Genomic DNA, 55,307 nt, shown 5'->3' with positions numbered 1-55,307 from the left:
TGGAGGCCTCCGTGCGCGGCGTTGGTCGCCTCCAGTTCTAGAGGACCGCGCACGGGTTGTGCAACTAGTTGCACAATCGGGGAGGGGTTCTGTGCCGCAGGTCACCGACTTTCGAGCAGGACATGCAGCTCGCGCTCCTGGTCCCCGGAGGCGGAGGCGAGGTCGCGCACCGCGAACAGGGAGTCCAGCGTGGAGCGCAGCCGCTCGATCGCCCAGTAGCCGCCCTGCGCGTCGGCCTCCACGGAGGACGAGAGCCGGGCGGGCGGCGGGCACGAGCGGGCGTCGGTGACCTCGAACGTGCCGAGCCACACCATCGGCCGGGTCGCATGGAGCTGCTGCGGCACCTCGTCGGGGCGCCGGTCGGACTCGAAGCACGTGTTCAGCGCGTCGAACACGATCCGGGCGTCCTCCTTGCTGCATCCACTGATCTCGAGGGATACGGGTTCCTCGTGCAGACGCTCACGGCTCATCGTGATCGCTCCTCTCCTGGCGGTGGCGCGGCCGTGCGGGTTCCCCGCGAACCGCGCCACAACCCCAGATAAGCACCACTGGCCCCGGGGGACCAGCGAGGGCTCAGCTCTGTGTGAAGCGGTACGTCTTGCTGTCCGTCAGCACGCAGAAGCCGGGCGAGAGGACGATCACGCGCAGGGTGCCGGTGCGGCGGTCGTAGTCGATGCCCTCCGTCTCGAAGGTGCCCGAGCAGGAGCTGCGCAGCGGGAGTTGGCGCAGGGCGGTGACATGGCCGGTGACGTCGGAGGTGCCGTTCGGCTCGGCGGAGAGGTCGATCTTCAGGAGCGGCTTGGTCATGCCGAAGAGGGTGCCCGCCGGGTCGTCGGAGGAGCACAGCAGGGTGGTCGGGCCGGTGAAGTCGCAGCCCTGGACATCGCGCACGGCGTGGTCGAGGCGGACCGTCGAGACCTGCGGCAGGTTCGCCGAGGGCGAGGTGCTCGCGTTGGCGCCGGGGGTCGGGAAGACCTGGAAGCGGGTCATGGTGCCCCACTCGCCCGCCAGCATCCACCGGCTGTTCGGCGTGATCGCCACCCAGGAGTTGTTCAGGGCCTCGCCCGAGTCCAGCGCGTGGACGTACTCCGACCAGGCGCCGCCCGGTGCCTGCACCCGGAACATCTTCGCGCCGGCCGAGTCGCTCTGGTACGGCTCTACGTAGTAGCCGTCGTAGGAGGCGTCCGGGTCGCCGACGTGGTTCCAGCCCCGGGTCGACACGGAGAGCGGGATGGTGCCGATGCCGGTGTAGCGGTTGGCGCTGTTCGCCGGGACCTCGACCGAGGTCAGGCCCTGGCTCTCGGTCAGCGGGTCGGCGCGGTCGGAGCCGACCTCGGTCCAGGTGTCGGCGGCCGCGGCGGGCTGGGCCGTGAAGAGGGCGGCCGCGGCGGCGGTGGCCAGGGCGACGAGGGTGGTGCGGACCGCGTGGCGGCGAGGCCGGGCGGGGCGCGCGGGCATGGGTCTCCTCGGTGCGCAGGGGGTGGGGGAATCGTTCGGCGGACAGTCTGGCCCCCCACTGCGGTCATGTACAGGCCAATTCGGTGGACTGGTGCGGACCTTGAGGAGAACGGCGGTCGCCGCCGTACTGGAGGAGCATGGAGAAGGGCGCCCCCCAGGCGTGGGAGAAAAGGGTTGGGCACGGTAGAACAGGGGGAGTCGGCACGGGGGACGACGTGCCGCGTGGAGGTGCGGAGGCGGTGCGTGGCATGAGTGCAGCCGGATCGTCGGCGGCCCAGGGCGGTGGCCCGACCGGGCCCAGCGGGCTCCTCGACGTGCTGAAACTGGCCTCGGTGGTGCTGGACACCGAAGGCCGCATCGTGCTGTGGAGCCCCATGGCCGAGGAGCTGTTCGGCTACTCGGCACCGGAGGCGCTCGGGCATTACGCGGCGCGGGTGATGGTCGACGAGCGGCATGTCGAGCTGGTCGTGAAGCTCTTCGCGGACGTCATGGCGACCGGCCAGAGCTGGGCGGGCGCGTTCCCCATCCGGCGCAAGGACGGCACCACGCGGCTGGTGGAGTTCCGCAACATGCGGCTGGTCAACGACCGGGGCGAGGTCTTCGCCCTGGGCCTGGCCGCGGACCAGTCGACACTGCGCCGGCTGGAGCGGGACGTGGCGCTGTCGACCCGGATGGTCGCGCAGTCCCCCATCGGGCTGGCCGTCCTGGACACGGAGCTGCGGTACGTCTCGGTCAACCCCGCGCTGGAGCGGATCAACGGCGTGCCGGCCGAGGAGCATCTCGGCCGCCGGGTCGCCGACGTGCTCCCGGAGGTGGACGCGGCCGCCCTGGAGGCGGCGCTGCGCGAGGTGCTGCGCACCGGGACGCCCCTGATCGACCAGTCGACGGTGGGCCGTACCCCCGCGGATCCGGACGAGGACCACGCCTGGTCGCTGTCGCTGTACCGGCTGGAGGACGCCCGCGGCACCGTGCTGGGCGTGGCCGCCTCGGTCGTCGACATCACCGAGCAGTACCGGGCGGGCGTCGAGGCCGAGGCGGCCCGGCGCCGGCTCGCCCTGATCGCGGACGCCTCGGCCCGGATCGGCACCACCCTGGACCTGGAGCGCACCGCCCGGGAGCTGGCCGACGTCGCCGTGCCGGAGCTGGCGGACGTGGCCGCCGTCGACCTGCTCGACGCGGTGGTGGCGGGCCGGCCGACCAATCTGGGGCCCGCCGAGGCGGCCGTGATCCGGGCTCTGGCGGTACGGGCGTACAACGCGCCCGACGCGCTGGCCGCCGCCGATCCGCCCGGGCAGGTCGCCCACTACGGGCCGGACCGGCTCGTCACCGAGTGCGTGCGCACCGGCCGTCCGGTGATGCTCGCGGAGGTCAAGGCCGACGACTTCGCGCGCATCGCCCGCTCCGCCGAGTCGGCCGAGGCGCTGGCCCGGGCGGGCGTGCACTCCTATCTGGCGGTGCCGCTCATCGCCCGGGGCGAGGTGCTCGGCGCCCTCGACCTCAAGCGCATCCACCATCCGCTCCCCTTCGGCCGCGACGACCTGCTGCTCGCCCGGGAGCTGGCGGCCCGCGCGGCCGTGCAGATCGACAACGCCCGCTGGTACCAGAACGCCCGCACCACGGCCCTCACCCTCCAGCGCAGCCTGCTGCCCAGCCACCCGCCGGTGACCGGCGGCCTCGAGGTCGCCTCCCGCTACCAGCCCGCCGGGGCCACCACCGAGGTCGGCGGCGACTGGTTCGACGTCATCCCGCTGGAGGACGGCAAGACGGCGCTGGTCGTCGGCGACGTGATGGGCAGCGGGATCGACGCCGCCGCCACGATGGGCCGGCTGCGCACCGCGACGACCACGCTGGCCTCCCTCGACCTCGACCCGGCGGTGCTCCTGGAGCACCTCGACCGGATCACCCAGGGCCTGGACCACTCCATCGCCACCTGTGTGTACGTCGTCCACGACCCCCGGCTGGGCAGGTGCCGGATCGCCAACGCGGGGCATCTGCCGCCGGCCCGAGTGCGTCCCGGGCACCCGCCTGAGCTGCTCGACCTGCCGACGGGCGCGCCGCTGGGGGTGGGCGGGGTGGCGTTCTCCACGACCGAGGTCGACCTGGCGCCCGGTGAACAGCTGGTGCTGTACACGGACGGCCTCGTGGAGACCCGCCGGCACTCCCTCGACGAGCGGCTGGACGCGCTGCTCGCGCTGCTCGACGACCCGGCGCGCCCGCTGGAGGAACTGTGCGACCTGCTCCTCAGCTCGCTGCACCACTCCGACAACCACGACGACGTGGCGCTGCTGGTGGCGCGGGCCCGCGGGTGACCCGGCCGTACGCCCCGATTCACAGGCATTTATTACCCGTTCCTTACCAGGGGGCTCGGACAATCACAGCCAGGACAGGTCCCAGAAGTGACAGCCGGCCGAGGAAGGGTGAGCCGTCATGCAGGAGCAGCCGGAAGAGGTCGAGGTGCTCGCGGGGCACGGCGGTGACGAACCGGACCGCGCGTCCGTGCGCACGCTGTGGCGGCGCCGGTCGGCACGCGGACGGGCGGTGATCGCGGCCACGACCGTCGCGGTGCTGGCACTCGGCGGGACGCTCGCGTACGCGGCGGCCTCGGGCGGCTCGGCCGACGGCTCGGCGTCGGCGTCCCCGTCGTCCTCCTCGTCGCCCTCGCCCTCCTCGTCGCAGGGCCCCGGCGAGCGCGGCGGGCACGGCGGGCACGGCGGTCCGTGGTTCTTCTTCGGCGGCGACGCCGTGCACGGCGAGACGACCGTGAAGGACCCCGACAGCGGCGAGTGGGTCGTGCGGGTCTGGCAGCGGGGCACGGTCGAGAAGGTGGACGGCGACCGGGTGACCCTGAAGAGCGAGGACGGCACCTCGTGGACATGGACGGTGGGCTCGGACACGCCCGTGCGCGTCGACGGCGCGGTCGGCACCGGGGCCGTCGCGCTGGTGAAGGGCGACACGGTGTACGTCGTCGGCTCCCGTTCCGGTGACACGTACACGGCCGACCGCGTGTTCTCCGGCGACCGGGGCGAGCGCGGGGACCGTGGACCGGACGGGCCGCACGGCGACTTCCCGGGGCACGGCCCGTGGGGCCGGGACGACCGCTCGCCCGACCCCACCGGCAGCGGGGCGACTACCTGACCCTGGTGCCGATCACCACATGGGCGTACAGCTCGTCGTCCTCGGCGAGCCGGGTCGTCAGACCGGCGCGGGTGAAGGCCGCGACGGCGTCGGGCGCCTGGCGTTCGCTGGTCTCGACGAGGAGGACTCCGCCGGGCGCGAGCCAGTGCGGGGCCTCGGCGGCGACCCGGCGCAGCACGTCCAGTCCGTCGCCCCCGCCGTCGAGCGCGGAGAGCGGCTCGTGGTCCCGGGCCTCGGCGGGCAGCAGGGGGACCTCGTCGGTGGGGACGTAGGGCACGTTGGCGGCCAGGATGTCGACGCGGCCGCGCAGCCGGACGGGAAGTGCCGCGAACAGGTCCCCCTCGTGGGCGTGTCCGCCGTGGGCGGCGAGGTTGCGGCGGGCGCAGCGCACCGCCGCCGGGGCGATGTCCGCCGCGTGCAGTTCGACCGGGCCGAGCGCCGCGGCGAGGGCCGCGCCGACCGCGCCCGAGCCGCAGCACAGGTCCACGACGACGGACGCGTCCGGTGCGTGCGCGAGCGCCTGGTCGACCAGGAACTCGGTGCGGCGGCGGGGGACGAAGACGCCCGGTTCGACGGCGATGCGCAGCCCGTGGAACTCGGCCCAGCCGACGACGAGTTCGAGCGGCAGCCCGCGGACGCGGCGCTCCACCATGGCGTCGCGTTCGCCGGACGTGCGGGCGGTGGCCAGGATCAGGTCCGCCTCGTCCTCGGCGAAGACGCACCCGGCGGCGCGCAGCGCGGCGATGACGGCGTCACGCGACGCGGACGGAGAGGCGTAGGAAGAGGAGACAGGGGAGGAGGGAGAGTCGGCGGACGAGCCGGCAGGAGAGAGGGAAGGCATGGAGAGAGCCGAGGGCCTTTCGGGAAGTCGAAGGGCGCTCATGCGGTCGCCTACGGGCGGCGATCCGCGCCGTCCCGAGGTGAGAGCACCCGACCTGACACTGCGGTAATGGGTCTCACCTCCTCGGCGCACACGGCCGGGAGCATCCACGGCCGGGCGATCACCCTACCGCACCTCGCCCGCCCGAGTTGTACTATGCAACCAGAAACGTGAGGGAGATCCCGTGGAAGCAGCCGAGGCCGTGGAGACCATCCAGCGGGAGATGACGAGCTTCGCCCGGCGGGCTCGTGCCTCGGCCGGGCGGCTGCACCCCGAGCTGTCGCTGGTGTCGTACACACTCCTCGGGCATCTGGAGGAGAGCGGCGGCTGCCGGGCCACCGATCTGGCCGCGCACTACGCCCTGGACAAGTCGACGGTGAGCCGTCAGGTCGCCGCGCTGGAGCGCGCGGGGCTGATCGAACGCCGCCTCGCCCCCGAGGACCACCGCGTCCAGCTCCTCCACCTCACCGAGGCCGGCCGCCGGATCCTCGCCCAGGTCACCGAGAGCCGCCGCGCCGCCTTCCGGGAACGGCTGGCGGACTGGCCGGCGGACGATCTGGAGCGGTTCGCGGAGTATCTGGTGCGGTACAACGCGCGGGCCGGCACCCCGGCGGGCGACGGACGGACAGGCGCTACGGCAGTCCCGTGACGCCGAGCTTGCCGGCGGCGCGTGGGGAGAACGTCATCGGGCCGGACCAGCCCTGCCGGACGGCGGCGATCTGGGAGGGGACCGGGGTCACCGGGTAGGCGCTCCCGCCGCGCGCCCAGTTCGCGAGCAGCCCCTGCGTCGTGTCGACGGCCGAGACCACCAGCGTGACCGGTGCCCCGCCGTCGCCCCAGGTGTTCCACAGGGCCCAGCCCTCGTCCCGGGGCTCGACACCGAACCGCGCGCACGCCTCGTCGTACGACTCGTCCAGGCCCGCGGGCATGGCGGAGGGCCGCAGCAGCACCACGCCGACGAGGCGGACCGTCGGCCGGTCCTCCTCGTCGGGGAGACAGCCGTCGCCGGGGAAGTGGTGGTGGCGCAGGGCGCGGGCCAGGGCGTTCACCGCGCGGTGCAGCGGCGTCGCGTCCGCCGGGTCCGGGCCGTGGGTCAGCGAGCCCTCGGCCCCGGCGGCGGCCGTGACCGCCCGGGCGAGCCGTTCGATCTCGCGGAGGTACTCGGACTCGGTCAGCTCGGGTCGGGACATGCCGGGCAGTGTGGCACCGGCGCCGCGCACCCCGGTATCGGTTTTCCTCCCCACGGCGTAGGCCCGCGCGCCCACCACCCCACCGGCCCTGCCCCGCTCCGCTCCGCTCCCCTACGGCATCGCCACCACCACCGCCTGCCTCGGCTCCGGCACCCTCGCCGCCAGGAACGCCGTGCGGCGGCGCAGGCGGAAGCCCAGGGACTCGTAGAGGCGGATGGCGCCCGTGTTGGCGGCGCCGGTGTGCAGGAAGGGGGTTTCGCCGCGTTCGCGGATGCCGTGGGCGACGGCGTGGATCAGACGGGTCGCGAGGCCCTCGCCGCGGACGGCGGGGTCGGTGCAGACCGCGCTGATCTCCCTCCAGCCGGGCGGGTGGAGCCGCTCGCCGGCCATGGCCACGAGCGCGCCGTCCCGGCGTATGCCCAGGTAGGTGCCGAGTTCGATGGTCCGGTTCGCGAAGGGGCCGGGCTGGGTCCGGGCGACCAGACCGAGCATCTCTGGCACGTCCGCGGGGCCGAGGCGAACCGCTTCCGGGTCGGGTGCGGCGGCCAGCCCGTCGTCGATGAGCTGCACGCCCTCGGCCCGGAAGGTGATCTCCCAGCCGTCGGGGACCTCGCCCCGGAAGCCGGGCAGCGGGACCTCCGCGCCGGGCCCGGCCAGCGCCGCGAGGTCGGCCCAGTCGTCGGCGTCGGGGTCGTCGGGCAGCGCCAGCCAGGGCGAGACGTCGGCCGGGTAGCGCAGGACGCGGCCCCGGCGCTCGGCGAAGTGCGCGTGCGGCCCCGTGAGGGAGGCGAGGGCGGGGTTGTCCAGGATGTGCCGGGGTGCGGTGGCGCTCATATCGCGGTGCCGATCTCGATCACGATCTTGCCGCGCACGTGCCCGTCCTCCACGGCGCGCAGCGCCTCACCGGCCCGTACGAGCGGGTAGGTCCCGGTGACGTACGGGTCCAGGTCGCCGTCGATCACGAGCCGGGCCACCGCGTCCAGGACGGCCGCGTTCCGGGCCCGTACGACGCGGGCGCCGCCCAGCCGCTCGGCCTCCTGGGCCGGGGCGCCGGCGGTGACCAGCTTCGTCCGGTCGGTGAGCAGCCCGGCCGCCCGGGCCAGGACCTCGCCGCCGACCAGGTCGTAGACCCCGTCGACGCCGTCGGGCGCGGCCGCGCGGGCCCGCTCGTCCCATCCGGGTCCCGACGGGACGTGCACCGCGCCCAGCGACTCCACGAAGTCCCTCTTGCCCGGGCTCGCGACCCCGACGGTGCGCAGCCCGAAGGCCTTCGCGATCTGCGCGGCCGCCGAGCCGACCCCGCCGCCCGCGCCGGTGACCAGCAGGGTCGCCCCGGCGGGCAGTCCGAGCTGGCGCACACCGTCGTAGGCGGTCGCGGCGGCGACGGGCAGGGTGGCGGCATCGGCGAAGGACAGTGCGGCCGGCTTGTGCGCGGTCACCTCGGCGGGCAGCAGGGCGTACTCGGCGTAGCCGCCGGCGACCGTGGTGCCGAAGACCTCGTCCCCGGCGGCGAACCCCTCGACGCCGGGCCCGGTCTCCTCGACGACACCGGACACCTCGTTGCCGAGCACGGCGGGGAAGTCGCGCTCGCCGCTCTCGCCGGGGCGCCGGTAGCCCGTGCGCTGCTTCCAGTCGACGGGGTTCACGCCCGCCGCGCGGACGGCCACCAGGAGCTGACCGGGGCCCGGACGGGGCCGGTCCACGTCGACGAGCGCCTCGGTCTCCGGGCCGCCGTACCGGGTGAAGACGTACGCCTTGGGCATCTGTTTCCTCACTCTCCTCGTCCTGCCACCGGAGCACCGACCCCGGCACCGATGCCCAAGGAGCAACGCGGAACAGCTATTCCCGGGCTCGTGGGTAGTTCATACGGCCGCAACGATCGGGGTGCTGACCAGGGACGGAGCACATCCGGCGACCCCGTACCGTGGAAGCATGAATGTCACCCGAGACTTCACCGGACGTCCGCGCGCCCACCACCCAGGGCTCCCGCCGGGCCAGTACGACGCGGGCGACGACTGGCCGGTGCTCTCCGCCGAGGTCACCCCCGACCTCGCGCCCGCCGACTGGACCTTCCGGGTCGACGGGCTGGTCGCGGAGCCCCGCACCTGGGACTGGGACGAGGCGCACGCGCTGCCGGAGTCCGCCTACGAGGGCGACATCCACTGCGTGACCAGCTGGTCGAAGTTCGGGGTGCGGTTCGGGGGCGTGTCGCTGGACGCGTTCCTGGCGGCCGTACGGCCCGAGGCGGCCGCGACGCACGCGGTGGCCTACTCGCACACCGGGTACACCGCGAACCTGCCGCTCGCGGACCTCACCGGCGGGCGGGCCTGGATCGCCTGGGAGTACGAGGGCGAGCCGCTGGCGCCCGAGCACGGCGGCCCGGCGCGGCTGCTGGTGCCGCACCTGTACTTCTGGAAGAGCGCCAAGTGGATCGCGGGGCTGCGGCTGCTGGACCACGACGAGCCCGGGTTCTGGGAGCAGAACGGCTACCACGAGCGCGGCAACCCCTGGGAGGAGCAGAGGTACTCCGGTGACTGACACCTTCACCTCCCCGGCGGCCTTCACTCCCCCGACGCGGTTCGCCGTGCCCGGCCGGATCGCCGTCGGCAACCAGACCGCCGCCGTCTGGCGGACGGCTACGCTCACCGAGATCCGCCGCGAGACCCCGCACGCGGCCACCTTCCGTTTCGCGGTGCCGGCCTGGGCGGGGCACCTGCCCGGCCAGCACCTGATGCTGCGGCTGACCGCCGCGGACGGCTACACCGCCCAGCGGCACTACTCGATCGCCTCCGCGCCCGACGAGAGCGGGCACATCGAGCTGACCCTGGACCACGTGGCCGACGGCGAGGTCTCGGGCTGGTTCCACACGGTGGCGCGGCCCGGCGACCGGGTCGAGGTGCGCGGCCCGCTCAGCGGCTTCTTCGCCTGGCCCGGCGACCGGCCCGCGCTGCTGGTCGGCGCCGGCTCCGGGGTCGTCCCGCTGATGTCGATGCTCCGCCACCACCGGGCGCGCGGCCTCGGTGTACCGCTGCGGCTGGTGGTGTCCGCGCGCGGCCCGGCGGAGCTGATCTACGCGGCGGAGTACGGCGCGGAGACCACGCCCGTGTTCACGCGGAGCGCGCCGGAGGGTGTGCCGGTGGGACGGCTGACGGCGGCGCATCTCGCGCCGGTGCTCGCCGAGCGGCCGGCGGGCGGCTGGGAGGCGTACGTGTGCGGCTCCAACGCGTTCGCGGAGCACGCGTCGCGGCTGCTGGTGGCGGCCGGACAGCCGGTGGACCGGATCCGGATCGAACGGTTCGGCTGACGGTCCCGGCGCGCCCCCGGCCGAGTGTCCGCCCCCTGTCCGCCCCTGAGTGCTCCCACCTGCCCCTGTATCCCCCAAATGGCGGTTGTCCTCCATTGGGGGTACCACTTTCATGTGGGGACTCGCGTGACGGCGAGGAGGTCGACATGCGGACCCGGGTACACGGCTGGCGCTGGCGGAGCAATCCGCTGCGGCGCCGGTCGGACGCGGTGGAGGCGTGGACGGCGCTGGTCGTGGCCGTGCTGCTGCTCGTCGCCGCGCCGCTGGCCGGAGCGATGGCGGGCCGGTGGGTGCACGAGGAGGCGCGGGCGGCCGCGGCCGAGCAGCGCGCCGAACGGCACAAGGTGCGGGCGGAGGTCGTCGGCCGGGTGCCCGACACGCTGCCCACGGCGGAGGGCGCCCGGGAGCAGTTGTTCCGCGTCGCGGTCCGCTGGACGCCGCCGGGCGAGCCGGCGCGCACCACGACTGCGCGGGTGCCGGCCGGCACGGACCGGGGCGACGGGGTCGATGTGTGGTTCGACCGGCAGGGGCGGAGCGTTCCGCCGCCGCAGGACCGCATGGCCGTGTGGCAGCAGACGCTGACGATGGGCGTGTCCGCGGCGGGCGGCGCGGCCGGTCTGGTCCTGCTGGGGCACGGGATCGTGCGCCGGGTCGCGATGCGGCACCGGCTGGACGAGTGGGACCGGGAGTGGGCGCGCACCGAGCCGGAGTGGACGCGCCGCCGGCCGGCCTGAGGCCGCCGGCGAAAGTCCGGCCGGCGCTCGCGGGGATCTGACAAGTGGCTCATGGGGGGTCCGGCGAGTGGCTCGCGGCGGTCTGGCGAGCGCTCGCGGGGTACACGTACGGTGTGATCATTCGTATGGCCACTTGACAAAAAGGCGGTCCTTCATGGCCCTGTTCGACCTGTCCATCGAGGAGCTGCACGAGTACCGCAGTGCGTCCACCGAGCCCCAGGATTTCGACGCGTTCTGGTCCAAGACCCTCCAGGAGGCCCACGAGCACGACCTCGACGCCCGCTTCGAGCCGGTCGACACGGGCCTGGCCACGGTCGACGTCTTCGACGTGACGTTCGCGGGGTACGGCGGCCACCCGGTGAAGGGCTGGCTGAGGGTGCCGGCCGGGGCGCGGGGACCGCTGCCCCTGGTCGTGGAGTTCATCGGGTACGGCGGAGGGCGCGGGCTGGCGCACGAGAACCTGCTGTGGGCGTCGACCGGCCGCGCCCACTTCGTCATGGACACCCGGGGCCAGGGCAGCGCCTGGGGCGGGGGCGGTGGCACCGCCGACCCGGTGGGCGGCGCGCCGTCGTTCCCCGGTTTCATGACCCGGGGCATCGACGCTCCCGAGAACTACTACTACCGGCGGGTGTTCACGGACGCGGTGCGCGCGGTCGAGGCGGCCCGGTCGCACCCGCTGGCCGACGCGAGCCGGACCGTGGCGCTCGGTGCGAGCCAGGGCGGCGGCATCGCGATCGCGGTGGGCGGTCTGGTGCCGGACCTGGTGGCGGTCGCGCCGGACGTGCCGTTCCTGTGCGACTTCCCGCGCGCGGCGACCCTGACGGACCGTCACCCCTACCGGGAGATCGGCCTGTTCCTCAAGACGCACCGCGGCCGCGCGCAGGACGCGCTGCGCACGCTCGCCTATTTCGACGGCGTCCACTTCGCCTCCCGCGGCACGGCCCCCGCGCTGTTCTCGGCGGCCCTGGAGGACCAGACCTGCCCGCCGTCGACGGTGTTCGCCGCGTTCAACGCCTGGGCCCAGGCGGACAAGGCGATCGAGGTGTACGACTTCAACGACCACGAGGGCGGCGGCCCCTACCAGGAGGCGGCCAAGGTGCGCTGGCTGCGTTCGTACGCCTGACGCGGCGCCGGCGCGGCGCGCGCCCTTCCGTCCGGTCCGACCAGTCGGTACGTTCGGCTGTGCCCGGGCCGCGGTGTGGCGGTCCGGGGTTCCGGCGGACCACGGAGGGCCCATGTCCGAGCACGTGCCACAGGTTCACGGCCACTGCGACGCGCGTTTCGCGGCGGTGCGCACCGCGTTCGAGGAGAACTTCCGGGACCGGGAGGAACTGGGCGCCGCGGTGACCGTCACGGTCGACGGCGTCACCGTGGCCGATCTGTGGGGCGGCTGGGCCGACGCGGCGCGCACCCGCCCGTGGGAGCGGGACACGCTGGTCAACGTGTGGTCGACGACGAAGGGCCCGACGGCGCTGTGCGCGCACATCCTCGCCGACCGGGGGCTGCTCGACCTCGACGCGCCGGTGGCCGCCTACTGGCCCGAGTTCGCCGCGGCGGGCAAGGAGAACGTGCTCGTACGGCATCTGCTGTCGCACCGCGCCGGGCTCGCCGGGCTGCGCGAGCCGCACACCCTGGAGCAGCTCTACGACTGGGAGCTGACCACGGCGCGGCTCGCCGCCATGGAGCCCTGGTGGGAGCCGGGCACCCGGTCCGGCTATCACGCGCTCACCTACGGCTTCCTGGTCGGGGAGGTCGTACGGCGGGTGTCGGGGCTGCTGCCGGGCGCGTTCCTGGAGCGGGAGGTGACCGGGCCGATGGGCATCGACTTCACCGTCGGGCTGCCGGATAAGGAGGCCGGGCGGGCCGCCGAGCTGGTGCATCCGCGGGCCGCGCGCTCCAGTGAACAGGCCGCCGTCTTCAGCCAGTTGGCACCCGCCGCGATCGCCGCCCTGGCCAATCCGCTGACCGGCGCCACCGATGCCAACACCCCGGCGTGGCGGGCGGCGGAGCTGCCGGCCGCCAACGGGCACGGCACCGCGCGGGCGATCGCCGCGCTGTACGGCGTCCTCGCGGGCCGGGGCTCCCACGACGGCCGACGTGTCCTGTCGGCCGAGGCGGCCGAACGGGTGCGCGAGGGGCAGGGCGCCTGCCGGGACCTGGTGCTGAGCGCCGGGTTCACCCACGAGACGGAGATCGGGCTGGGCCTCTGGCTCAGCGGGCCGAACGGCTCGTACGGGCCCAACCCGCGCGCGGTCGGCCACGACGGGTTCGGCGGCTCGTGCGGGCTGGCCGACCCGGACGCCGGGGTGTCGCTCGGGTACGTCCTGAACCGCATGGGCCCGAACATCGCGGACGACCCGCGGAAGATGGCGTTGGTCGACGCCCTGTACAGCGCGCTGTGAGCACTCCGGGTGCGGAAACCGTGCACTCTGAGTCGCGTCACGGGCCGCACCCGGTGCCAGCATCGCCGCATGACCACCACCCATGACACAGAGCGGATCGAGGCGGCCAACGCCTCCGGCCGTACGCCGGTCGTCTTCGTGCACGGCCTGTGGCTGCTGCCGAGCAGCTGGGACCGCTGGGCGGCCCTCTTCGAGCAGGCGGGGTACGCGCCGGTCACCCTGTCGTGGCCGGACGACCCGGAGACCGTCGAGGAGGCCAACGAGCATCCGGAGGTCCTCGCCGGCAAGACGGTCGGTCAGGTCGCCGACCACCTCCAGGGGCTGATCGGCCGCCTGGAGCGCAGGCCGGCGATCGTCGGCCACTCCTTCGGCGGTCTGCTGGCGCAGATCCTCGCCGGGCGGGGGCTGTCCGTCGCGACGGTGGCGATCGATCCGGCGCCGTTCCGGGGTGTGCTGCCGCTGCCGGTCTCCTCGCTGCGGGCGGCGGCGCCCGTGCTGGGCAATCCGGCCAACCGCAACCGGGCCGTACCGCTCACCTACGACCAGTTCCGGTACTCCTTCGCGAACGCGGTGGGCGAGGAGGAGGCCCGGGAGCTGTACGCGACGTTCGCCGTGCCGGCGCCGGGCGCGCCGCTGTTCCAGGCGGCGACCGCGAATCTCAACCCGTGGACGGAGGTGAAGGTCGACACCGAGAACCCGGACCGGGGCCCGCTGCTGATCCTCTCGGGCGAGAAGGACCACACCGTGCCGTGGTCGATCGCGCACGCCTCCTTCAAGCGGCAGCGGCACAACCCGGGCGTCACCGAGATCACCGAGGTCAAGGACCGCGGCCACGCGCTGACCATCGACCACGGCTGGCAGGAGGTCGCAAAGACGGCCCTGTCGTTCGTCCGGCGCTTCGTCTAGGGGGTGTCCGGCGGGGCCGCGCGGCGCGCCTCGACCATACGGACGTGTGGGCTTCCGTCGCCTCTCGTGCCGAACTCGGGCAGGGCGCGGAGGTCCACGCGGAATCCGGCGCGCTCCAGCTCGCGCCGTACCTCGCCGAGCCGGAAGGCCCGGTAGTACATCACGAACGGCGGCCGCCACACGGCGTTGCGCACCCGCATCACGGTGTCGAAGCCGAGGAGCATCCAGTAGACCGGGGAGAGCGGGCTCTGCGGGGCGACGACGGGGAACGCGAACGTGCCGCCCGGCCGCAGCACGGCGTGCACCTGGGCGAACAGTCCGGGCAGTTCGCGGGGCAGGAAGTGGCCGAACGCGCCGAAGCTGACGACGAGGTCGAAGGCGGCGGTGAACGGCAGGGCGCGGGCGTCCGCGCGCACCCAGGACACGCGCGGGCCGTCGCCATCGCCGTTGCCGTGGGCTCGGGCCTCGTCGAGCATGCCCGCGCTGAAGTCGACGCCGGTCGCACGGCGCCGGCACACCGCGGTGAGGACGTCCATGCCCGCGCCGGTGCCGCAGCACAGGTCGAGGCCGTCGTCGTAGGGACCGGACGTCAGCAGGGCGTCGGTGACCGCGTCCAGGACGGAGTCCGGGGTGCGGAACGGCGTGTGGTCGAACTTCGGGGCGAGCAGGTCGTAGCCGCGCTCGACGGACGACAGGGCCTGGACGGCGAGTTCGCGCAGGGTAGGGCCTTCGGGGCTGAACATCGGTCTCAGCCTACGGCGGCCCGCCGCTCCAGCAGGACCAGGGCACGCTCGCACCAGCGCAGGTTCTGCTCCTCGAAGGCGATGCCGGCCATCAGGGTGAGGTACGGGCCGACGCGGTCGGCTTCGCGCAGGTACTGCTCCTCGCTCCGGCCGTCGACGAGCCGGTCCCGGACCCGTTCGTAGCGGGCGAGCTTGCCGCGCGCCCAGCTCATGCGCTCCTCGATCAGCTCACGGGTCACCGCGGGGTCCGTGCCGTCCATCGCCTGGATCTTGATCAGGAGTTCGTCGCGGATCGCGGTGGGGCGGCGCGGCGGCGTCGCGGCGAAGACGCCCAGGTCCGCGCGGCCGGCCTCGGTGAGGGTGAACATCCGTTTGTTGGGCCGGCGTTCCTGCTGGACCACGCGTGCCTCGATCAGTCCGTCCTGCGCGAGCCGCTCCAGCTCGCGGTAGAGCTGCTGCGGGGTCGCGGGCCAGAAGTTCGCGAGGGAGACGTCGAAGAGCTTCGACAGCTCGTAGCCCGAGGCCTCGCCCTCCAGCAGGGCGGCCAGGACGGCGTACTTGAGGGACATGTGGACACGGTAACAGCAGCTGATTATTGTCATCCGCACCTACTCAACAAATTGACTATGAGGTGATCCGATGCGCGCGTTCCGTGAGGCGGTCGAGGCCGGCGATCTCGACGCCGTGGAGGCCCTGCTGGCCGAGAACGTGGTCTTCACCAGCCCGGTCGTGTTCAAGCCGTACCCGGGCCGGGCGATCACCGCGGCGATCCTGCGCGCGGTCTCGCAGGTCTTCGAGGACTTCCGGTACGAGCGGGAGCTGACCGGCGGCGAGGGGCGCGACCACGCGCTGGTGTTCACCGCGCGGGTCGGCGACCGCGAGCTGAGCGGCTGCGACTTCATCCACCTCGACGAGGAGGGACGGATCGACGAACTGACCGTCATGGTGCGGCCGTTGTCGGGGGCGCAGGCGCTCGCGGCGGCGATGGGGGCGCGGTTCGACGAGATCGTGAAGGAGGCGGAGGCGCGGTCGGCCTCCGCCTCCTGACGTCAGCCCTTGAGTTCCTCGAGGGTGGCCCTGGTGTCGGTCTTCAGCCAGTCGATGACCTCGTCCAGCTCCGGCGGGTCCTTGTCGTCGTCGTACGAGGAGAGGTACACGCTGTAGCTCATCGAGTACGTCACCCAGCCGTCCCGTACGGCGAGGGTGGCGTAGCGCGAGCCGCTGTCGGTGCCGGCGGTGGTGTCCTCACTGACGAGGTACGCCTCGTCGCCGATCCCCGTGACGGAGTCGACGTCGTAACCGTCGTGGCTGTCGCCGTAGTTCTTCCACTCGGCCGTGAACTCCGGCCCCGGGTCGGTCTTCTTGTGCAGATCCAGCTGGACGGAGAGGTACGCGTCGGCGTAGCTGGAGCCGGTCTTCTTCAGGCTGATGCTGCAGTAGCCCTGGTCGAGGGCGGCGTCCTCGAGGGTGTTGTCGGTCGGGGTGCCGTCGTTCTCCGGGTACTCGTCCTTGAAGGACGAGTAGTCCGCGCTGCTGCACAGGTTGGACGGGGCCGTGTAGCCGCGCAGGTCCGGTTCGTCGTCCCCGGTGCCACCGATCAGGAAGACACCGGCCGCCCAGGCGGCGGAGGCGACCAGGGCACCGACGGCGGCCCACAGGACGGCCCGTCCGGCGCCGCCGCTGCCGCTGCCGCCGCCGGCGGGCGGCGGGCCGACCACGGGGTAGGCGCCCGGCTGGACATACGGGTTGCCCGGCTGCCCCGGCTGCCCCGGCTGCGCCGGCAGGCCGACGAGAGTGGGCTGGGCGTAGATGTTCGGCTGTCCCGGCTGTCCCGGCTGGGGCGCGGGCGGCGGGAACCCTCCCGGGCCGCCGGGAGCGGGCGACTGCGGGTTCGGATACGGGTAGGCGCTCGGCTGGGCGGGCGCCTCGGACGGCTGCTCGGGTCGCTGCGGAGGCTGAGGCGGCGTGGACATGACGTGAAGATAAGGCAGTGATGGTGGTCAAGTCCCTTGACGTCACAGATCGTTACGCTCTGGGGACATCCGTCATAAACATGGGAAAGACCGGGGTTTGGGGCCCCGGACCTCAGGGTCCAGGGGCATCGGGGGTTCGTAGGGCCGCTATGCGGCGGGCGCCCCGAGGCGTACCGGAAGGGTCCGCACACTGTTGCCGACGAAACTGGAGTGCCGGGGGAGTTCCGGTTCGGGGACGGCGAGTTCAAGGCCTGGGAAGCGGGTGAAGAGCCGCTCCAGGGCGACGGAGGCCTCCAGGCGGGCGAGCGGGGCACCGAGGCAGTAGTGGGCGCCGTGGCCGAGGGAGAGGCCGCGGGCGGCGCCGGGCCGGGCGGGGCGGGTGACGTCGAACCGGTCGGCGTCGGGGCCGTGCGCGGCCGGGTCGCGGCCGGCGGCGGAGTACCCGGCCAGGACGGGGGTGCCCCGGGGGACGAGGGTGCCGTCGAGCGTGAGGTCGCGCACCGGGTAGCGGAACGGGAAGTAGCTGACGGGCGCGTCCCAGCGCAGGGTCTCCTCGACCACGTCCGCCCAGCTCGCCTCCCCCTCGCGCACGAGGGCGAGCTGGTCGCGGTGGCCGCACAGGGCGCGGACGGCGTTGGTGATGAGGTTGAGGGTGGTCTCGTGGCCGGCGACGATCATCAGCAGCAGGGTGCCGACGAGTTCCTGCGGGGCGAGCCGGTCGCCGTCCTCGTCCCGCGCCGCGATGAGGGCGCTGGTGAGGTCGTCGCCGGGGTGCTCGGCCCTGGCGGCGGCGATCTCGCCCAGGACGGCGACGAGTTCGCGGTTGGCGGCGACGGCTTCCTCGGGGCCGATGTCGGTGGCCACCACCTGGTCGGACAGGTGGTGCAGCCGGTCGCGGTAGCCGGCGTCCACGCCGAGGAGTTCGCCGATCACCCCCATCGGCAGGGGCAGCGCGAAGTGCCGGCGCAGGTCGGCGACTCCCCCGCCGGTCCCGGCCGCCCGCTCCAGATCGGCCAGCAGCGTGTCCGTCAACTCCTCGACGCGCGGCCGGAGTTCCTCGACCCTGCGGGCGGTGAACGCACGGCTGACGAGGGAGCGCAGCCTGCGGTGGTCGTCGCCGTCGGCCGTCGTCATGCCCGGCACGGTCGCGAAGGTCATGAGCGGCCACCCCTCGGAGATCCGGCCCTCCCGCAGGGCGGTGAAGTGCAGTGCGTTCTTGGCGACATCGGGGTGCGAGAGGAACTCCCTGAGCGCGTCGTGACCGAGGACCGCCATCCCCTCGATGTCCCCGGGCAGCAGCACCGGAGCGACGGCGCCCCGGGCGAGCAGGCGCGCGTTGGCGGCGTGCGGGCAGCCGCCGGAGGGGTCGAGACGATGGGGCGTGCCGGTCCGGTCGTCCACCGGTGACTCCTGGGGGAAGAGGGTGTTGGGGCCGGCCGGTCCGGCGGATCCTGCCGGAGGCGCGGGGCGGTGCCGTACGGCGACCGATTCTGCCCGCTCGCCGCGCCGGACGCAGCAGTGCCGCCGGTCTGTTCGGCAGGGTCGTCCCCATCGGTGTGGTACCGTGCAGTCAGCACTTGTGTACGCCCCGCTCGGGCGCCGGTGCCAGTTCCCTTTCGGTTCGCCGATCCGCCCGCCGTTCTCTTCGGCCGGTGCAGCGGCTTTCCCTCACCACCTCATCCGCGCCTCAGTCGTGGCCGAGGTGCTGTTCCCGCCGCCCGAGGCGCGCTGCGCGCCCTCCCTTCGCGGCCGTACCCCCCTTCTTCCGCATGTCTCATGCCTTCCGTCCGTGAAAGGACCGACCACCATGACCACCACGCTCGAACACCCTCCCGTACAACAGCCCCCGGCCCGGGTCGCCTCCGGTGTCCTCGACATCGACGCGAGCGGGAAGGGGTACCTGCGCGCCGCGGATCTGCTGCCCACCCCCGGCGACCTCCAGGTCCCGGCCGCCCTGATCCGCCGTCACGACCTGCGCAAGGGCGACCTCGTCGAAGGAGTGCGCGGCGCCCAGCGGACCCTGACCGAGGTCGCCCGCGTCGGCGGCCTCGCCTCCGACGCGGTGCGCGGGCGCCGTCACTTCCGCGACCTCACGCCCCTGCATCCGCATCGCCGACTGCGTCTGGAACACCCGGGCGCGGGCCTGGCCGGACGGCTCGTCGACCTGCTCGCACCGGTCGGCAAGGGACAGCGCGGGCTGATCGTCGCGCCGCCCAGGACCGGCAAGACCGTGCTCATCCAGCAGATCGCCGCCGCCGTCGCCGGAAACCACCCCGAGGCCCGGTTGATGGTGGTGCTCCTCGACGAACGCCCCGAGGAGGTCACCGACATGCGGCGCTCGGTGCGCGGCGAGGTGTACGCCTCGACCTTCGACCGGGCACCCCGGCAGCACATCGCCCTCGCCGAACTCGTCATCGAGCGTGCCAAGCGGCTCGTCGAGGCGGGCGAGGACGTCGTGATCCTCCTCGACTCGCTGACCCGGCTGTGCCGGGCGCACAACAACGCGGCCGCCGCCGGGGGCCGCACCCTCAGCGGTGGCGTCGACGCGACCGCGCTGATCGGGCCCAAGCGGTTCTTCGGGGCCGCGCGGGCGGCCGAGGAGGGCGGTTCGCTCACCGTCCTCGCCACCGCGCTGGTCGAGACCGGCTCCCGCGCCGACAACTTCTTCTTCGAGGAGTTGAAGGGCACCGGCAACATGGAGCTGAGCCTGGACCGCGAGCCGGCCTCCCGCCGGGTCTTCCCGGCCGTGGACATCACCGCCTCCGGCACCCGCCGCGAGGAACTCCTCCTCTCCCCCGCCGAGTCGGCCGCCGTCCGCGGCCTGCGCCGCGCCCTCCAGCCCCGGGACGGCCGCACCGGCCTGGAGGCGCTCCTGGAGCGGATGCGGGAGACCCCGGACAACGCGACGTTCCTGCGGCGCGTGCAGCCGACGCTGCCAGCGGGCTGAGCGCCCGGGGCGGCAGGCGCCGCCGTCCGTGACCGGCGTGCGGCATCCGGGTGCTCACCCACGGGCGTTCGGCACGGGCAGCGCGGCACGGGCCCGGTTCATTTCTACGTTGATCATATGAAAATCGGATTCTCTTCCCGTGCCGCCGTGTCGGCGTGTGTCCTGTGTGCGGCAGGTGTCCTGGCGCTGGGCCCGACCGTGGCCGCCGCCCCGGCCGGGACGGATCCGGGAGCACCCGGCGGGCCCGGCGAGCCGCGCGTGAGCGCACCCCGGCCCGCCCTGCTGTACCGGCCCGGCACCCAGGTCCGGCCGCACCGGGGAGCGCCCGAGGTCCCGGACGTCTCCGCGCTGTCCTGGCTGGTGGCCGACGCCCGCACCGGCGAGGTCCTCGCCGCGGCGGACGCCCACCGCAGACTCCCGCCCGCCAGCACGCTGAAGACACTGTTCGCCCTCACGGTGCTGCCGGTCCTGCCCGGCGGGATCCGGCACCGGGTGACGGAGGACGAACTGCTGGGCATCGGGCCCGGCAGCAGCCTGGTCGGCGTCGCCGAGGGCCGCACCTACCGGGTCGCCGACCTGTGGCGCGGGGTGTTCCTCAACTCCGGCAACGACGCCGTGCACGTCCTGGCCGCCCTCAGCGGCGGCTGGCGTACGACGGCCGCCCGGATGCAGGCCAAGGCGCGGGCGCTGGGCGCACTGGACACACGCGTGCTGTCGCCCGACGGGTACGACACCCCGGGCCAGGTGTCCTCGGCGTACGACCTGGCGGTGTTCGGCCGGGCCGGGCTGCGCAACGCGGACTTCGCCCGGTACTGCGCCACGGTGGACGCGCCGTTCCCCGGGGGCGGGGGACGGTCGTACCCGATCCGCAACACCAACCGGCTGCTGACCGGGGAGGACGGGGTCGATCCGTATCCCGGGTTGATCGGGATCAAGAACGGCTACACCAGCGAGGCGGGCAACACGCTGGTGGCCGCCGCCCGCCGGGACGGGCGCACCCTCGTGGTGACGGTGATGAACCCTCGGGCGGGCGGCGGCTTCGCCGTCTACGAGGAGGCGCGCGAATTGCTCGACTGGGGGTTCGCGGCCGCCGGGCGGGTCGATCCGGTGGGCTCGCTGGACGCGCTGCGGACCCGGCCGAGGCCCGGTCCCGACGTCGGGCCGGCCGCCGCGGCGGCGGTCACCTCGGGGGTCCCTTCGGCGGACGCCGGGCCGTCCGGCTGGTCGGCGGCGGTCTCGATCGCGGCGGCCGCCGCGCTGGGCGGGGCCGCCGTGGCGCTCGTGCTGGGGCTCGCCTTCCGCCGCCCGGCCGGTTCCTGACCGACCGGCAGCCACAGCAGCAGGCCCAGCGTGATCCAGGCGTACATGTTCGAGCCCAGGAACCCGTCCACGCCGGAGGCGTCGTCGAACCACAGCCACACCACGCTGGTGCACAGCACCGCGTACAGGGCGCCCGCGACACGCGGGTGCCCGGCGCGGATCAGCAGCGCGAAGGACGGCAGCAGCCACACCAGGTGGTGCACCCAGGTGACGGGGCTGACCAGGCAGGCGGTGAGGCCGGTGAGGGCGAAGGCCGTCGTCCAGTCGTCGGCGGCCACCGACCGCCGGACCCGGCGCGCCCACACGTACAGCACCAGCACGACGAGGAGCGCCCACACGGCCCGGCTCTCCACGCCCAGCCGGGCCAGGACGCCCTGGAGCGACTGGTTCGACACATAGTCGAGCCGGCCCACCCGGGTGGTGTCCCACATCGCCCGGGTCCAGTAGAAGCGCGAGGCGTCCGGGGCGATGAGCGCGGCGAGCGCGGTCGCCGCGAGGGCCACGCCCACGGCGACGGCGGCCGCGCGCCACCGTCGGGCGACGAGCAGCAGGCCGATGAAGAGCGCCGGCGTGAGCTTGACCGCCGCCGCCAGCCCGATCCCGATGCCGGCCCAGCGGCCCCGGCCGGTCGCCAGCAGCCGGCAGTCGACCAGCACGAGAGCCAGCAGGAGCAGGTTCACCTGGCCGAAGCTGAAGGTGTCCCGCAGCGGTTCGAACAGCGCGAGGACGCAGGCGACGAGGGCTGCGCCGTACCAGCCGTGCCGCCGCCAGCCCGGCCCGGCCAGGATCCGCACGACCACGGCGAGTGCCGCCAGGTTGAGCAGCAGGGCGGCCGCGATCGCGGTGCGCAGCCCGACGAGCGCCATCGGCAACATCGTGACGGCCGCGAAGGGCGGGTAGGTGAATCCGTACGGGGTGCCGGGCACCCGGTAGTCGTAGACGCGTCCGTCGTGGTGGATCCAGCTGTCGACGGTGCCGTAGTAGACGCGCAGATCGAACCAGTCGCGCAGCAGCGGCACGGTCACGGTGAAGACGGCGACGGCGGCGACGAGCAGGCACAGCAGCAGGAGGCGGCCACGGTCCGTGGCGGGTGCTCTCATGCCGTACGTCCCAGCGCGTCCGGGGTCTGGGCCGCGAGCCGGGCCTGCCACAGGACGACCACGGCGAGCGCGCCGCCGCAGACCGCGAGGAGCAGGCGCCCGGAGTCGACCGGTCCGCCGTCGGGCAGGACGGCGAGGGCGAGGACGCCCGCCACGGCGGCCATCCGGTGCCGGACCGAGGTGCTGGGTGCCGCGGCGGCGATGAGGAACAGGCCCCACAGCGCGTACCAGGGGCGGATCGCGGGGCCGAACGCGGCCACCACGGCGAGGCTCAGGCCCAGCGCGTACACCGGCCGGGGCCGCAGCCGCCACCATATGGCGATCAGGGCGACCCCGGTGACGGCGAGGCCGAGGGCGTGCCAGGCGGGCACGGCGAGCGGGGCCAGGTCGCTGCCGGCGTGCTCCAGCAGGGCGCCGGTGGCCCGGCCGAGCAGGCTGGTGAGGGCCCAGTTCTGCGGGGACACGGGGGTGTCCAGGGCGGCTATCCACCCGTATCCCGTGCCCGCGACGGCGGTGGCGGCGACCGTGGTGACGGCGGAGGCGGCCACGGTCGTCAGGACGGCGGGCACCGGGCGGCGGCCCGCGCGCAGCTGGAGCACGATGACCGCGGCCAGGCCGAGCGCGGCCGGTGCCTTGACCAGGGCGGCGAGGGTGACCAGCACGGCGGCCGGCACCGGGTGGCGGCCCAGCGCGGCGACCAGGCCGATGCCCAGCAGGCCCAGCATGATGGCGTCGTTGTGGGCGCCGGCCACCAGGTGCAGCAGGACCAGCGGGTTGAGGGCGCCGAGCCACAGGGCGGCGGCCGGGTCGGCGCCGCTGTGCCGGGCCAGCCGGGGCAGCGCGGCCGCCATCAGCGCCACCCCGCACAGGGCGACCAGCCGCATCCCGAGGAGTCCGGCGGGCAGTTCGCCGTGGGTCAGGCCGGACAGGGCCGCGGCGAGGGCGAGGAAGACCGGGCCGTAGGGGGCTCCGGTGTGCCGCCACAGCGGGGCGACCTCGTCGGCGAGCGGGCCGCCGAGCCGGGACGGCCCGTGCGCGTACACGTCGATATGGGCGTCGACCATGGCGCCCTGGGCCAGATAGCTGTAGACGTCCCGGCTGAACAGGGGCGGCGCGATCAGCAGCGGCGCCGCCCACACGGCGAGGACGAGCACGAGGGCGCGTGGTGTCGGCGGATCCTCGCCGCGCACCGGACGGCCGAGGAGGACCCAGGCCGCGGTCAGCAGCACCAGCCCGAAGTACACCCCGACCAGGCCCAGTACGGCGTGCACCGAGGACGGGGCGAGGAGTTCCCGGGCGGGCAGCGCGCCGGCCGTCTCGCCGCCCAGGGCGAGACAGGCCGTACCGGCCAGGCCCAGTACCTGGCAGCGGCGGAGATCGACAGGAAAAGCCATGGCCAACACTCGGTCAGAGTGGCGTCACCGGGTGGCCGGAAAGCGTCGTTCCGCTCGACTGCCGTGGTCCTGCGCATGACCGCCGGGTGAGCGTTCCGAGACGGTCAGCGGAACCGCGAACTGGACACCGGTCCGGCGGACTTGACCCGGGTCCGCTCGCCGGTCAGCCAGGTGCCGCGGACCGCCGTCACGAACTCCGTGAGCCGCTCGACCGGATCGGCCGGCGTCCCGCCGTCGCCCTCGTCCGGCGTCGGGTCGGCGGCCACGATGTCGGCGGCGATCTCCGCCTCGGGCCGCTCGTCGGGCTCGCCCCGCTCCAGACCGCCGTCGGCGCCGCCCCGCAGTCCCGCCGCCCAGGGCGCGACCGCCGACTGGTGGAACAGCGCGACACTGTCGGGGGTGACGGCCGGTGTGTCCGTCCAGCAGCTCGCGTGCTCGTGGAGCACCTGCCCCGGCGCGCGGTGCAGCAACCGCTCGAGCACCTGGGGGCCCTGGTCCGCCTCGAGCGTCTCGTTCAGGTCGTAGGCGATGACGACGGCGTCGGGCCGCTCCGGTTCGAAGGGCAGGGCCGGCAGGTCCAGGATCTCGGCGGCGGCCAGGCCCAGGACGCGGCTGCCGCGGTCGGGCAGCAGGGAGACCGAGCCGGGTCGTGTCCCGGCCGCCTCCAGCACCGCCTTCAGGCGCAGCAGACCGCGCAGACACTGGTCGTGGGTGTCCTGGAGCCAGGCGTACCGTCCGGCCATGCCCGCGTCGAAGCCGTACGGGGAGAGGGTGCCCAGGACGGTGCCGCCGAGGACGTAACTCCAGCCCCGCAGGTCGGTGCCGTCCAGCGGGCTCGCCGGCGCGGCGCTCTCGGCACGGGCCAGGACGCGGTTCTGCCGGTCGCGGGCGGGCAGCCACATGTCGTCGTCCGGGGCCGGCAGCAGCGCGTGGTGGCGGCGGGCCAGATCCAGGTCGCCGGCGAGGACCGCGTTGAAGACCAGCAGATAGCGGTCGGGCCAGGCGGCGAGGCCGTCCTCGTGCGCGGTCAGGACGTCGACCGCCTCGCGGTGGCGCTCCTCGCGCTCGTACGCCGAGACCAGTTCGCGCATCGCCGCGACGGAGCCCGGGACCAGGCGCAGCGCCTCGCGCAGCGCGGGTATCGCGAGGTAGGGGACACCGCGCTCCACGCACGCGTACCCGAAGTCGTAGAGGTGCTGCGGCTTGTCGGGCGCCGCGGCCAGCGCGCCGGCGGCCTTCTCCAGATCCTCGAACCCGGCCGCCCCGGCGGCCCGGCCGACCACGAGGGCGACCTCCGCGAGCGGCTGGTCCTCGGCCCCGTGCCGCAACTGCCGCAGCGCCCCGGGCACGTCACCTGTGTCGAGGGACTCCCAGGCCTTGAGCAGTTCGGGGGACTTGGGGCGGCGATTCCTGCGCGAGAACATGCCGAGGATCTTCGCCGGTGACCGGCCTCCGCCTCAACGCAATAAAGCGGGGCGGTGGACCCGGCTCAGAACACGGAGAGCCCCGTGAGGGTCGTGAAGCGGTCCAGGGCCGCGACGCCCGCCACGGAGTTGCCGCGTTCGTCCAGGCCGGGGCTCCAGACGCAGAGGGTGCAGCGGCCCGGGACGACGGCGATGATGCCGCCGCCGACACCGCTCTTGCCGGGCAGGCCGACGCGGTAGGCGAAGTCGCCGGCCGCGTCGTACGTGCCGCAGGTCAGCATCACCGCGTTGACCTGCTTGGCCTGGCTGCGGGTGAGCAGGCGGCTGCCGTCGGCCCGGATGCCGTGCCGGGCGAGGAAGGAGGTGGCCAGGGCGAGGTCGGCGCAGGACGCGGTGAGCGAGCACTGCCGGAAGTACTGGTCGAGGAGGGCGGGCACCGGGTTGCCGATGTTGCCGTAGGAGGCCATGAAGTGGGCGAGGGCGGCGTTGCGGTCGCCGTGCGCGCTCTCCGAGGCGCCGATCTCCTCGTCGAAGGCCAGCTCCGGGTTGCCGCTCTCGGCGCGCAGGAACGCGAGGAGTTCCCCGGCCGCGTCGCCGGTACGGCTGTGCAGACGGTCGGTGACGACCAGCGCGCCCGCGTTGATGAACGGGTTGCGCGGGATGCCGTTCTCGTACTCCAGCTGGACCAGGGAGTTGAAGGGGTTGCCGGAGGGTTCGCGGCCCACGTGCTCCCAGAGCGCGTCGCCCTCACGGGAGAGTTCGAGGGCGAGGGTGAACACCTTGGTGATGGACTGGGTGGAGAACGGCTCGCGCCAGTCCCCCACCCCGTACACCGTGCCGTCCAGTTCGGCGACGGCCATGCCGAAGCGGCGCGGGTCGACGGCGGCCAGCGCCGGGATGTAGTCGGCGGGGCGGCCGCGGCCGGGGGTGTGCTCCAGTTCTTCGGCGATGCGTTCCAGGACCGGCTGGAAGGCGAGGGACGACGTCGTTGTCATGATCACCATTGTGCCTCCCGCGCCGGTTCTGGCGCGTCGTCGCAGGTCAGGGCAGCTCAGGACGGGTCAGGACGGGTCAGACCCTAGGGGATCCGCTGCCCGCGAGCACCTCCGGGCGCAGCAGGTCGGCCAGGGTCTCGGCGGGCAACAGGCCCTTCTCCAGCACGAGTTCGGCGACCCCGCGACCGGTGACGAGGGCCTCCTTGGCGATGTCGGTGGCCGCCGTGTACCCGATGTGCGGGTTGAGGGCGGTGACCAGGCCGATGGAGTTCTCGACGCTCGCGCGCAGCACCTCGGTGTTGGCGGTGATGCCGTCCACGCAGCGCTCGGCGAGGGTGAGGCAGGCGGCGCGCAGATGCGTGATGCTCTCCGACAGGGAGTGCAGGATGATCGGCTCGAAGGCGTTGAGCTGGAGCTGTCCGGCCTCGGCGGCCATGGTGATGGTGACGTCGTTGCCGATCACCTCGAAGGCGACCTGGTTCACGACCTCGGGGATCACCGGGTTGACCTTGCCGGGCATGATCGACGAGCCCGCCTGCACGGGCGGCAGGTTGATCTCGCCGAGGCCGGCGCGCGGGCCGGAGGACAGCAGGCGCAGGTCGTTGCAGCTCTTGGAGAGCTTGACGGCGATCCGCTTGAGCACGCCGGACATCTGGACGAAGGCGCCGCAGTCCTGGGTGGCCTCGACCAGGTTGGCCGCGGTGACCAGCGGCAGGCCGGTGATCTCGGCGAGATGGCGGCGGGCCGACTCGGCGTATCCGGCGGGGGCGTTGAGGCCGGTGCCGATCGCGGTGGCGCCGAGGTTGATCTCGTGGATCAGCTCGACGGCCTCGGCGAGCCGGCTGCGGTCCTCGTCGAGCATGACGGCGTACGCCGAGAACTCCTGGCCGAGGGTCATCGGCACCGCGTCCTGGAGCTGTGTACGGCCCATCTTCAGCACGTCGCGGAACTCGACGGCCTTGCGGCCGAAGGAGTCCTGGAGGACGGCCATCGCCTTGAGCAGCCCGCGCACGGCGAAGACGGTCGCGACCTTCACGGCCGTCGGGTAGACGTCGTTCGTCGACTGCCCGAGGTTGACGTCCTCGTTGGGGTGCAGGTGCTGGTACTGCCCCTTCTCGTGGCCGAGCAGCTCCAGGGCCCGGTTCGCGACGACCTCGTTGGCGTTCATGTTGGTCGAGGTGCCGGCGCCGCCCTGGATGACGTCGACGACGAACTGGTCGTGCAGCTTCCCGGCGCGGATCTCCCGGCAGGCGGTGACGATCGCGGCGGCCTTCTCCGGCGCCAGCAGACCGAGCTCCTGGTTGGCGAGCGCGGCGGCCTCCTTGACGGCGGCGAGGGCGTCGACGAGATGCGGGTAGGCGGAGATCCGCGTACCCGTGATCGGGAAGTTCTCCGTGGCACGCAGGGTGTGGATGCCCCAGTACGCGTCGGCGGGGACGTCCCGGTCACCGAGCAGGTCGTGTTCGTTGCGGGTGACGCTCGCGCTGTCGGTGCCGGTTGTGCTGTCGGTGGCGGAGGCGGAGGCGGAGGCGGTCATGAGGGTGCGGCCTCTTTCTGGGGATGAGGGTGAGGGGAGGGGGTGACGTCGGGGTGGGGTGGCGGGTCGGCTCGGGCGGTACGGGATACGGGCTGGGGCCTGGCGGCTCGGGCTTACCGGTTGGCTCCGGGTGGCTGGCGAACAGCTCGGGCGGTACGGATGGCTCCGGATGACCGGCAGTCGGCTCGGGCGGTACGGGATGGCGCCCGCCCGAGCCGACCGGGCACCGGTCCGGTGGTGACCGGACCGGCGGGTTCGAGGGGCGGCCGCCGCGCGCCGGGCCGGTACCCGGCCACGGGGCGTCCAGGCGTCCCGCACCCCGGCGGTCGCCGCCTGCATGCGGACGACGAGGCGCCGCCCCACTGGGGCACTCGGCGACGACCGCCACGGACCGTGACCGGGCTCCGAGGCGTCGCCCGACCGGGCGGCCCGCCGCCGCGATCACCGAGGCAGACCGTCGCACGCCGAACCGGCATCGACCGAGCGACGCGCGGCGACAACCACCAACGGCCCCTGGCCGAAGCGCCGGGTGCCGGGCCCGGGCCGACCGCGGTGACCACCGGCACAGCCCGCGGTGACATCCGCGCCGACCCGACCGGCCCCCGTCGCACCACACCCCGCCCGCGACCGACCCGTCAGGCGCAGGCCCGGACGATGACCGGGTCCAACGTGCGGGCCGGGCGGATCGCGCCGACCGGTTCGCCGCCGCCGAGCAGGGCCTCCCCCGCGAACTCGGTGAGGAGTGCGGGATCGACGCCGGCCCGGGCGAGGGCGGCCGCGGTGACCGGGATCCGGGCCCGGTTCGCGCCGTCGGAGATCTTCACGGCGACGGCCCGGCCGTCGGGGAGGGCGGCGACCTCCACGCCCTCGAAGCCGTCCTTGGCGAGCAGGCCGGCGACGGCCCGCATCAGGGCGGCCACGTCCCGGCCGGAGCCGGAGGCCATCTCGGCGTGGTCGCGCATGGCGTCCGCGACCCGGGCCTCGGGCGTGCCGGGCGCCGCCGTGGTGATCCGGGCGGCGGCCCGGGCGAGGCCGTGCAGGGAGACGGAGAAGAGCGGGGCGCCGCACCCGTCGACGGTGACCCGTGCGATCCGCTGCCCGGTGAGGTCCTCGACGATCTCCGCGATCGCCTGCTGGAGCGGGTGCTCCGGGTCGAGGTAGTCGTCGAGGGACCAGCCGTTGAGCTTGCAGGTGTACAGCATGGCCGCGTGCTTGCCGGAGCAGTTCTGGGCCGCTCGGGAGGGCTCCCGGCCGTCCCGGATCCACGCGTCGCGGACGGCGGGGCCGTACGGCAGGTCCGGCACGTTGCGCAGGTCGTCCTCGGTGAGGCCGGCCAGGGCGAGGATCCGCCGGGTCCCGGCGAGGTGGCGTTCCTCGCCGGAGTGGCTGGCGGCGGTGAGCGAGAGCAGCTCGCCGTCGAGCGGCAGCCCGGCCCGGACCATGGCGACGGCCTGGACCGGCTTGAGCGCCGAGCGCGGGTAGAAGGCGGCCTCGATGTCGCCGAGCTGGAGCTCGACCTCACCGCCCGTGCCGAGGACGACGACGGAACCGTAGTGGATGCCCTCGGTCACCCCGCCGCGGACGAGGTGGGCGACGGGTGCGTGGAGGGGTTCGCGGATCGCGGGGGCGTCGGCGAGGGAACTGCTGTACATCACTGCCTGGATCACCGGTGGGTTGTCGTGGGCCGGCGCCGGGGTCACGCGTCGGCCTTGGCGGAGGTGCGCGCGCGGTTGCGGCGGACGGCGTACCACCCGGCGACGAGCGCGGCGACGATCAGCGGCAGGCACAGCACGGTGGTGCGTCCGGCGCCGCCGTCGGCGTACATGAGGACCAGGACCGACGCGAGGAAGAACAGCGTCACGAGTTCGGTCCAGGGGGAGCCCGGGAGCTGGTAGTCCGGGCGGGTCAGCTCGCCCTTCTGGGTCTTCTGCCAGAAGAGGAGGTGACAGATCATGATCATGCCCCAGGTGGAGAGGATGCCGATCGCCGCGAAGTTCAGGACGATCTCGAAGGCGTCCGCCGGGACCACGAAGTTCAGACCGACGCCCAGGACACAGATACCGCTGGTGAGCAGAATGCCGCCGTACGGGACCTGGCTGCGGCTCATCACGCCCGTGAACTTCGGCGCGGAGCCGGACATCGCCATGGAGCGCAGGATGCGGCCGGTGGAGTACAGGCCGGAGTTCAGCGACGACATCGCCGCCGTCAGGACCACCAGGTTCATCACGCCGCCCGCCGCCGGGATGCCGATGTTGGAGAGCACGGTGACGAAGGGGCTCTCGCCGGACGTGTACTTGTTCCACGGGAGCAGCATCGACAGCAGGACGACCGAGCCGACGTAGAACAGGCCCACGCGCCACATGATCGAGTTGATCGCCTTGGGCATGATCTTCTCGGGGTTCTCGGTCTCGCCGGCGGCGACGCCGACCAGTTCGACGGAGGCGTAGGCGAAGACGACGCCCTGGATGATCAGCAGCATGGGCAGCAGGCCGTTGGGGAAGACGCCGCCGTTGTCGGTGATCAGGGAGGGGCCGGGGGTGGTGCCGTCCACCGGGTGCTGGGTGACCAGCAGGAAGATGCCGATGCACATGAAGATCACCAGGGCGCTGACCTTCACGATGGCGAACCAGAACTCCAGTTCGCCGAAGATCTTCACGGAGATCAGGTTCACGGTGAGGACGACGGCCAGGGCGATCAGCGCGATCACCCACTGGGGTATGTCGGAGAACATGCCCCAGTAGTGGGTGTAGGTGGCCACCGCGGTGATGTCGGCGATCCCGGTGGTGGCCCAGTTCAGGAAGTACATCCAGCCCGCGGTGTACGCGCCCTTCTCGCCGAGGAACTCTCGGGCGTACGACACGAAGGCGCCGGAGGACGGGCGGTACAGGACGAGTTCGCCGAGGGCGCGCACGACCAGGAAGGCGAAGACGCCGCAGACGGCGTAGGCGATGAAGAGGGAGGGTCCGGCGTCGGCGAGCCGGCCGCCGGCGCCGAGGAAGAGGCCGGTGCCGATGGCGCCGCCGATGGCGATCATGTTGACGTGCCGGGACTTCAGGGACTTGCTGTACCCGGCGTCTCCGGCGTCCACGTGACGGGACGAGGGGCGCGTCTCGTCTTTGAGGTGCTGTTCGCTCACGCCTCGGGTCCGCCTTCCAGGGGGGTGTCCGTGCGCGGGGCGCGCACGATGTCGGTGAGGGTCGTCTCGACGCGGTCGAGGTGGTGGCTCATCGCCTCCACCGCGTCGGGTTCGGAACCGTCGATCAGCGCCTCGACGATCGCCCGGTGCTCGCGGTTGGACTGCTCGCGCCGGCCGCCCAGTTCGTTGAGGAAGGCCGACTGACGCGCCAGTGCGTCCCGGATCTCCTCGATGACCCGGCGGAACACCGGGTTCTGGGCGGCCTCGGCGACGGCCAGGTGGAAGAGGGTGTCCATCGCGACCCACGCGGTGGTGTCCGTCTCCCGCTCCATGCGGTCGAGCAGATGAGCCAGATGGTCCAGGTTCTCGGGGGTGCGGCGCAGGGCCGCGTACCCGGCGACCGGGATCTCGACGTGCCGGCGCACCTCCAGCAGGTCGCTGGCCGCGTAGTCGCCGAAGGTGGGGTCCTCGACGGTGTTCGCGATCACGAAGGTGCCCTTGCCGGTCTTGGCGACCGTGAGGCCCATGGTCTGCAGGGCGCGCAGGGCCTCCCGCAGCACGGGCCGGGACACCTCGAGGGTGCGGCACAGCTCCGCCTCGGAGGGGAGCTTGTCGCCGATCGCGTATTCGCCGCGCTCGATGGCGTCGCGAAGGTGGGTGAGGACCGCTTCCATGGCGCTGATGCGCCGCGGCCCCGAGCCACCTGTCTGGCTGTCTGACAGGTTCACGGGAGAGATGTTCCGGGTGACGTACGGGTGGTGTCAAGGGAGGTGAAAGGAAAAATGCAGCGGTCGGGAAGTCTGCATGCGGACTTCCCGACCGTGCGGAGGCGTGTGCGGGGTCAGCTGTTCAGCACGCCCGTGCCCAACAGCCCGAACAGCGCGAGGCCCACGACGATCCGGTAGATCACGAACGCGTTGAAGGAGTGCTTGGCGACGAACTTCAGCAGCCAGGCGATGGAGGCGTACGCCACACCGAAGGAGACCAGCGTGCCGACGACCAGCGGGGCGGCCCCCGCGCCGGTGCCGAGCGCGTCCTTCAGCTCGTACAGGCCGGCGCCGGTCAGGGCGGGGATGCCGAGGAAGAACGACAGCCGGGTGGCGGCGACCCGGTCCAGGTCCAGCATGAGCGCGGTGGACATGGTGGCACCGGAGCGGGAGAAGCCGGGGAAGAGCAGCGCGAGGATCTGGGAGCTGCCGACCAGCATCGCGTCCTTGAACGAGGTGTCGTCCTCACCGCGCTTGTGCCGGCCCATCCGGTCGGCGGCCCACATCACGCCGCTGCCCACGATCAGCGAGCCCGCCACCACCCAGAGAGAGGCCAACGGCCCCTCGATGAGCGGCTTGGCGGCCAGGCCGACGGCGACGATCGGGAGCGTCGCGTAGATCACCCACCAGGCGAACTTGTAGTCGTGGTGGACGCGCTCCTCGCGGTCGCGCAGCCCGCGGAACCAGGCCGAGACGATCCGCACGATGTCCTTGCGGAAGTACACCAGGACGGCCGCGATCGCGCCGACCTGGATCACGGCCGAGAAGCCGACGACCGCGTCGTCGTCGACCGGGATGCCCATCAGGCCCTCGGTGATCTTCAGATGGCCGGTGGAGGAGACGGGGAGGAACTCGGTCACTCCCTCGACGGCTCCGAGGACTACGGCTTGGCCGACGGAGATGGCGCTCATGGAATCCAGTTCTGACGAGATCGGTGGGGTCGACGGGCTCGGTGGCCGGGTGGTGCGGAGGACAGTCCTACCAGCCGCGGGTGCGGCCGGCGGGCTACGGCCAGACCGCCTGACCTATCGCCACCCCCGCGAACGCGGCCCCCAGGCCCGCCACCAGACTCCCCACGACGTTGGCCAGCGCATAGAGCCCCGCACCCGTCTCGGCCAGCCGCAGCGTCTCGTACGAGAAGGTCGAGTACGTCGTCAGCGCCCCGCACAGCCCGGTCCCCAGGAACAGCCGCAGGTCGGGCGGGGCCGCCGCGGCGCCGGTGAGGGTGCCGAGGACCAGGCAGCCGACGACGTTGACGACGAAGGTGCCCCAGGGGAAGACCGAGTCGTGCCGGGACTGCACCGCGCGGTCGGTCAGATAGCGCAGCGGGGCGCCGATCATGCCGCCCGCGACGACCACCAGCCAGTTCACAACGACTTCTTACCCTTCGTGTCCGGTTCGCCCCGCTCTCCGGAGCGGTCGGCGCGCCGCAGGACATGGCACTCGTCGAGGGTCACCAGAGCGTCCGGGACGAGTTCGTCGAGCTGTGGGAGGAACTGCTGCACGCGCTCCTCCGTGTCGACGATGACGACCGCCACCGGCAGGTCCTCGCTGAGCGAGAGCAGCCGGGAGGTGTGGATCAGGGCGGAGGCGCCGAAGCCCTCGATGCCCCGGAAGACGCTGGCGCCCGAGAGACCGGCGGCGTGGGCGCGGTGGACGATCTCGGTGTAGAGGGGTCTGTGGTGCCAGGTGTCGTGCTCGCTCAGATGGACGGTCACGCGCAGGGCGTTGCCGGTCAGCCTGGTCATCGCTGCCTCCGGGTGAGGACGACGCGGCGGGTCGCGGTGGCCGCGAGCCACACCGCGGTGAGCGCCGCGCACAGGGTCGCGGCCAGATAGGCCAGGGCCGTGGCGACACGGCCCGCGTCGGCCAGCCGCTGGATGTCGACGGCATAGGTCGAGAAGGTGGTGAAGCCGCCCAGGACGCCGGTGCCGAAGAAGGGGCGCACGAGCCGGTGGGCGGTGACGGCCTCCGTGATCACCACCAGGAACACGCCGATCACCGCGCAGCCGACGACGTTCACCCAGAAGGTGGTCCAGGGGAAGCCGCCGGGGTGCGTGGGCCACCACAGCGATGCCGCGTAGCGGGCGGCGGCGCCGAGCGCGCCGCCGACGGCGACCACGGCGACGACCGGGAGCTGTCCGGTCCCGGGGGGCCGCCGCGAGGCGCTGGTACGGAGGCTCCCGGCCTCCGGGGCTGTCATGTCGTACGCCTCCTGCCTGGACCGCCGGCGCCCGGCGCGCGGGGTGATCGCGGCTGGTCACAGGGTAGCGCCGGGCCGCAAGGGGCTTCCTCGCCCTCGGGCGCGCCCGTCTGACGGGCCCCGTCCCGGGGCGCCCCGGGGGTCACTCGCGTCGTTTGCTCTCGGGCGCCTCGCAGACCGCGATGCCGCGTTCGTGGAGGCTGCCCAGGATCAGCCGGCCGCCGGTCTCGCAGACGCTGGTGACCATGCGGAAGCCGGAGCGGCGGCGGGTGAGGTGGTGCAGGACGCGGCCGTCGTCGTCGACCGCGAGCACGCCGACCGTGCCCGAGGGGCGGTAGGGCAGGCGCGCGGCCGGCCGGGCGGCGGCGCGGCGGACGGCGGGGGCGGCGCGGTGCAGGAGGTCGAGGGGCAGGACGCGCGGGCCGGCCAGGGCGACCCAGACCGGGCCGTCGGGGGCGCCGCGCCACAGGTTGTCCGGGTGTCCCGGCAGGTTCTCGACGAGGGGTTCGGCGTGCCCGGCCCGGGGGCCGGTGAGCCGGAAGCGGGTGAGGCGGCGGGCGCCGGTCTCGGCGACGATCAGGGCGCTGTCGTCCGCGCAGCGCGCCAGACCGTTGGCGAACTGGAGCCCGTCCAGGACGACTTCGGCCTCGGCGGCACCGGGGTCCAGGCGCAACAGGCGGCCCGTGCCGGTGTGTTCGACCAGGTCGCCCATCCAGTCCCGCAGCGGGTGGACGCGGCTGGAGACGGTGAAGTAGACCGTGCCGTCGGGCAGCGCGACGACGTTGCTGCAGAACCGCAGCCGCTCGCCCGCTGCCGACTCGGTCAGGACGCGGACGTTGCCGGTGCCGCCCTCGGGATCGACACGCAGCAGCGCGCCGTCGGCGTCGCACACCAACAGGTCGCCGTCGGGGAGGAGTTCGAGTCCGAGCGGCCGGCCGCCGATCTCGGCGATGTGCTCGACACGGGCGGCCGGCGGGTCGTCCAGGCCGTCGATACGCAGGATCCGTCCGTCCGACAGCCCGGTGAGGACGCGGCCTCGGGGATCGGCGACGACGTCTTCGGGTCCGTGCCCGGGGAGGGTGATGTACCTGAGGGGGACGAGAGCCGTCCGCAGGTCCATAAGGTTCCGCCCTTCCTGAAGGAGGCGGCCATCCTCGCAGGCAGGAGCGTCGGCGACGGTGGGTAACCGGGGTCCTTTGCCGTGGCTTTCCGCAGGAGGATCTCTCTCTCCCCTGGTGTCCCTTGGCGACATTCTCTACCACCCCTTCTCGAACATGCGCGCCACCTCGGCGATGCGCATCTCGTCGCGCCGGTAGTAGACGCGCCGGCGGATGCGCTTGGCGCGCAGCAGGCCGATGTCGGCGAGCAGGGCGAGGTGGGTGTCCGCCACCTCGCGGCGCACGCCCAGCTTGGCGGCGACGGCGGCCGCCGGCACGCCGTCCTCGACGAGGTCGGCGTGGCGCTGCGGCGGGAAGTGCCGGGCCGGCTCCTTCAGCCACTCCAGAATGGTGAGCCGCCGCTCGCCTGCGGGAGTCCTCAGCATCGTCGTCCCCCTCCGTCCGGGCCTCCTCGGTACCGCGTCTTCCCACTGTTTCGCAGCGAAGGCCGCCGTGTCCCGAACTCCGCGAGCCTTGGCCGGGATCGAACACCCTTGCCATAAAGGGCTGTTCGACACAGGGGTGGAGAGCGGCCCGGGAACGGGAGGGCGAACGGGTGGGGCCCGGCCGCGTGGTGCGGCCGGGCCCCGGGGTCACGACGTCGGTGGATCAGCGGTGGCTGAACCACGCCATGGCGGACAGGGCCTTGTCGTCGTAGCCGAACAGGGCCTGGTTCTCCCAGCCGTTGCCGGAGGAGGCGTCGGTCGGGTCCCAGCCGTTGCCGGTCACGGCGGTCCAGGTCGCCTCCCAGTAGAAGACGCCGAGACCGCGGCCGTTCGGGACGGCCTCCACGATGTTCGCGACGGCGTTCATCCAGGCCAACTGACCTGCCGCGGTCGCCGGGTAGCCGGACACCAGCTCATCGGTCAGATTGATGATGTTCTCGTGCGAGTCCTCGCTGTCCAGCCGGAACGGGTAGGCCGTCTCGGCGACGAACACCGGCTTGGCGTAGCGGGAGGCCGCGTCGTCCAGGGTGGTCTGGAAGTCGGCGAGCGTGCCGTGCCAGTAGCCGTAGTACGACAGGCCGATCGCGTCGAACTTCACACCGTTCGCCACGGCGCTGTCGAACCACCAGCGGGTGCCGGACAGATCGCCGCCCTTGGCGAGGTGCAGGGCCACCGTGGTGGACGAGTTGACCGCCTTGACGGCGTCGTAGCCGGAGTTGAGCAGCCCGGCCAGCTGGCTCCAGTTGTCGGTGGAGCCCTCGGACCACAGCATGCCGCCGTTGATCTCGTTGCCGACCTGGACCATGTCGGCGGTGGTGCCCTGCGCCTTGAGCGCGTTCAGCACGTCGTACGTGTGGTTGTACACGTCCGTCTTGAGCTGGCTGTACGAGTGGCCCGCCCAGGCGGCCGGCTTGGACTGGGCGCCGGGGTCGGCCCAGGTGTCCGAGTAGTGGAAGTCGACCAGGAGCTTCTGCCCGGCGGCCTTGACCCGCTTGGCCAGGGCGAGGACGCGCGTCTTGTTGTGGTAGCCGTCGGCCGGGTTGACCCAGACCTTCACGCGCGCGTAGTTCATGCCGGCGTTCTTCAGGATGGTGACCGCGTCGCCGGTGCTGCCCGAACTGCTCTTGTAGACACCGCCCTTGGCCTCGCTCTTGGGCAGGGACGAGATGTCGGCACCCTTGATCGACAGTCCGGAGGTGCCGGACGCGAAGGTCAGGTCGTCGACATTGATCCAGTTGCCCGCGTTGGCGTCACTGCTGATGCTGATGGTGCACTGGTTGTTCGTCACGCTGACCGGGACGACGACACGGATCCACCCGCTCGCCGACACGGGCAGGTCGGTGCGCTGTTCGGTGCCGCCGCAGTTCTTCAGGGCTATGGAGGCGGAGTTCTGGCCGCCGCTGGAGCGGACCCAGGCGGTGAGCTTGTAGGAGCCGTTGGTCAGCCCGGAGAGGTACTGGTACGTCTCCACCTTGTACGCGGTGCCCGCCCAGTGGGAGAGGCGGTAGCTGCCGCCGTGCCCGCCTGACTCCGAGAACGAGGCGCCCGTGTCGCCGTACTCCGACCAGCCGGTGGGCGCGGCCGCCCCGGCGCCGTCGGTCTCGAATCCGCCGTTGGTGAGGGTGCTCGCCGCCTGCGCGCTCTGCGCGGGCAGGACGGTGAGGGCGAGACCCGCGGCCAGCGGCGGCAGCAGGGCCTTCAGGGTGCGTCTGGGATGGAACATCGTCGTCCGTCGTCCCTTCGACGTGATGGGGATGGGTTCCCTCAGGAGGTGAGGGGCCCCCTCCGCCCGCGGCTCGCGGCTCCACGGGCGGAGGGGGAGTCGGCTCAGCCGTCGAGTCGGACGACCCGTACGGCTCCCGCCGGGACCGCGAGGCGGCCCGCGGCGCGTTCGCCCGTCAGCAGCTCGGTGCCGGCTGTCTCCAGCGGCACCTTGGCGTCGGTGGCGGTGTGGTTGACGGCGAAGAGGTAGCTGCCGTTCTCCCCCGAGCGGCGCACGACCTCGACGTCCCGGGGCAGGTCGGCGCGCGGGGCGACCGCCGCGTCCTCGGCGGCCCGGCCGAGCAGCGCGTCCAGGCCCTCGTGACCGAGGCGGGTGGAGACGTACCAGGCGGTGCCCTCGCCGAGACAGTGCCGGGTGACGGCGGGGTGTCCCGCGGTGAGGCCGTCGGCGTACGTCCAGACGGTCTCGGCGCCGCGCGGCACCACGAACTCCGTCCACACGTCACCGGTCGGCTCGGAGCCGTCGGGGCCGGTCAGGCGCACGCTCTGTCCGGGCAGCAGCGGGGAGAACTCCTCGACGGTCAGGCCCAGGACGTCCCGGAGCGCACCCGGGTAGGGGCCCTCGTGGACGGCGTCGTGCTCATCGACGATGCCGGAGAAGAACGACACGACGAGGGTGCCGCCGCGCTCGACGTACTCCCGGAGGTTGTCGCCGGCCGCCTCCGTCATCAGGTACAGGGCGGGCACGACCACCAGCGGGTACGCCGACAGGTCGGACTCCGGGTGGGCGAAGTCGACGGTGAGGTGGCGGTCGTAGAGCGCCTCGTAGAACGCGTCGGCGCGCTCGCGCGGGTCGGCGTCCTCACTGGGGCGCCAGTCGAGGTTCTGCGCCCACCAGGAGTGCCAGTCCCAGAGCACGGCTACATCGGCCTCGGTGCGGCTGCCGCGGATCGCGGCGAGGGAGTCGAGGGAGGCGCCCAGCTCCACGACCTCGCGCCACACGCGCGTGTCGGTGCCGCCGTGCGGGACCATCGCCGAGTGGAACTTCTCGGCGCCGCGCCGGGACTGGCGCCACTGGAAGAACATCGCGCCCTCGGAGCCGCGCGCCACATGGCCGAGGGAGTTGCGGGCCATCTGGCCCGGCGCCTTGGCGGGGTTGCGCGGCTGCCAGTTGACGCCCGAGGTGGAGTGCTCCAGGAGGATCCAGGGGGCGCCGCCGGCGACGGAGCGGGTGAGGTCGGCGGCCATCGCGAGGTTGACGTGGGTGCGGCGGCCGTCGGTGATCAGGTAGTGGTCGTTGGTGACGATGTCGACCTCGCGGCCCCAGGCCCAGTAGTCGACGGAGTCGCACTGGCTGAGGGCCGTCATGAAGTTGGTGGTGACCGGGACGCCCGGCGCGAGGCGGTGCAGGATGTCCCGCTCCGCCACGAAGTTCTCGCGCATGGTGGCGTCGGCGAACCGCTTGTAGTCCAGCGCCTGGCCGGGGTTGCCGACCGTCGGGGTGGCCCGCGGCGGGTGGATGTCCTCGAGGCTCGCGTAACGCTGGCCCCAGAAGGCGGTGCCCCAGGCCTCGTTCACCGCGTCGACGCCGCCGTGCGTGGTCTCCAGCCAACGGCGGAAGTGGGCGGCGCAGGAGTCGCAGTAGCAGGCGGAGACGGGGACACCGTACTCGTTGTGCACATGCCACATGGCGAGCGCCGGGTGGTCGCCGTAGCGCTCGGCGAGCCGGGTGGTGATGTTCGCGGCGGCGGCGCGGTAGTCGGCGTTGCTGTGGCAGATGGCGCCGCGGGAGCCGAACTCCAGGCGTACGCCCTCCGGGGTCACGGGCAGTGCCTCGGGGTGCGCGCGGTAGAACCAGACCGGCGGGACCACGGTCGGGGTGCCCAGGTCGACACGGATGCCGTTCTCGTGGAGCAGGCCGATGATCCGGTCCAGCCAGCCGAAGTCGTACACCCCGGGCGAGGGCTCCAGGAGGGCCCAGGAGAAGATCCCGACACTCACCATCGTGACGCCGGCCTCGCGCATCAGCCGGACGTCGTCCTGCCAGACGGTTTCCGGCCACTGCTCGGGGTTGTAGTCCCCACCGAAGGCGAGCCTGGTGAGGCCCCTGGGGGTGGTCTCCGGCATGGATTTCTCCCGTTTAATCGATCATTTGGGAACGTGCACACAACTCTGCGGCGGTGTGAGCCCAACATAACCGCACAGCAACAACCATTGACAAGTGTCCGGGATGTTTCTCTACTGTGAACGCTCACAGACAGCATGACGGGTCCTCGCGACGGGCGAGGTCCCCCGGTCGTGCGTTCGCATGGCAGGTTTCCGCACCCGGCGGGAACCCAGGTCAGGGGAGAGATCCATGCCCAACACGAAGCGCCGTCGCCTCGTGGCAACCGCCGTTGCCGTCACTCTCGGCGCCACCGCCCTCGCCGCCTGCGGCTCGTCCGACGACGACAGCGGCGCCGAGTCCGGTCCGGTCTCGCTGACGTACTGGACCTGGACGCCCGGCATGGACAAGCTCGTCGACCTGTGGAACAAGGGGCCCGGGAAGAACGACCAGATCACCGTCACGGTGAAGAAGCAGGCGTCCGGCGACACGCTGGTCACCAAGATCCTCACCGCGCACAAGGCGGGCAAGGCGCCGGACCTCGTCCAGGCCGAGTACCAGGCGCTGCCGACGCTGGTCAGCAATGACGCGCTGGCGGACATAGCGAAGAACGTCGGCGACGCGAAGGACAAGTTCGCCGGTGGCGTCTGGCAGCAGACGACGCTGGGCACGGACGCGGTCTACGCGGTGCCGCAGGACATCGGCCCGATGATGTTCTACTACCGCGCCGACCTCTTCGAGAAGTACGGCCTGTCGGTCCCGGCGACCTGGGAGCAGTTCGCGCAGACCGCACGCGCGCTCAAGAAGAAGGCCCCGGACGTCGACCTGACCACGTTCTCCGCCAATGACTCCGGTCTCTTCGCGGGCCTCGCCCAGCAGGCCGGCGCCCAGTGGTGGACCACCTCCGGCAACCAGTGGAAGGTCGGCATCAACGACACGGCCACCAAGAAGGTCGCCGACTTCTGGGGCGGCCTGGTCGCGGAGGGCGCCATCGACAACCAGCCGATGTACACCCCGGCCTGGAACAAGGCGCTCAACACGGGCCAGCAGATCGCCTGGGTCTCCGCCGTGTGGGCCCCGGGCACCCTGACCACCGCCGCGCCCGACACCAAGGGCAAGTGGGCCATGGCCCCGCTCCCCCAGTGGTCGGCCGGCGAGAACGTCACCGGCAGCTGGGGCGGCTCCTCCACCGGCGTGACGACGGACTCCCAGCACAAGGAGGCCGCCGCGAAGTTCGCCGCCTGGCTGAACACCGACGACGCGGCCCTCCAGGCGCTGGCCAAGGAGAGCGGCATCTACCCGGCCGCCACCAACGCCCAGACCAGCGGCGCCTTCACCGCCTCGCCGGACTACTTCTCGACGCAGCCGGAGTTCTACACCCTGGCCGCCAAGATCGCGAAGACGACGGCGCCCTCGGCCTGGGGCCCGAACGTGAACGTCGCCTACACGACCTTCAAGGACGCGTTCGGCGCCGCCGCCAAGAACAAGTCGGACTTCTCCGCCGCCCTGGACAAGATGCAGGCGGACACCGTCGCCGACATGAAGAAGCAGGGCTTCGAGGTCTCCGAGTGACCAGCGCACGCCGGACGTCGTACGGGGTCAAAGGGGCCCCGTACGCCCGCCCGTCTCCCACCACCACCCTCAAACGAGCGCGAAGCGCCCCCTATTTCTTCCTCCTTCCCGCCACGATCCTGTTCGCCCTGTTCTTCGCGCTGCCCATCGGGTACGCGGTCTGGCTCAGCTTCCACAAGGTGAAGGTGTCCGGGCTCGGCCTGGGCGCCGGCGCCCGCAAGGAGGTCTGGGCCGGCCTGGAGAACTACACGGCCTCCCTGACCGACAGCGAACTGCTCGACGGCGCGCTGCGCGTGCTGGGCTACGGCTGCATCGTCGTCCCGGTGATGCTGGGCCTGGCGCTGCTGTTCGCGCTGATGCTGGACTCCGAGAAGGTGCGGTTCACACCGTTCACCCGGCTCGCGATCTTCCTGCCGTACGCCATCCCCGGTGTGGTGGCGGCGCTGCTGTGGGGCTTCCTGTACCTGCCGAGCGTCAGCCCCTTCTACTACGTGCTCGAAGCGCTGGGTCTACCGCAGCCGGACCTGCTGGACGGCGGTCCCCTCTACGGCGCCCTCTCCAACATCGCGGTCTGGGGCGGCACCGGCTTCAACATGATCGTCATCTACACCTCGCTCCAGGCGATTCCGGCCGAGGTGTACGAGGCGGCGAAGCTGGACGGTGCCACCCCGCTCCAGATCGCCCTGCGGATCAAGATCCCGATGGTCGCGCCCTCGCTGGTGCTGACCTTCTTCTTCTCGATCATCGCCACGCTCCAGGTGTTCAACGAGCCGACCACCCTCAAGCCGCTCACCAACTCCGTGTCCACGACCTGGAGTCCGCTGATGAAGGTGTACCGGGACGCGTTCGGCACGGGCGACATCTACCAGGCGGCCGCCGAGGCCGTGATCATCGCCCTCGCCACGCTGGTGCTGTCCTTCGGCTTCCTGCGGGCCGCGAACCGCCGGAACAAGCGGGACGCCAATCAAGGAGGGGCACGATGAGTTCTCTTGCCGTCCAGAAGGTCCCCTCGGCGGCCGGATCGGCCGGTGCGGCCCAGGGCCGTCCGCCGCTGCGCCGCCGGATCGCGCTGGTCCCGACGGTCACGCTGCTGCTCGGCGCGGTCTACTGTCTGCTCCCGGTGGCCTGGGTGGTGATCGCGTCCACCAAGTCCGGCAGTGAGCTGTTCTCCACGTTCACGTTCCTGCCGGGCACCGGCTTCGCCGACAACGTCCGGGATCTCAACGCCTACCGCGACGGCATCTACTGGCAGTGGATGGGCAACTCCGCCCTGTACGCGGTGCTCGGCGCCCTGCTGTCGACGTGCGTCTCCGCGTTCAGCGGCTACGCGCTGGCGACGTACCGCTTCCGCGGCCGCGAGACGATGTTCAACGTCCTGCTGGCCGGTGTGCTGATGCCGCCGATCATCCTCGCGATCCCGCAGTACCTGCTGCTGGCGAAGGTCGACCTCACGGACTCCTACTGGTCCGTGCTGCTGCCGCAGATCCTCTCCCCGTACGGCGTCTATCTGGCGCGCATCTACGCGGCCGCGGCCGTGCCGGGCGATGTGGTGGAGGCCGGCCGGATGGACGGGGCGAGCGAGTGGCGGATCTTCACCCGGATCGCGCTGCCGATGATGGTGCCCGGCCTGGTGACGGTGTTCCTGTTCCAGTTCGTGGCGATCTGGAACAACTTCCTGCTGCCGTACATCATGCTCAGCGACGACGTGAAGTTCCCGATCACGCTCGGCCTGTTCACACTGCTCGAACAGGGGGCCAACACCCCCGCGCTCTACACGCTGGTCATCACCGGAGCCTTCCTCGCGGTCATCCCGCTCGTGGCGCTGTTCCTGGTCATTCAGCGCTTCTGGAGCCTGGATCTGCTGTCCGGAGCCGTAAAGTCATGACCATGAACAATGGTGCGGGGGGCCGGCGCAAACCGCCGACCATCCACGACGTGGCCCGCGAGGCGGGAGTCTCCCGAGGCACCGTCTCGCGGGTGCTCAACGGCGGACACTACGTCAGCCCGGCCGCCGCGGAGGCGGTCAACGCCGCCATCCGCAGGACGGGTTACGTCGTGAACCGGCACGCCCGCTCCCTGATCACCGGCCGTTCGGACTCCGTGGGGTTCCTGCTCACGGAGCCCCAGGAACGGTTCTTCGAGGACCCCAACTTCAATGTCCTGCTGCGCGGCTGCACGCAGGCGCTGGCCGCGCACGACATCCCCCTCCTGCTGATGCTGGCCGGAACGGAGGACGAGCGCCGGCGCATCACGCGGTACATCACCGCGGGGCACGTGGACGGGGTGCTGCTGGTCTCCAGCCACTCCGGGGACCCGATCGCCAGCGAGCTGCGGGAGGCGGGCGTCCCGCTGGTCGCGTGCGGCAAACCGATCGGCATCGGTTCCAAGGTGAGCTACGTGGCCGCCGACGACCGGGACGGCGCCCGGGACATGGTGCGCCATTTGCTGGCACAGGGCCGCCGCCGGGTCGGTGTGGTCACCGGTCCGCTGGACACCCCGGGCGGTGTGGAGCGGCTCGCCGGGTACCGGGAGGTGCTCGCGGAGGCCGAGGTGGCCTACGACGAGCGGCTCGTCGTCTCCGGCGACTACAGCCGAGCCAGCGGTGAGGCGGGCGCCGAGCGGCTGCTGGCGCAGGTCCCGGACCTGGACGCGGTGTTCGTCGCCTCCGACCTGATGGCGCAGGGTGTCCTCACGGCGCTCCGGCGGGCGGGCCGGCGGGTGCCGGAGGACGTGGCGGTCGGCGGCTTCGACGACTCCCCCGCGGCCACCGCGGGCAGCCCCTCCCTGACGACGATCCGCCAGCCGTGGGACCGGATCAGCAGCGAGATGGTGCGGGTGCTGCTCGCCCAGATAGGCGGCGAGGACCCGGCGGCGGTGATCCTGCCGACGGAGCTGGTGAAACGCGAGTCGACGTGATCCGGAGGGGGCCGGTCGATCGACCGGCCCCCTTCGTCGTCACATCGGTCGTCGTCACATCGGTCGCGAACCGGTCAGGATCGAAGAAGCGGCCCGCCGCTCCCCCGCCTAGCGTGAAACCACCGACGCGACCGGCGTCGGCGGACGCGACAACGAGGAGTGACCACCATGACCACCACCGGCCTTCAGACGATCATCTACCCCGTCAAGGACGTCGAGCGGGCGAAGGCCCTGTTCAGCGTGCTCCTGGAGGTCGAGCCGTACGCCGACGAGCCGTACTACGTCGGTTTCAAGGCGGCCGGCCAGGACGTCGGCCTCAACCCGAACGGCCACGCCCAGGGCCTGACCGGTCCGGTTCCCTACTGGCACGTCTCCGACATCCGGGAACGTCTCGCGGCCCTGGTCGAGGCGGGCGCCGAGGTGCTCCAGGACGTGCAGGACGTCGGTAACGGCCGGCTGATCGCCGCCGTGAAGGACCCGGACGGCAACCTGGTGGGACTGCTCCAGGATCCCTCTTGATCCCCTCTTGATCCCCCTCTTGACCTCCCTCGTGAGCCGCTCCTTGCACCCGCACTAATTGCACAGTCAACGAATACTGGAATCGGTGTTACCGTGCGGGTATGGCAGCGAAAACGGCCGGGGCGGGCCTCGAGGACCAGTGGCGCGACATCCTGTCGGTGCACGCCCGCACGATGTGCGAGATCGACCGCGCCCTGCATCCGCACGGCCTCGGCGCGAGCGACTTCGAGGTGCTGGACATCCTCGCCGCCGAGGCGCCCCGCAACGGCGACCAGTGCCGGGTCCTGGACCTCGTCGGACGGGTGCACCTCAGCCAGAGCGCGCTGTCCCGGCTGATCGGCCGGCTGGAGAAGGACGGTCTGGTGGAGCGGGCCGTCTGTGTGGAGGACCGGCGCGGGGTGTGGGTCGCCCTCACCCGCAAGGGCCGCGATCTGCACACCGAGGTGCTGCCGATCCAGCGGGCGGTGCTGGCGCGGATGCTGGGCGGGCAGAACACCTCCGCCTAGCTCCGTTCAGGGCCCGTCCGGGAGATCGGCGGCGGTGCGGCCGAGGGCGAGCCGGTCGAAGAGGGCGCCTCCGCCGTCGCTGCGCAGGCTGACGCCGGCCACGGGGAGCTGACCCCCGGTGAGTTCCCACAGGTCCAGGCGTACGGTCGTCCACTCGGCCGGGGGCCGCTCGCCCAGCGAGACCCTGGTCAGGATCGTCCCGTCCGGCCAGCTGGAGTCCCCCACCAGCACGGTGACCGCGGGGCCGTCCCGGCCCCGGCCGATCCGCAGGCCCATGCCGGTGGTCTCGGGGCCGGCGGCCTTCCAAGCGAACTGGAAATGGCGGTACTGGCCCGGCTCGGGGTGCTCCGCGATCACGAAGTCCCAGTCGGGGATCACCCGCCCGAACGGATGGACGTGCTCGGGGTGCGCCTCGGCCGGTCCCTCCAGCAGGACGCGGGTCCGCGGCACCAGCATGGCTTGCGGCACCGGCAGAACCTGCGGAGCAACCTGACGCAATGTCCTCATGGCGGCCCGTCCCCCTTGTGATCGCCCCAACCACGGCATCGTTGTCATGGTCTCCGGGGCGTGACGGCCGGGGCGATCACCTGTTGGGGTGACGTTCCGGATTGGCCGATAAACGCCTCGGCCGTCCCGCGCGGGATCCCGCGACCGGTGTCAGCGGGCCAGCAGGGTGCGCACCCCTTCCGAGGTCAGGGTCAGCGGGTGGTCGCCGGCCGCGTCGATGCAGAGCGACAGTTCGCCGGTGGGCCACTGCGCGGCGAGCGCGCCGAGCGGCACCAGGCGGTAGCGGTCGATGCCGGGCAGCAGCCCGGCCATCTCCGGTTCGGAGGTGAACACCGGGACGACGGGCGCGCCGCCCGGCTGCTCCAGGACCGGCAGGGCCACGGTGGCGGGGTCGGTGACGTCCTCGTCCGTGGCGTCCTCGGGCACGGGCACGAGGACGTCGCAGCGCGCGAGGGTGTCCAGGGCCATGGTGTCCCCGGTGTTCCGGGCCAGCGCGTCCAGCGCCCGCCGGGCGGGGTCGGGGGTGTGGTCGTGGGCGGGTGTGTGCATGGCGGGTTCCCTGGTGGTGGGGGTCGGTCGGCCCGTGCCGGACGTGGTCCGGCCGGGGCGCGGTCCCGCCTCGCGTACCCGGGCGGGGCGCGGTCAATCCCCTCGGCCGAGGACTTCGGCGACGGTGGTGACGCTGATCAGGGGCCGGTACAGGTCCATCACGGCCAGCGCCCTGGCGTGCGCCTCGTCGTCCGCGCCCGCGCAGGCGTCGGCGGCCACCAGCACCTCCACACCGGTGTCGGCGGCGGCAAGCGCCGTGGACAGGACGCAGCAGTCGGTGCTGACACCGGCCAGGACGAGCCGGCCGCCGGGGCCGACGCGCTCGGCGAGCGCCGGTGTCCACTTGCCGAAGGTGGGCGCGTCCAGGGTGTCCGGGGCAAGGGCCGCGAACTCGTCCGTCAGCCGCCAGAGAGGGGCGTCGGGTGGCTGGAGGGCGAAGGGCCACCGGTCGTAGTAGGCGCGCCAGGCTCCGGTCGGCCGCTCCGGGGCGAGAAAGCGGGTGAAGGTGACGTGTTCGGCGAAGGCCGGCAGCAGGCGTTGCACTCCTGCCGCCGCCTCGGCGTGGCGCGCGGCCGCCCACGGGCTCGTGGGGTCGGCGAAGACGTGCTGCATGTCGATGACGGCGAGGTGTCCGGTCATGAGGTGTCTCCGGTCATGTGGTGGGCACCGCCTCGGGCGTCTCCTGGGCGCGGACGCGGGCGCGGGCCAGGGTGAGGGTGCCGAGGAAGCCGAGGGCGAGGGCGGCGAGGACGCCGAGGTTGGCGTAGGCCCAGGCACCGGATCTGCCGCCGAGGCCGAACGGGCCCAGGAGGTAGCCCTGCCACTCCAGCCAGTCGGCGGAGGCGTTGGTGACCAGACCCCAGCCGAGCGCGGTGGCGGCGACGGTGAGGAGCAGGGGCGGGACGGGGACGTCGCCGTACCGGCCGTCGGGGCGGTAGAGGTCGCCCTCGTCGTAGTCGCGACGGCGCAGCGCGAGGTCGGCGAGCATGATCCCGCACCAGGCGGCGATGGGGACGCCGAGGGTGGTGAGGAAGCCCATGAAGGGGCCGAGGAAGTCGTCGGCGAGGAAGACGATGTAGACCGAGCCCGCGATCATCAGGACGCCGTCGACGAGGGCCGCCACCGGGCGCGGGACGCGCAGGCCGGCGGAGAGCAGGGCCAGGCCGGAGGAGTAGATGTCGAGGACGGCGCCGCCGACCAGGCCGAGGACGGCGACCACGGCGAACGGCACCAGGAACCAGGTCGGCAGGAGGATCGTGAGGGCGCCGATCGGGTCGGCGGCGACGGCCTCGGAGAGGTCCTCGGAGGAGCCGGCGAGCAGCAGGCCGAACAGGAGGAGCACCAGGGGGGCGGCGGAGGCGCCGAAGGTGGTCCAGCCGATCACGCCCCGGCCGGAGGAGGAGCGGGGCAGGTAGCGGGAGTAGTCCGCGGCGGCGTTGACCCAGCCGAGGCCGAAGCCGGTCATCATGAACACCAGCGCGCCGATGAACTCCTGGGCGGAGCCGGAGGGGATCGCGCTGACGGCGCTCCAGTGGACATGGTCGGCGACCAGCCCGACGTAGACCAAGGTGAGCACGCCCGTGACCATGGTGATCACGGTCTGGAGGCGCATGATCAGGTCGAAGCCCATGACGCCGACGACGACGGTCAGCGCGCCGACCAGGATCAGGGCGACGGCCTTGGTGCTGGTGCCGCCGCCCCAGCCGAGGCGGTCGAAGACGGTGGCCGTGGCGAGGGCGGCGAGGGCGACGAGGACGGTCTCCCAGCCGACGGTGAGCATCCAGGAGACCGCCGAGGGCAGGCGGTTGCCGCGGACGCCGTAGGCGGCGCGGCTGAGCACCATCGTGGGCGCGGAGCCGCGTTTGCCGGCGACGGCGACGAAGCCGCAGAGCAGGAAGGAGAAGACGATGCCGACGACGCCGGCGGCCAGGGCCTGCCAGAAGGAGATGCCGAACCCGAGCGCGAAGGCCCCGTAGCTCATTCCGAGCACGGAGACGTTCGCCCCGAACCAGGGCCAGAACAGGGTGCGGGGTGTGCCCTTGCGTTCGGCGTCCTGGATGACGTCGAGGCCGTGCGTCTCCACCTGGAGCGGTCTGTCCGCCGGCATGCCGCCTCGGTGTCCGTTCGGGCCAGCGGCGCCCTGGGGTCCGTGTCCGTGGGGGCCTGCGGCGCCTTCGGGGTCCGTCATCGTCGACCTGCCTGTTCGGGTGAGGGCGAGGCACTCGCACTCGCCCCTGGGAGTCCTACCCGAGCTGGCGCCCGATCCACGGCACAGGCGGCCGGGGTCCGCCCGCAGCGGATCACCCGGCCCGGCCCGGCCCGGCTCGGCTCAGGCGCCGACGTCCGCGATCCGCAGGCCCTCGTTGCGCACGCCCCGCTGGATCATGGCGGCGGCGGCGCGGACGTGGGGTGCCACCCGCCGCGGTTGGATGATCTCGACGGAGCCCACGACCCCGACGGCGGCCACGACCACGCCGCGGCTGTCCCGGATCGGGACCGCGAAGCCGCCCCGGTCGGGGGCGAGGGTGCCGTGGACGGCGGCGAAGCCCTCCCGCCGGACCTTGGCGAGGCCCTGCTGGAGCTGCGCCGGGTTGGTGATCGTGGCCGGGGTGAAGGCGCGCAGCGGGGCGGAGCAGACCTCGTTCTGCACGGCCCCGCCCGCGTGGGCGAGCAGTACCTGGCCGACGGCGGTGGCGTGGAGGGGGATGCGGGCGCCGGGATCGCCGTGGAAGGCGACCAGATCGGGGTCGCTCGAGACGAAGGCCAGGCAGACGCTGTCCCGGCCGTCGCGGATGGCGACCGTCGCCGCGGCGGTGGTCTGCCCGTGCAGGGTGACGAGGTGCGGGTGCGCGGTCTCGACGAGGGCGGAGCGCGGCGCGAGGACCGCCGTCTCCCAGAGGCGCAGTCCGATGCTGTACCCGCCGTCGGAGCTCCGTTCCAGGGCGCCCCAGCCGTGGAGCTTGTTGACGATGCGGTGAACGGTGGCGACGGGCAGACCCGAGCGGCGGCTGATGTCACTGAGTGTCAGCGTCCGGTTGTCCCGGTCGAAGGCGCCGAGGATGCTGAGCGTCCGGTCGACGACTGAGCGCTCCGGAGCGGCGGAGTGGGGAGTGGTCATCCCGTTCAGAGTCCCTTCACCTGCAGACATGATGTGTGTTGACACGTGCGCGTACACGACTGTTCACGCGCACACACCAGAAGTGATCTGGCATCGGGCGACCACCCCTATCATTGAAGGCTCAAGTGGCCAGTGAAAGGTCGATTCCGGAACGCTCATGGTCGATTTCGCATCGTTACCGATCCCCGTCGTGCCCTACAGACCCGTCTGCCGCCCCGGTCTCGGTATCGCCCTGGTGAGCCTGAGCCAACTGCTCACCCTCTCCTCGAAGCGTTTCCTCGCCACTCCCCACCGGCTCGCCTTCCACCAGATCGTGCTGGTCAGCGAGGGGCGCGGGAGCTACTCCGTCGATTCCACGCCCTTCGAGTGCCGGCCCGGCACCCTGTTGTGGACCCGGCCGAACCAGGTCGTCCAGTCCTTACCCGAGGCCTCCATGGAGGCCGACATCATCATGTTCACCCCGGCGTTCCCTTTGCAGATGAGTGCGCACATGGGGATGCTCGACGATGTGCTGCGGCCCTCGCACTGGCAGCTGCGCGACGTGGAACTCGCCCCGTTCCAGCGGGTGCTGGCGCTTCTGCGGGAGGAGTTCGAGCGGCCCGACCAAGGCCTGGGCGAGGACCTGCTGAAGCATCTGCTCGCCGTCGCCCTGCTCCACATCAACCAGATGTGCCGTCAGCGCCACACCGAGGCCGCGCCCGTGACCGGCGACAACGGCGAGCTGTTCCTGCGGTTCCGCCGGGAGTTGGACCGCTCCTACCGCACCACCCGGCTCGTCGAGGACTACGCCACCGCCCTCAGTTGCAGCACGCGCGCGCTGGCCCGGGCCTGCCGGGAGGTCGCCGGCACCTCCACCAAGGACGTGATCGACGCCCGGGTCGCGCTGGAGGCGCGCCGGCTGCTGGTCCACACCGATCTGCCGATCAGCGCGATCGCCCGGCAGCTCGGATTCTCCGAGGTGACCAACTTCGGCAAGTTCTTCATACGGCGAGTGAATACGACACCGGGTGCCTTCCGGCGCGACTCAAAGGTGGGAAATCACCTTTAATGCGGCTCCGTCAGCCGCACTTCACCCGCTCGTCACCTATTCCCCGCACAGGACCTCCATGTGATCTACGCCCGTAAACCCGAATTTCTTTCCACCAGTCGGAAGAACGGTTGTTCCAGATTCCTGGAACTGGCAAGACTGTGACTTGCGTGCTTCGGGCGGCCACTCCGAAGTCACCCCCGCACCTGCGACGTTGCAGGTCTGCACCATCGAGCACGAACGGACGACCGACAACTTACTGACGAGTTGTTATCGCCGCACGCGGCGATACGCCGAAAGTTGACCACAGTTCAGATCCGCCGTTTTCCCCACGCTTTCAGGCCCGGCCGGACTTCCGGCCGCCTTTCGCGGGGCGTTCCTGTCGACCGGTTGTGGAAATCCGGTCGGTCCTCGGCACGCACCCGCGCCGCGAGGCGCCGTCGGCATGCCCGCCGTACGCCGCCGCGCCGGCCGGGCCTGCCCGCTCCGCGGAACAGCTGCCACCGCCCCTCAGGGAAGGACGTCTCACCATGCCCGCAGTCACCGCTCACGAGGCCGAGACCTGGCTGATCGAGAAGATCGCCCACCGTCTCGGTGTGGCGACGACCGAGGTCTCGCGCGAGGTGTACTTCGACGAGCTGGACCTCGACTCGACCGAAGCCCTCATCCTGGCGGGCGAGTTGGAGAACTGGCTCGGCTTCGAGCTGAGCACCACGACCCTCTGGTACCACCCGACCGTCAAGGACCTCGCGGTGTACCTGGCCGAGGAGAGCGCTCAGCGTGCGACCGCCGCGTAACGCGCCGCCGCCCGTCGCCCGCCCGCTCAGAGCCGCCGCCCCCGGCCGGCGCACGGCCTTCGTCGTCCATCCCGGCGCCCTCGCCCCCCAGGTGTACGAGGGTCTGGCCGGGGCACTGCCGCAGGGCGACGGGCTGACCGTGCTGGACCTCGGCGCCGTCCCCGACTACGCGGACGCGGCCCTCACCGGGGGCCGGGCGGCCACCACCGTGGAGGCCCTGGCCGAACGGCTGCTGACCGCCCTGGCACCGGTCCCCGACGGACCGTACACCCTGGCCGGATGGTCCTTCGGCGGGGTGCTGGCGCTGGCCATGACCCATGCGCTGCCCGCCGGGCGGCGTCCGGAGCGACTGGTGCTCCTCGACAGCATCGCGCCCACCGACGCCTACAAGCAGCCCGACGACTCCCTCGAACCCGCCCTGCTCCTGGGCTGGTTCACGATGTACCTGGGCGCGAAGCGGGACCGCCCGATCCCGCTCGCCCCCGGCGCCCTGGCCGGGCGCGGCGTCGACGACGGGCTCCCCGTGGTCCTGGACGCCGCCACCGCCGCCGGCGCGTTGCTGCCGGGCACCCCGCTGCCCGGACTGCGCAAGCTCTACGACACGTACGTGGACGGCCTGTTGCGCAACAACCGGCTCGTCGCCCCGCACCGGCCCGCCCCCGCCCCGCTCCCGGTGACGCTGGTGAAGGCCGAGCGGAGCCTGATCCCGGGCGACGACACGCTCGGCTGGGCGCCGCTCACCCCCCACGGACTGACCGTGCGCCGCTGCCCGGGCGACCACTACACCATGCTCGGCCGCCCCGACTCGCTCGGCGTCGTCGCCCGACTGCTGTACGCCGACTGACCGTTCAGCCCTTCCCCCCACTCACGCGCGTCACCCGTAGGGCCACCGAACCGCACCAGGGCCGCCCCCCACCGGCCCCGCCGTCCGACCAAGAGAGCCTCGCCGTGAACGCTTCGTACCCATCCGACCTCGACCGCCGGCTGGCCCGGGATCCCATCGCGATCGTCGGCCTGTCCGCCCTGTACCCCAAGTCGCGCGATCTGCGCGAGTTCTGGGCGAACGTGGTCTCCGCCGCCGACTGCATCGAGGACGTCCCCGCGACCCATTGGGACGTGTCTGAGCACTACGACTCCGACCCGGCCGCGCCCGACAAGACGTACTCCCGGCGCGGCGGTTTCATCCCCACCGTGGACTTCGACCCGCTCGCCTTCGGTCTGCCGCCGAACACCCTCGAGGTCACCGACGTCCTGCAGCTGCTCAGCCTCGTCGTGGCGCGGGACGCGCTCCGGGACGCGGGTGCCGACCAGGACTGGTACGACGCCTCCCGCACCGGGGTGGTGCTCGGTGTGACCGGCGCCAACCAGCTCACCCAGCCGCTCTCCGCCCGGCTCCAGACGCCCGTCCTGAAGGAGGTCGTGCGCTCCTGCGGGCTGTCCGACCGGGACGCGGAGGAGATCGCCGAGAAGTTCAAGCTGGCCTTCGCGCCCTGGGAGGAGAACTCCTTCCCCGGCATGCTGGGCAACGTCGTCGCCGGCCGGATCGCCAACCGGCTCGACCTCGGCGGCACCAACATGACGATCGACGCGGCCTGCGCCAGCTCGCTCGGCGCGGTGAAGGCGGCCGTCAGCGATCTGCTGGAGCGGCGCTCGGACACCATGCTGGTGGGCGGCTGCGACGCCGAGAACACCATCTTCATGTACCTGTGCTTCAGCAAGACCCCGGCCTTCTCCAAGTCCGGCCGCATCCGGCCGTTCGACGAGAACGCGGACGGCACCCTCATCGGCGAGGGCATCGGCATGCTGGCCCTGCGCCGGCTGTCCGACGCCGAACGGGACGGCAACCGGATCTACGCGGTGCTGCGCGGCATCGGCTCCTCCAGCGACGGCCGCTTCAAGTCGATCTACGCCCCGCGCAAGGAAGGCCAGATGGCCGCGCTGCGCCGGGCGTACGAGGACGCGGACGTCACCCCCGGCTCGATCGAGCTGTTCGAGGCCCATGGCACGGGTACGGCGGTCGGCGAGGCGACCGAACTGTCGGCGCTGAGCGCGGTGGTCTCGGAGGGCGTCGAGGAACGGCAGTTCGCCGCCGTCGGCAGTGTGAAGTCGCAGATCGGCCACACCAAGGCGGCGGCCGGCGCGGCCGGGATGATCAAGCTGGCGCTGGCCCTGCACCACCGGCTGCTCCCGCCGACGATCAACGTGGACCGCCCCAACCCGGCGATCGACTGGGAGAACAGCCCGTTCTACGTCAGCGCCCGCGCCCGCCCCTGGATCCGTGACCCACGCCGGCCCCGGCGCCGGGCGGCCGTGTCCTCCTTCGGCTTCGGCGGCACCAACTTCCATCTGGTGCTGGAGGAGCACGGCGACGGCGACGGCCTGCGGGTGATGTTCCCTGTGAGCCGGATATACGTATGGCATGAACCTGACATGAACACCCTGGTGCGTGCCGTGGAGAGCGGGGAGCCGAGGACGGCACCGGCGCCCACCGGACACCCGCGGCTGGCCCTCGTCGCCCGCACCGACGCCGAACTCGCCGAGCTGCGCGCCCTCGCCGCGGCCCAGCTGCGCGCCCGGCCCGCCGATGAGGCCTGGTCGCACCCCAAGGGCGTCCACTTCCGCCGCGCGGCCGCGCCCACCGGCAAGGTCGGCGCGCTCTTCGCGGGCCAGGGCAGCCAGTACGTCGAACCCGGCCGGACCGCGGTCCTCGCACTGCCTCCGCTGCGGGAGGCCTTCGACCGGGCCAACGCGGCGTTCGGGGAGGACGAACTCCCGCTCTCCCGGGTCGCGTTCCCGCCGCCCGCCTTCGACGAGGTGACCCGCGCCGCCCAGGACACCGAGCTGCGCCGCACCGAGTACGCGCAGCCGGCGATCGGCGCGCTCGCGGCCGGCCACTACCGCTATCTGACCGAACTCGGCTTCGACGCCGACGGGTTCCTCGGCCACAGCTTCGGCGAGCTGGCCGCGCTCTGGGCGGCCGGCGCGCTCGACGACGACACGTACTTCGCGCTGGCCCGGGCCCGGGGAGCGGCGATGGCACCGCCCTGTGACGCGGACTTCGACCCCGGGGCCATGGCGGCGGTGACCGCGGACGCCGACCAGGTCACCGAACTGCTCGCCGCCTACCCCGAGTTGACCGTCTGCAACCGCAACGCGGCCGACCAGGTCGTGGTCGGCGGCGCCACCGACGCCGTGGAGCGGTTCGTGGCGGCGGCCGGCGCGGCCGGCGTACGGGCGCTGCGGCTGCCGGTGTCGGCGGCCTTCCACACCCCGTTCGTCGCGCACGCCGTGGAGGCGTTCGGACGCCGGGTCGCCGACGCGGAGTTCGGACGGCCGCGACGCCCCGTGTACGCCAACTCGCCCGGCGCGGCCTACGGCCCGGACGCCGACGCCAACCGGCGCACCCTCGTGGACCAGCTGGTCAAGCCCGTGGAGTTCGCCGAGCGGGTCGAGGAGATGTACGCGGCGGGCTTCCGTACGTTCGTCGAGTTCGGGCCGAAGGGCGTGCTGACCAAGCTGGTCGGCCGGATCCTCGGCGAGCGCGAGCACTTCGCGGTGCAGCTCGACCCGGGCAGCGGCGGTGACGCCGATCTGGCGCTCAAACGGGCGGTGGCCCAACTCGCCGTCCTCGGACTGCCGTTGGCGACCACCGACCGGTATGCGGCGGAGCCGCCGGCCGAGGTGCCGGTGCGGGGCATGACCGTGCCGCTGAACGGCATCAACCACGTCCCCGAGGCGCGGCGGGCCGCGTACCGGGACGCGCTGGAGAACGGGTACCGGGTCGCGGCGCCGACGGCGCCGACGGTACAGCCGGCTCTCGCCGCCGCCCTGCCGGCCGGGTCCGCCGTGGCACCTGCCCACTCGCCCTCCTCTGCCTCTGCCTCTGCCTCCGTCCCTGCCCCTGTCCCTGCACCGGCAGCGGCCCCGGCCCCGGCCCCGGGGGTCCTGTCCCTCCCCACAGACGTCCTGGAGAGCGAGCCCGTGGAACCCGTGGAACCCGTGACCGAAGAACGCACCGACCGGCTCTCCTCGCTGATCGCCGACCATCTCGCCCTGCACGACGAGTACCTCCAGGGCCAGCTGACCAGCGCCCAGCGCATGATGGGGCTGCTGGAGCGGGCCGACGAGCAGGGCCGGGTCGACTCGGTGATCCCGGGTGTCGCGTCGGTGAAGGAGCACGGCCTGGCCATCGGGCGCTCCCATCTGCGGGCCAACGAGATCCTGCGGGATCTGGCGGCTATGGAGATCGGCGCGGTGCTGCCGAGCGCTCCGGTCGTTCCCACCGTGGCGGTGGCACCGTCGGCCGAGGCCGCCCCGGTGCCGCCCGTGGCCGCGCCCGCTCCCGTCGAGGCCTCCGCACCTCCCGCGCCCCCGGCACTCGCGCCCGCCCCGCCCTCCGTCGCACCGGAGCCGGCCGGCGCGACCAGCGCGACCGCCGACGACATCGCCGCCGCGCTGCTCGACGTCGTGTCCCGGAAGACCGGCTACCCGGCGGAGATGCTGGACCTCGGGATGGACGTGGAGGCGGACTTGGGCATCGACTCCATCAAGCGCGTCGAGATCATGGGCGTCCTCCAGGAACAGTTCCCCAGCCCCACCCCCGTCGGCCCCGAGCAGCTCGCCGAACTGCGCACCCTGAACGAGATCGTCGGCTTCGTCCTCAGCCTGGGCGGTTCGAGCGCCGCGCGGCAGGCAGAGGCGCCGGCTCCGGCCCAGGCCCCGGCCCCGGCCGCCGCCACCGGCGCGGACGTGACCGCCGCCCTGCTCGGCATCGTCTCCGAGAAGACCGGCTACCCCGCCGACATGCTCGACCTCACCC

The 55,307-nt window shown here is 72.7% G+C and carries 53 protein-coding genes and 1 pseudogene (1 of these 54 only partly in view); 22 read left to right on the top strand and 32 right to left on the bottom strand.

Features of this window, described 5'->3' with window-relative positions; translation table 11 throughout:
* From ACZ6D7_RS21165 to ACZ6D7_RS21155, 3 genes are all read right to left on the bottom strand, one after another.
* Position 1 carries a 1-nt sliver of an FAD-dependent oxidoreductase gene (locus ACZ6D7_RS21165; protein WP_469492601.1) on the bottom strand. 2,015 nt of this gene lie to the left of the window's left edge, so just 1 of its 2,016 coding nucleotides falls inside the window; only part of the start codon is in view: it crosses the left edge, with 1 base visible at position 1; its stop codon lies beyond the left edge, outside the window.
* 100 nt (positions 2-101) lie between these two features.
* Entirely contained in the window at positions 102-470 is a 369-nt protein-coding gene (locus tag ACZ6D7_RS21160) for a hypothetical protein (protein ID WP_469492598.1), read from the bottom strand.
* Between the two features lie 103 nt (positions 471-573).
* The gene (locus tag ACZ6D7_RS21155; protein ID WP_469492592.1) at positions 574-1,458 is read right to left on the bottom strand and encodes a hypothetical protein; all 885 of its coding nucleotides are present in this window, start codon (positions 1,456-1,458) and stop codon (positions 574-576) included.
* Between the two features lie 248 nt (positions 1,459-1,706).
* Here ACZ6D7_RS21155 and ACZ6D7_RS21150 point away from each other — a divergent pair, with 248 nt between their 5' ends.
* Both ACZ6D7_RS21150 and ACZ6D7_RS21145 read left to right on the top strand, forming a co-directional pair.
* Positions 1,707-3,767 carry a SpoIIE family protein phosphatase gene (locus tag ACZ6D7_RS21150; RefSeq protein WP_469492589.1) on the top strand — a complete coding sequence of 687 codons (2,061 nt, stop codon included), beginning with the start codon at positions 1,707-1,709 and terminating at the stop codon, positions 3,765-3,767.
* Between the two features lie 118 nt (positions 3,768-3,885).
* Positions 3,886-4,593, top strand: coding sequence for a hypothetical protein (locus tag ACZ6D7_RS21145; protein WP_469492587.1), 708 nt, complete (start codon positions 3,886-3,888; stop codon positions 4,591-4,593).
* Here the strand turns inward: ACZ6D7_RS21145 and ACZ6D7_RS21140 are convergent.
* Complete coding sequence (locus tag ACZ6D7_RS21140; RefSeq protein ID WP_469492584.1) at positions 4,586-5,434, bottom strand: putative protein N(5)-glutamine methyltransferase; 849 nt, start codon at positions 5,432-5,434, stop codon at positions 4,586-4,588. The two genes, ACZ6D7_RS21145 and ACZ6D7_RS21140, sit on opposite strands and share 8 nt — an antisense overlap.
* Before the next feature lie 223 nt (positions 5,435-5,657).
* On the opposite strand from ACZ6D7_RS21140, the gene ACZ6D7_RS21135 reads away from it, so the two are divergent.
* Positions 5,658-6,122, top strand: coding sequence for a MarR family winged helix-turn-helix transcriptional regulator (locus ACZ6D7_RS21135; RefSeq protein ID WP_469492581.1), 465 nt, complete (start codon positions 5,658-5,660; stop codon positions 6,120-6,122).
* On the opposite strand, the gene ACZ6D7_RS21130 is transcribed toward ACZ6D7_RS21135, so the two are convergent.
* The 3 genes from ACZ6D7_RS21130 to ACZ6D7_RS21120 all read right to left on the bottom strand — a co-directional run bounded on the left by ACZ6D7_RS21130 (position 6,106) and on the right by ACZ6D7_RS21120 (position 8,426).
* A complete protein-coding gene (locus ACZ6D7_RS21130; protein ID WP_469492578.1) occupies positions 6,106-6,663 on the bottom strand; it encodes a hypothetical protein in 558 nt (185 codons plus the stop codon). The genes ACZ6D7_RS21135 and ACZ6D7_RS21130 overlap by 17 nt on opposite strands.
* 111 nt (positions 6,664-6,774) lie before the next feature.
* A complete protein-coding gene (locus ACZ6D7_RS21125; protein WP_469492575.1) occupies positions 6,775-7,497 on the bottom strand; it encodes a GNAT family N-acetyltransferase in 723 nt (240 codons plus the stop codon).
* Positions 7,494-8,426 carry an NADP-dependent oxidoreductase gene (locus ACZ6D7_RS21120; RefSeq protein ID WP_469492572.1) on the bottom strand — a complete coding sequence of 311 codons (933 nt, stop codon included), beginning with the start codon at positions 8,424-8,426 and terminating at the stop codon, positions 7,494-7,496. Before ACZ6D7_RS21120 ends, ACZ6D7_RS21125 begins: the two co-directional genes overlap by 4 nt.
* 169 nt (positions 8,427-8,595) lie before the next feature.
* Here ACZ6D7_RS21120 and ACZ6D7_RS21115 point away from each other — a divergent pair, with 169 nt between their 5' ends.
* The 6 genes from ACZ6D7_RS21115 (at position 8,596) to ACZ6D7_RS21090 (ending at position 14,009) form a co-directional block, all read left to right on the top strand.
* Entirely contained in the window at positions 8,596-9,201 is a 606-nt protein-coding gene (locus ACZ6D7_RS21115; RefSeq protein ID WP_469492570.1) for a sulfite oxidase-like oxidoreductase, read from the top strand.
* A complete protein-coding gene (locus ACZ6D7_RS21110; RefSeq protein ID WP_469492567.1) occupies positions 9,194-9,967 on the top strand; it encodes a ferredoxin reductase in 774 nt (257 codons plus the stop codon). Before ACZ6D7_RS21115 ends, ACZ6D7_RS21110 begins: the two co-directional genes overlap by 8 nt.
* A 146-nt stretch (positions 9,968-10,113) precedes the next feature.
* Complete coding sequence (locus ACZ6D7_RS21105) at positions 10,114-10,701, top strand: Rv1733c family protein (RefSeq protein ID WP_469492564.1); 588 nt, start codon at positions 10,114-10,116, stop codon at positions 10,699-10,701.
* Between the two features lie 154 nt (positions 10,702-10,855).
* Complete coding sequence (locus ACZ6D7_RS21100) at positions 10,856-11,824, top strand: acetylxylan esterase (protein WP_469492562.1); 969 nt, start codon at positions 10,856-10,858, stop codon at positions 11,822-11,824.
* Positions 11,825-11,936: 112 nt separating this feature from the next.
* Positions 11,937-13,103 (top strand): serine hydrolase domain-containing protein, encoded by a 1,167-nt coding sequence (locus ACZ6D7_RS21095; protein ID WP_469492560.1) that lies wholly within the window; start codon positions 11,937-11,939, stop codon positions 13,101-13,103.
* A gap of 69 nt (positions 13,104-13,172) precedes the next feature.
* Positions 13,173-14,009 carry an alpha/beta hydrolase gene (locus ACZ6D7_RS21090; protein WP_469492557.1) on the top strand — a complete coding sequence of 279 codons (837 nt, stop codon included), beginning with the start codon at positions 13,173-13,175 and terminating at the stop codon, positions 14,007-14,009.
* On the opposite strand, the gene ACZ6D7_RS21085 is transcribed toward ACZ6D7_RS21090, so the two are convergent.
* On the bottom strand, positions 14,006-14,752 hold the full coding sequence (locus ACZ6D7_RS21085; protein ID WP_469492554.1) for a class I SAM-dependent methyltransferase: 747 nt from the start codon (positions 14,750-14,752) through the stop codon (positions 14,006-14,008). The two genes, ACZ6D7_RS21090 and ACZ6D7_RS21085, sit on opposite strands and share 4 nt — an antisense overlap.
* Before the next feature lie 5 nt (positions 14,753-14,757).
* Positions 14,758-15,321 (bottom strand): PadR family transcriptional regulator, encoded by a 564-nt coding sequence (locus tag ACZ6D7_RS21080; protein WP_469492551.1) that lies wholly within the window; start codon positions 15,319-15,321, stop codon positions 14,758-14,760.
* 70 nt (positions 15,322-15,391) lie between these two features.
* Between ACZ6D7_RS21080 and ACZ6D7_RS21075 the strand changes: the two genes are divergently transcribed.
* Positions 15,392-15,799, top strand: coding sequence for a nuclear transport factor 2 family protein (locus tag ACZ6D7_RS21075; protein WP_469492548.1), 408 nt, complete (start codon positions 15,392-15,394; stop codon positions 15,797-15,799).
* Between the two features lie 2 nt (positions 15,800-15,801).
* Here the strand turns inward: ACZ6D7_RS21075 and ACZ6D7_RS21070 are convergent, their stop codons facing one another.
* Together ACZ6D7_RS21070 and ACZ6D7_RS21065 are read right to left on the bottom strand one after the other, a co-directional pair.
* Entirely contained in the window at positions 15,802-16,725 is a 924-nt protein-coding gene (locus ACZ6D7_RS21070; RefSeq protein WP_469492545.1) for a hypothetical protein, read from the bottom strand.
* Positions 16,726-16,872: 147 nt separating this feature from the next.
* Entirely contained in the window at positions 16,873-18,126 is a 1,254-nt protein-coding gene (locus ACZ6D7_RS21065) for a cytochrome P450 family protein (protein ID WP_469492542.1), read from the bottom strand.
* A gap of 406 nt (positions 18,127-18,532) precedes the next feature.
* On the opposite strand from ACZ6D7_RS21065, the gene rho reads away from it, so the two are divergent.
* A complete protein-coding gene (gene rho / locus ACZ6D7_RS21060) occupies positions 18,533-19,672 on the top strand; it encodes a transcription termination factor Rho (protein ID WP_469492539.1) in 1,140 nt (379 codons plus the stop codon).
* A gap of 117 nt (positions 19,673-19,789) precedes the next feature.
* Positions 19,790-20,635: pseudogene (locus ACZ6D7_RS21055) on the top strand (D-alanyl-D-alanine carboxypeptidase family protein); the annotation flags it as partial.
* 83 nt (positions 20,636-20,718) lie between these two features.
* Here the strand turns inward: ACZ6D7_RS21055 and ACZ6D7_RS21050 are convergent.
* The 16 genes from ACZ6D7_RS21050 to ACZ6D7_RS20975 all read right to left on the bottom strand — a co-directional run bounded on the left by ACZ6D7_RS21050 (position 20,719) and on the right by ACZ6D7_RS20975 (position 39,000).
* Positions 20,719-22,092, bottom strand: coding sequence for a glycosyltransferase 87 family protein (locus tag ACZ6D7_RS21050; protein WP_469492536.1), 1,374 nt, complete (start codon positions 22,090-22,092; stop codon positions 20,719-20,721).
* On the bottom strand, positions 22,089-23,486 hold the full coding sequence (mptB, locus tag ACZ6D7_RS21045) for a polyprenol phosphomannose-dependent alpha 1,6 mannosyltransferase MptB (protein ID WP_469492533.1): 1,398 nt from the start codon (positions 23,484-23,486) through the stop codon (positions 22,089-22,091). The genes ACZ6D7_RS21050 and mptB overlap by 4 nt, the downstream gene beginning before the upstream one ends.
* A 104-nt stretch (positions 23,487-23,590) precedes the next feature.
* Positions 23,591-24,910 carry a hypothetical protein gene (locus ACZ6D7_RS21040; RefSeq protein WP_469492531.1) on the bottom strand — a complete coding sequence of 440 codons (1,320 nt, stop codon included), beginning with the start codon at positions 24,908-24,910 and terminating at the stop codon, positions 23,591-23,593.
* Positions 24,911-24,975: 65 nt separating this feature from the next.
* The gene (locus ACZ6D7_RS21035) at positions 24,976-25,914 is read right to left on the bottom strand and encodes a glutaminase (RefSeq protein ID WP_469492528.1); all 939 of its coding nucleotides are present in this window, start codon (positions 25,912-25,914) and stop codon (positions 24,976-24,978) included.
* A 67-nt stretch (positions 25,915-25,981) separates the two neighbouring features.
* On the bottom strand, positions 25,982-27,442 hold the full coding sequence (gene aspA, locus ACZ6D7_RS21030; RefSeq protein ID WP_469492525.1) for an aspartate ammonia-lyase: 1,461 nt from the start codon (positions 27,440-27,442) through the stop codon (positions 25,982-25,984).
* A 635-nt stretch (positions 27,443-28,077) separates the two neighbouring features.
* Positions 28,078-29,094 (bottom strand): asparaginase, encoded by a 1,017-nt coding sequence (locus ACZ6D7_RS21025; protein ID WP_469492522.1) that lies wholly within the window; start codon positions 29,092-29,094, stop codon positions 28,078-28,080.
* A 44-nt stretch (positions 29,095-29,138) separates the two neighbouring features.
* Positions 29,139-30,578, bottom strand: a complete 1,440-nt coding sequence (locus tag ACZ6D7_RS21020; protein WP_469492519.1) for an amino acid permease — start codon at positions 30,576-30,578, stop codon at positions 29,139-29,141.
* Positions 30,575-31,252 (bottom strand): FadR/GntR family transcriptional regulator, encoded by a 678-nt coding sequence (locus ACZ6D7_RS21015; RefSeq protein ID WP_469493050.1) that lies wholly within the window; start codon positions 31,250-31,252, stop codon positions 30,575-30,577. Before ACZ6D7_RS21015 ends, ACZ6D7_RS21020 begins: the two co-directional genes overlap by 4 nt.
* Positions 31,253-31,419: 167 nt before the next feature.
* Positions 31,420-32,256 carry an undecaprenyl-diphosphate phosphatase gene (locus ACZ6D7_RS21010; protein ID WP_469492516.1) on the bottom strand — a complete coding sequence of 279 codons (837 nt, stop codon included), beginning with the start codon at positions 32,254-32,256 and terminating at the stop codon, positions 31,420-31,422.
* Positions 32,257-32,350: 94 nt separating this feature from the next.
* The gene (gene crcB / locus ACZ6D7_RS21005) at positions 32,351-32,716 is read right to left on the bottom strand and encodes a fluoride efflux transporter CrcB (RefSeq protein WP_469492514.1); all 366 of its coding nucleotides are present in this window, start codon (positions 32,714-32,716) and stop codon (positions 32,351-32,353) included.
* Complete coding sequence (locus tag ACZ6D7_RS21000) at positions 32,713-33,093, bottom strand: DUF190 domain-containing protein (protein ID WP_469492512.1); 381 nt, start codon at positions 33,091-33,093, stop codon at positions 32,713-32,715. Before ACZ6D7_RS21000 ends, crcB (ACZ6D7_RS21005) begins: the two co-directional genes overlap by 4 nt.
* On the bottom strand, positions 33,090-33,548 hold the full coding sequence (gene crcB, locus ACZ6D7_RS20995) for a fluoride efflux transporter CrcB (RefSeq protein WP_469492509.1): 459 nt from the start codon (positions 33,546-33,548) through the stop codon (positions 33,090-33,092). Before crcB (ACZ6D7_RS20995) ends, ACZ6D7_RS21000 begins: the two co-directional genes overlap by 4 nt.
* Before the next feature lie 142 nt (positions 33,549-33,690).
* Positions 33,691-34,668, bottom strand: a complete 978-nt coding sequence (locus tag ACZ6D7_RS20990) for an SMP-30/gluconolactonase/LRE family protein (protein WP_469492507.1) — start codon at positions 34,666-34,668, stop codon at positions 33,691-33,693.
* Between the two features lie 135 nt (positions 34,669-34,803).
* A complete protein-coding gene (locus ACZ6D7_RS20985) occupies positions 34,804-35,091 on the bottom strand; it encodes an ArsR family transcriptional regulator (RefSeq protein WP_469492504.1) in 288 nt (95 codons plus the stop codon).
* A 223-nt stretch (positions 35,092-35,314) separates the two neighbouring features.
* Positions 35,315-36,874: a glycosyl hydrolase 53 family protein gene (locus ACZ6D7_RS20980; RefSeq protein ID WP_469492502.1), complete on the bottom strand. Its 1,560-nt coding sequence runs from the start codon at positions 36,872-36,874 to the stop codon at positions 35,315-35,317.
* A 104-nt stretch (positions 36,875-36,978) separates the two neighbouring features.
* Positions 36,979-39,000, bottom strand: a complete 2,022-nt coding sequence (locus tag ACZ6D7_RS20975; RefSeq protein WP_469492499.1) for a beta-galactosidase — start codon at positions 38,998-39,000, stop codon at positions 36,979-36,981.
* Between the two features lie 229 nt (positions 39,001-39,229).
* Between ACZ6D7_RS20975 and ACZ6D7_RS20970 the strand changes: the two genes are divergently transcribed.
* The 6 genes from ACZ6D7_RS20970 to ACZ6D7_RS20945 all read left to right on the top strand — a co-directional run bounded on the left by ACZ6D7_RS20970 (position 39,230) and on the right by ACZ6D7_RS20945 (position 44,490).
* Positions 39,230-40,549 carry an ABC transporter substrate-binding protein gene (locus ACZ6D7_RS20970; protein WP_469492496.1) on the top strand — a complete coding sequence of 440 codons (1,320 nt, stop codon included), beginning with the start codon at positions 39,230-39,232 and terminating at the stop codon, positions 40,547-40,549.
* Positions 40,546-41,532: a carbohydrate ABC transporter permease gene (locus ACZ6D7_RS20965; RefSeq protein ID WP_469492494.1), complete on the top strand. Its 987-nt coding sequence runs from the start codon at positions 40,546-40,548 to the stop codon at positions 41,530-41,532. Before ACZ6D7_RS20970 ends, ACZ6D7_RS20965 begins: the two co-directional genes overlap by 4 nt.
* Positions 41,529-42,434: a carbohydrate ABC transporter permease gene (locus tag ACZ6D7_RS20960; protein WP_469492492.1), complete on the top strand. Its 906-nt coding sequence runs from the start codon at positions 41,529-41,531 to the stop codon at positions 42,432-42,434. The genes ACZ6D7_RS20965 and ACZ6D7_RS20960 overlap by 4 nt, the downstream gene beginning before the upstream one ends.
* Complete coding sequence (locus ACZ6D7_RS20955; protein ID WP_469492489.1) at positions 42,431-43,465, top strand: LacI family DNA-binding transcriptional regulator; 1,035 nt, start codon at positions 42,431-42,433, stop codon at positions 43,463-43,465. The genes ACZ6D7_RS20960 and ACZ6D7_RS20955 overlap by 4 nt, the downstream gene beginning before the upstream one ends.
* Before the next feature lie 168 nt (positions 43,466-43,633).
* Positions 43,634-43,984, top strand: coding sequence for a VOC family protein (locus tag ACZ6D7_RS20950; RefSeq protein WP_469492486.1), 351 nt, complete (start codon positions 43,634-43,636; stop codon positions 43,982-43,984).
* Between the two features lie 101 nt (positions 43,985-44,085).
* On the top strand, positions 44,086-44,490 hold the full coding sequence (locus ACZ6D7_RS20945) for a MarR family winged helix-turn-helix transcriptional regulator (protein ID WP_469492484.1): 405 nt from the start codon (positions 44,086-44,088) through the stop codon (positions 44,488-44,490).
* Positions 44,491-44,496: 6 nt separating this feature from the next.
* On the opposite strand, the gene ACZ6D7_RS20940 is transcribed toward ACZ6D7_RS20945, so the two are convergent.
* The 5 genes from ACZ6D7_RS20940 to ACZ6D7_RS20920 form a co-directional block, all read right to left on the bottom strand.
* A complete protein-coding gene (locus ACZ6D7_RS20940; RefSeq protein WP_469492481.1) occupies positions 44,497-44,958 on the bottom strand; it encodes a hypothetical protein in 462 nt (153 codons plus the stop codon).
* A 189-nt stretch (positions 44,959-45,147) separates the two neighbouring features.
* The gene (locus tag ACZ6D7_RS20935; protein ID WP_469492479.1) at positions 45,148-45,546 is read right to left on the bottom strand and encodes an SseB family protein; all 399 of its coding nucleotides are present in this window, start codon (positions 45,544-45,546) and stop codon (positions 45,148-45,150) included.
* A gap of 93 nt (positions 45,547-45,639) precedes the next feature.
* The gene (locus ACZ6D7_RS20930) at positions 45,640-46,185 is read right to left on the bottom strand and encodes an isochorismatase family protein (protein WP_469492477.1); all 546 of its coding nucleotides are present in this window, start codon (positions 46,183-46,185) and stop codon (positions 45,640-45,642) included.
* Between the two features lie 13 nt (positions 46,186-46,198).
* Positions 46,199-47,653 carry a purine-cytosine permease family protein gene (locus ACZ6D7_RS20925; protein WP_469492475.1) on the bottom strand — a complete coding sequence of 485 codons (1,455 nt, stop codon included), beginning with the start codon at positions 47,651-47,653 and terminating at the stop codon, positions 46,199-46,201.
* Between the two features lie 222 nt (positions 47,654-47,875).
* Positions 47,876-48,664, bottom strand: a complete 789-nt coding sequence (locus ACZ6D7_RS20920) for an IclR family transcriptional regulator (protein WP_469492472.1) — start codon at positions 48,662-48,664, stop codon at positions 47,876-47,878.
* Between the two features lie 190 nt (positions 48,665-48,854).
* On the opposite strand from ACZ6D7_RS20920, the gene ACZ6D7_RS20915 reads away from it, so the two are divergent.
* The 4 genes from ACZ6D7_RS20915 to ACZ6D7_RS20900 form a co-directional block, all read left to right on the top strand.
* Positions 48,855-49,712: a helix-turn-helix domain-containing protein gene (locus tag ACZ6D7_RS20915; protein ID WP_469492464.1), complete on the top strand. Its 858-nt coding sequence runs from the start codon at positions 48,855-48,857 to the stop codon at positions 49,710-49,712.
* Between the two features lie 509 nt (positions 49,713-50,221).
* Complete coding sequence (locus ACZ6D7_RS20910) at positions 50,222-50,488, top strand: acyl carrier protein (RefSeq protein WP_469492461.1); 267 nt, start codon at positions 50,222-50,224, stop codon at positions 50,486-50,488.
* Positions 50,472-51,332 (top strand): thioesterase domain-containing protein, encoded by an 861-nt coding sequence (locus ACZ6D7_RS20905; RefSeq protein ID WP_469492458.1) that lies wholly within the window; start codon positions 50,472-50,474, stop codon positions 51,330-51,332. Before ACZ6D7_RS20910 ends, ACZ6D7_RS20905 begins: the two co-directional genes overlap by 17 nt.
* A 104-nt stretch (positions 51,333-51,436) precedes the next feature.
* Positions 51,437-55,307, top strand: a 3,871-nt coding sequence (locus tag ACZ6D7_RS20900) for a beta-ketoacyl synthase N-terminal-like domain-containing protein (protein WP_469492455.1), incomplete at its 3' end; no start/stop codon positions are given.

The organism is Streptomyces sp. NPDC041784 (assembly GCF_055591025.1).
Note: the sequence above shows the minus strand (reverse complement) of the source record. Positions and strands in the feature narration are given on the sequence as shown.

Excerpts from the sequence above, each read along its gene's own strand:
- ACZ6D7_RS21160 (WP_469492598.1), bottom strand. The coding sequence starts at position 470 with ATGAGCCGTGAGCGTCTGCACGAGGAACCCGTATCCCTCGAGATCAGT.
- ACZ6D7_RS21155 (WP_469492592.1), bottom strand. The coding sequence starts at position 1,458 with ATGCCCGCGCGCCCCGCCCGGCCTCGCCGCCACGCGGTCCGCACCACC.
- ACZ6D7_RS21150 (WP_469492589.1), top strand. The coding sequence starts at position 1,707 with ATGAGTGCAGCCGGATCGTCGGCGGCCCAGGGCGGTGGCCCGACCGGG.
- ACZ6D7_RS21145 (WP_469492587.1), top strand. The coding sequence starts at position 3,886 with ATGCAGGAGCAGCCGGAAGAGGTCGAGGTGCTCGCGGGGCACGGCGGT.
- ACZ6D7_RS21140 (WP_469492584.1), bottom strand. The coding sequence starts at position 5,434 with ATGCCTTCCCTCTCTCCTGCCGGCTCGTCCGCCGACTCTCCCTCCTCC.
- ACZ6D7_RS21130 (WP_469492578.1), bottom strand. The coding sequence starts at position 6,663 with ATGTCCCGACCCGAGCTGACCGAGTCCGAGTACCTCCGCGAGATCGAA.
- ACZ6D7_RS21125 (WP_469492575.1), bottom strand. The coding sequence starts at position 7,497 with ATGAGCGCCACCGCACCCCGGCACATCCTGGACAACCCCGCCCTCGCC.
- ACZ6D7_RS21120 (WP_469492572.1), bottom strand. The coding sequence starts at position 8,426 with ATGCCCAAGGCGTACGTCTTCACCCGGTACGGCGGCCCGGAGACCGAG.
- ACZ6D7_RS21115 (WP_469492570.1), top strand. The coding sequence starts at position 8,596 with ATGAATGTCACCCGAGACTTCACCGGACGTCCGCGCGCCCACCACCCA.
- ACZ6D7_RS21105 (WP_469492564.1), top strand. The coding sequence starts at position 10,114 with ATGCGGACCCGGGTACACGGCTGGCGCTGGCGGAGCAATCCGCTGCGG.
- ACZ6D7_RS21100 (WP_469492562.1), top strand. The coding sequence starts at position 10,856 with ATGGCCCTGTTCGACCTGTCCATCGAGGAGCTGCACGAGTACCGCAGT.
- ACZ6D7_RS21095 (WP_469492560.1), top strand. The coding sequence starts at position 11,937 with ATGTCCGAGCACGTGCCACAGGTTCACGGCCACTGCGACGCGCGTTTC.
- ACZ6D7_RS21090 (WP_469492557.1), top strand. The coding sequence starts at position 13,173 with ATGACCACCACCCATGACACAGAGCGGATCGAGGCGGCCAACGCCTCC.
- ACZ6D7_RS21085 (WP_469492554.1), bottom strand. The coding sequence starts at position 14,752 with ATGTTCAGCCCCGAAGGCCCTACCCTGCGCGAACTCGCCGTCCAGGCC.
- ACZ6D7_RS21080 (WP_469492551.1), bottom strand. The coding sequence starts at position 15,321 with ATGTCCCTCAAGTACGCCGTCCTGGCCGCCCTGCTGGAGGGCGAGGCC.
- ACZ6D7_RS21075 (WP_469492548.1), top strand. The coding sequence starts at position 15,392 with ATGCGCGCGTTCCGTGAGGCGGTCGAGGCCGGCGATCTCGACGCCGTG.
- ACZ6D7_RS21070 (WP_469492545.1), bottom strand. The coding sequence starts at position 16,725 with ATGTCCACGCCGCCTCAGCCTCCGCAGCGACCCGAGCAGCCGTCCGAG.
- rho (WP_469492539.1), top strand. The coding sequence starts at position 18,533 with ATGACCACCACGCTCGAACACCCTCCCGTACAACAGCCCCCGGCCCGG.
- ACZ6D7_RS21050 (WP_469492536.1), bottom strand. The coding sequence starts at position 22,092 with ATGAGAGCACCCGCCACGGACCGTGGCCGCCTCCTGCTGCTGTGCCTG.
- mptB (WP_469492533.1), bottom strand. The coding sequence starts at position 23,486 with ATGGCTTTTCCTGTCGATCTCCGCCGCTGCCAGGTACTGGGCCTGGCC.
- ACZ6D7_RS21040 (WP_469492531.1), bottom strand. The coding sequence starts at position 24,910 with ATGTTCTCGCGCAGGAATCGCCGCCCCAAGTCCCCCGAACTGCTCAAG.
- ACZ6D7_RS21035 (WP_469492528.1), bottom strand. The coding sequence starts at position 25,914 with ATGGTGATCATGACAACGACGTCGTCCCTCGCCTTCCAGCCGGTCCTG.
- aspA (WP_469492525.1), bottom strand. The coding sequence starts at position 27,442 with ATGACCGCCTCCGCCTCCGCCTCCGCCACCGACAGCACAACCGGCACC.
- ACZ6D7_RS21025 (WP_469492522.1), bottom strand. The coding sequence starts at position 29,094 with ATGTACAGCAGTTCCCTCGCCGACGCCCCCGCGATCCGCGAACCCCTC.
- ACZ6D7_RS21015 (WP_469493050.1), bottom strand. The coding sequence starts at position 31,252 with ATGGAAGCGGTCCTCACCCACCTTCGCGACGCCATCGAGCGCGGCGAA.
- ACZ6D7_RS21010 (WP_469492516.1), bottom strand. The coding sequence starts at position 32,256 with ATGAGCGCCATCTCCGTCGGCCAAGCCGTAGTCCTCGGAGCCGTCGAG.
- ACZ6D7_RS21000 (WP_469492512.1), bottom strand. The coding sequence starts at position 33,093 with ATGACCAGGCTGACCGGCAACGCCCTGCGCGTGACCGTCCATCTGAGC.
- crcB (WP_469492509.1), bottom strand. The coding sequence starts at position 33,548 with ATGACAGCCCCGGAGGCCGGGAGCCTCCGTACCAGCGCCTCGCGGCGG.
- ACZ6D7_RS20990 (WP_469492507.1), bottom strand. The coding sequence starts at position 34,668 with ATGGACCTGCGGACGGCTCTCGTCCCCCTCAGGTACATCACCCTCCCC.
- ACZ6D7_RS20985 (WP_469492504.1), bottom strand. The coding sequence starts at position 35,091 with ATGCTGAGGACTCCCGCAGGCGAGCGGCGGCTCACCATTCTGGAGTGG.
- ACZ6D7_RS20980 (WP_469492502.1), bottom strand. The coding sequence starts at position 36,874 with ATGTTCCATCCCAGACGCACCCTGAAGGCCCTGCTGCCGCCGCTGGCC.
- ACZ6D7_RS20975 (WP_469492499.1), bottom strand. The coding sequence starts at position 39,000 with ATGCCGGAGACCACCCCCAGGGGCCTCACCAGGCTCGCCTTCGGTGGG.
- ACZ6D7_RS20970 (WP_469492496.1), top strand. The coding sequence starts at position 39,230 with ATGCCCAACACGAAGCGCCGTCGCCTCGTGGCAACCGCCGTTGCCGTC.
- ACZ6D7_RS20960 (WP_469492492.1), top strand. The coding sequence starts at position 41,529 with ATGAGTTCTCTTGCCGTCCAGAAGGTCCCCTCGGCGGCCGGATCGGCC.
- ACZ6D7_RS20955 (WP_469492489.1), top strand. The coding sequence starts at position 42,431 with ATGACCATGAACAATGGTGCGGGGGGCCGGCGCAAACCGCCGACCATC.
- ACZ6D7_RS20950 (WP_469492486.1), top strand. The coding sequence starts at position 43,634 with ATGACCACCACCGGCCTTCAGACGATCATCTACCCCGTCAAGGACGTC.
- ACZ6D7_RS20945 (WP_469492484.1), top strand. The coding sequence starts at position 44,086 with ATGGCAGCGAAAACGGCCGGGGCGGGCCTCGAGGACCAGTGGCGCGAC.
- ACZ6D7_RS20935 (WP_469492479.1), bottom strand. The coding sequence starts at position 45,546 with ATGCACACACCCGCCCACGACCACACCCCCGACCCCGCCCGGCGGGCG.
- ACZ6D7_RS20930 (WP_469492477.1), bottom strand. The coding sequence starts at position 46,185 with ATGACCGGACACCTCGCCGTCATCGACATGCAGCACGTCTTCGCCGAC.
- ACZ6D7_RS20925 (WP_469492475.1), bottom strand. The coding sequence starts at position 47,653 with ATGCCGGCGGACAGACCGCTCCAGGTGGAGACGCACGGCCTCGACGTC.
- ACZ6D7_RS20920 (WP_469492472.1), bottom strand. The coding sequence starts at position 48,664 with ATGACCACTCCCCACTCCGCCGCTCCGGAGCGCTCAGTCGTCGACCGG.
- ACZ6D7_RS20910 (WP_469492461.1), top strand. The coding sequence starts at position 50,222 with ATGCCCGCAGTCACCGCTCACGAGGCCGAGACCTGGCTGATCGAGAAG.